This window comes from Psychrobacillus sp. NPDC096389 (genome assembly GCF_044762855.1).
GTDB lineage: Bacteria > Bacillota > Bacilli > Bacillales_A > Planococcaceae > Psychrobacillus.
This window is the reverse complement of record NZ_JBIWFB010000002.1, coordinates 115,343-173,013: the sequence shown is the minus strand read 5'-3', so window position 1 is coordinate 173,013 and position 57,671 is coordinate 115,343. Positions and strand designations below refer to the sequence as shown.

The window sequence follows — 57,671 nt, the reverse complement described above, 5'->3', positions numbered from 1 at the left end:
TCGTGCCGTCGGAATAAATAACACCATCTTTAATAACCGGCTTTAAGTTTTCAGTAGGTAATACTGTGTCCATATGTGTGGAGAAAAATAATGGTGGAATTGATGAATCAGTTCCTTCTTTCCAAGCAATCAAATTACCAACTTCACCATTAAATTTTTTATGTGCGTTATCAAACTCAAGTGTAAATCCAAGTTCAGTTAAAGCCTTTACTACATAATCAGCTACAGATTGTTCCTTCATACTCGGACCATTTATTTTCGCAAGTTCCAGAAATAGATTTAGTAAACGTTCCTCATTTACTTGTTCTACAGCAGTAGAAGTGGATAATTGATTTTTCGTCATTGGAATTCCTCCTAATTTTGAGTTTGCCTTCTAACTACAACTTTTCCATCTTTAATAACTGTTTCTACTATATTTGTTCCTAGTTCATATGCAACATGCTTATACGTTGGAATATCCCAAATCTGCAAATCTGCTAATTTATCTACTTGAATCACTCCACGATCTTTCAAATCAAGAGCACATGCTCCACCGTATGTTGCCGCTTTAATAGCTTCTTCCACTGTGAATTTATACAATCTGCACGCAAGATTAATAACAAACTGCATAGATTCTGTGTAGCATGCCGGACAAAGATCTGTAGCAAGTGCTATATTCATACCTAAATCGAGCATTTTCCTCGCTTCAAAAGGTTTCTTATGTCCAACCGCAAAATCCAGTGCTGGCATTAATACACCAGTTACTTCCGATTTCGCGAGCCTTTCCAATACGTCATCAGGTGTAAAATTTAGATGATCAACCGATACCATATTCATCTCCACTGCTAAATCAGAGCCACCAATATATGAATACGCATCTGCATGTAATTTCGGTTTCATCCCATATTGTAATCCTGCTTGTAAGATTTGCTTGGATTCTTCCGCTGTAAAGTACCCTTCATCGCACCAGGCATCACAAAATTCAGCAAGTTTTAATTCACCAATTTGAGGAATCATTTCATTAATAATAATTTCAAGATATTCATTTTTTGACATTCCTTCTGGGATACCGTGTGCCCCCAAAAATGTATTAAGGACATCCACTGGTGTTTCTTTTCCTAGTCTTCTTCCAACTTCAAGGATTTTCATTTCACTTTCCGTCGTCAACCCATATCCACTTTTACTTTCTATTGTCGTAATTCCGTAATTCAACATCGATAACATTCTTTTTTTAGCTTGCTGAAACAATTCTTCTTCAGATGCATGACGAGTGAGTTCGATTGTTCTGTTCGGTCCTGTAGTTATACCAAGCTCTTTCAATTTTTTTTCCGTATTGCCCGCTAGTTTAGCAGCATATTCTTCGACCCTTGATCCATTAAAAACGAGATGGGTATGACAATCGACAAATCCAGGTGCCACAACTTTACCTGTCGCATTAATCTTAGCTGAATTATCTAAATCAAATTGGTTGTTTATCTCTTCTTCCGAACCAACTCCAACAATTTTGTTGTCTTTTATGGCAATCCATGCATTTTGAATTACTCCAATTTCTTGCATGCCGTTGCCTATACATGTAATCGCTTCAGCAGCATTACAGATTGCTAAATCTATCTTTATCTTTACTTTAGATTCTATTTTCACGGCTAAATACCTCCTGTAATAATTTGAAGCTAATATATAATTATCTAACTTGTTTTCAAGATTAAATTACAAGACCTTACTTAAAAAAGATTTAGTTCTATCTTGTTGTGGGCTTTCAAATAATTCTGTTGGTATATTTTCTTCAATAATATAACCGCCATCCATAAACAAAACTCGATCACCAACTTCTTTTGCAAATCCCATCTCATGAGTTACAACAACCATCGTCATTCCTTCTAGAGCTAGCTGTTTCATAACTTCTAGGACTTCCCCCACCATTTCTGGATCAAGTGCAGAGGTTGGCTCATCAAATAGCATAATTTTCGGTTCCATTGCAAGTGCTCTGGCTATTGCAACTCGCTGTTTTTGTCCCCCTGATAAGGAATCGGGATAAGCATCTGCTTTTTCTTTCAATCCTACTTTTCTAAGAAGCTCTAAACCTCGTTCTCTCGCCTTTTCTGTCGAAAGTTTTCTTACTCGCATTGGAGCAAGCATAATATTTTCTATCACCGTTTTATGGGGAAATAAATTAAACTGTTGAAAAACCATCCCTACTTCCGTTCTTACTTTATTAATATCTGTTTTTTTATCTGTAATATCAACGCCCTCAATTAAAACATGTCCTGCTGTAATGGATTCAAGTAAATTAAGACATCTTAGGAAAGTGGATTTTCCTGATCCAGATGGTCCAATTACTACAACAACTTCTTTTGGATTAATAAATGCATTAATATCTTTTAACACTTCGTTACTACCAAATGTTTTTTTTAGATTTTTTACTTCAATCATTCTGTAGCTAACCTTCTTTCCAAACGATTTAATAGGAAGCTTAAAGTTGTAGTTAACACTAGATATATAAGTGCTGCTGTCAGGTATGGTTCCCAAACCCTGTAATATTGACTTGCAAGAGCCCGCCCATAATACATCAACTCAGGAGTTGCTACAATTGCTGCAAGTGAAGATTCTTTAATAAGTACAATAAATTCATTCCCTAGTGGCGGGATCATTCTTTTAAATGCTTGAGGTAAAATAACATCTTTCATCGATTGAATGTGATTCATACCAAGTGAACGTGCAGCCTCCATTTGTCCTCGATCTATAGACTGTATACCGGCTCTAAAAATTTCTGCTATATATGCACCTGCAATCAATGAGAGGGCTATAATGCTAGCTACTATTCCATTTGTGTGACCAATAAGCATTGGTACTACACCAAAGTGTATTAATAAAATTTGCACAAATAACGGTGTGCCCCGGAAAAATACAATATAACAATTACATATAAACGAGATTAATTTGTTGCGAGTCATTTTCCCGAGACCGATGATTAGGCCGAGTACTGTACCGATTATTATCCCTACAAGAGACAAACCGATCGTCAGTAATGTCCCTTTTATAAAGAAAGGAATATATTCTACTAATATGTCTAGTCTAAAGTCCATTGATTTCCCCCCTTTTATCAAATCCGCCTTGGCGTATTTGGCCCAGATTTTTATCGAGCTCACTCGATAAATTCCTCTAAAAAATCTGTGGCATCCGCCGGAGGCTTTAACTTTATTCATCAGAGGTTTTTGGACCTCTGATGAATGAAGTTAAATCAAAATTGCGTAACTGCACATTGGGAGTTACGCAATTTGATTTATTCACTTACTTTTGTTCCGCTAGTATTGTTTCTACATCAGGTTCTGCACCAAACCACTCTTCGTAAATTTTTGCATATGTTCCGTTTTCAAGTACTTCTGTTACAGCTACATCAAAATCTGCTTTCAGATCACTCCCTTTAGGGAACATAAGACCATAAAATTCTTTCTCAAATCCTTCTTCGTCCTTAATCACGATTAGGTTTTTGTCTGGATTGTTTTTTGCATATTCTTGTACTACGGCATTGTCAGCTACAACTGCATCTGCCCCACCATTTAACATTTCCAAAATAGCTAAATTATTATTATCGAATTTCTTAATATCTTTATGATTTTTGCCTAGAATTCCTTCAACTGCTTCCTGGCCAGTAGTTCCTCCAAGAACTGCTACTACCTTCCCTTTTAAATCAGCTGCGCTTTTAATATCGCTGCTTTTTGGTACTAAAATTTCATTAGTAGATAAATAGTATGGTACTGAAAAATCATATGTTTGTTCACGCTCATCATTTATTGTAATAGCGCATATTCCTAAATCAGAAAGTTTGTCTTTGACTTCTACAAATAATGGGTCCCATCCAACATTTACTAATTCAATTTCATAATTTGCTTCGGATGCAACCGCATTCATAAAGTCCACATCAAACCCTGTCATCTTGCCTTGATCTAAGAAAACAAACGGTGCATAGTTTGCTTCTGTTGCTATTTTAAGTTTTTTCTTTTCGTTACTTGCTCCATCGGCTTCTGCGCTAGTCCCATTTGAACCACAGGCTGCCAGAATTAGAGAGAAAATCATCACAATGATTAGAAGAGAAAACTTTTTCATTCAATGGTCCCCTTAAAGTTTATAGTTTTGACTTACGCATTGACTTCTTTCTTTAAGTCTTTTGGTCCGAATGTTGCTTCTGGTTTCCACCATAATGGAATTTTTATACTGTCATTCGTTAGTTTCCCTTTTCCGTTTGCAACATCTTGTGCAACTTCATACCCTGCTTGTGCGTGGCGTACTACACCAATTCCTGAGTCTACTGTCATTGCTACTTCAAGCCTCATATCCGATTCTGCTGTTCCATCCGCTACCATCGTTACACCTGTATGGACAGCTTCCCCCATTGAATAGTTTGCTTGGATTGCGATTAGATCACACATACCAACAGCGTTAAGTAGCCCGTTTAACATCGGCCAGTCAGAGATTAAGTCACTGCCATCTTTCATATTTTCAGATTCAAATGTAGGGTTTACGATTGATCCAGAGTCCAAATTGTCACGAGAGAATGCAACTGGCCCAGAAAGTTCACCTCGACGAACCATGTCATTCACTTCAAGTGCAAATGCTTTACGTTGACCAAATCCCATATAACAAATACGTGCAGGTAAAGCTTCAATTGGAATATGCTTTTTCGCTAGTTTTATCCAGCGTGTAACGAGTTTATCATCGCTAAATTTCTCTAAAATCATATCGTCAATTTTGCGTAAGTCTTCTGCATCTCCGGATAAACAAACCCAACGGAACGGTCCACGACCTTCACAGAAAAGCGGTCGGATATATTCTGCTACGAAACCAGGAAGACGCTTTGCTTCTTTTTCATCCATACCTGCATCGATACATTCTTTTCGGTGACTTGTGCCGTATTCGAATGAATGAACACCTAAATCCATAAATTTAATAAGTGCTTTCAATTCACGAACCATTGTTTCTCGGGCTTTCGCCAAATACAATTCACGGTTCGTATCACGCAGCTCTTCTGCTTCTTGCACTGTGTATCCTGCTGGTAAATAGGAAATTGGATCATGTCCTGGAGTCATGGATGTTGAAATGTCTGGAAGCCATCCTTTTTCAAGCACTTCTTCGTAAATATCTGCAGCGTTACCTACAACAGCAATACCTAATGGTTTTCCAGCTGCCGCATATTCTTTTGCTTTTACGATTGCTTCATCTAGTGAATTAGCTAATTCATCAATGAATCCTTTTTCAATACGACGCTGAATGATTTCGACATTTGAGTCACAAAGAATTGCAACACCCCCATGCATCGTCATTGCACGTGTTTGATTTCCACCCATTCCCCCTGCTCCTGCTGTTAAAAGGATTTTCCCAACTAGTGAATCGTTATAATGCAAGCGTGCGATGGCAGAGAGTGTTTCGAAAGTACCCTGAATAACACCTTGCGTGCCGATGTATTCCCATGGTGCCGCTGTATAGTTTGCATAAATTGTCAAATTTTTATCTTGCAAATCATAGAACGTAGGCCAGTCAGCTTTCATAATATTCGTTGTCGCCATTACAACAGTTGGCGCGTATTTATGAGTTTTAAAAATTGCAACAGGCATTCCAGACTGCACTACAAGTGTTTCATCATCTTCTAATTCTTTTAAAGATTTAACAATTGCATGGTAAGATTCCCAGTTACGTGCAGCTTTTCCGATACCGCCGTAAATTACAAGCTCTTCCGGTTTCTCGGCATTTTCCATATTGTTCTCTAACATGCGTAAAATCGATTCTTGTCTCCAACCTTTACAGCGTAACTCCGGACCTCTTTGTGCTTTTACGGAATATAAAATTTCTGGTGTTGTCATTAATAATTCCCCCTAATCGAATGTAATTGGTTTCACACTTATATAATGCAAGTGTCGTGCCAACTTTAAAAAGGAGTGCGTAATATTAATTTAAATTCGGGGGCGAGTACAGTCTACTAACAGTAACTTTTGTGATATTAATATTTTTAAAACAATCATTTCAACTTTCACTATCATGATAAAAAATGAATTGGATAGCAGATATTTTTTTAATCAGTACACTACTTTGCAAATAAATAGAGGACAATCCCTTAATTTTATGGGTTGTCCTCTATGCAGATACTTTTTGCATGCAGACTCTTCTAAACTATCAGAATTATGATACAATAGTCTTAATTTGATTTACTGAAAGGGGTAAGATTAATTTGTCTGTTTCTTCAATAGGTTTGTTCATAAGAAATTTTGTAGATGGAATTATCATATTAGATGAACAACGCAAAATCCTTTGGCATGATATTAAAGAGGAATTTCTTATTGAAGTCTCGGTAGGTGCTTCCATTTCAAATTATATTAATACTGAAAATATAAATTTTAATGATAAAGAGACGTTCCCTCTTGAGCTTAAAGGTAGGCAGTTTTCCGTCGAAGTAAAACTATTTTCCTCGGACAGTAGTTATATTTTTTTATGTTTCAAAGAATGTAAAGCAAGTTTAGTAGAATTAGAAGAACGATTATTTTGTTTAGAGAAAATTATCGAAACACTTGATGAAGGCGTGATGATGAGCAATTCTGAAGGTAAGATTATTCTATATAATGAAGCACAGGAAAAAATGGAAGGATTAAATAGCCAGGACATTATTGGAAAACATTTATGGTCTGTTTACAATTACAATCCACAGTATTCTGAGCATAGACATACATTTAATACAGGTAAACCAATATATTCTAGATATCGTGCACACTCTACGGTAAATGGTATTCCGAAGTACGTAAACTATAGTACATTTCCCATTCAGAAAGATGGGAAAACCATTTCTGTTTTTTCCTTAAGTACAAATGAGTCAAAACTTAAAGATCGGTTGCATCAAGCAATTGAGTTAAAAAGAAAAACAAATGTTACTTCTGAAGAGAAAGCTTATTCAAAGAATGGCACAATCTATACTTTTAAAGATATTAAAGGAGAAAGTCAGGCATTATTAGGCCTTATTAAGGAAGCCCAAAACATCGCCATTCATAATGCCGATACTTTAATCGTTGGCGAGACAGGTACGGGTAAAGAGCTTTTCTCACAAAGTATGCATAACCATAGTAAACGTGCGGATAAACCATTCGTTGCTATAAATTGCGCTGCAATACCAGAAAACTTATTGGAAAGTACCTTATTTGGTACTGTAAAAGGTGCATATACCGGTGCAACAGACCAGATTGGGCTATTCGAATATGCACAAGACGGTACTCTGTTCTTAGATGAAATTAACTCAATGCCTATGACATTACAGTCTAAGTTAATGCGAGTTTTACAAGAACGTTTTGTACGAAGAGTAGGTTCTAATGATATGGCTCCCGTAAAGTGCACAATTATTAGTGCATGTAATGAAGATCCTGAGCTGCTAATTGCTGAAAATAAAATGCGCCTTGACTTATTTTATCGAATAGCCCATACGAGCATCTACATCCCACCTCTCAGGGAACGTACAGAAGATGTCCATTTTTTTATTAATTACTTTCTCACTAATTATCAAACAAAGTTATCAAAAAAGGTTCCAGAGTTATCAGATACTCTACAGAAAAGTTTGCTTAAGTATCCTTGGCCTGGCAATATTCGCGAACTAGAACATTTAATAGAAAACCTAATAATTCGTGTACCTGAACATGCTGAGGAAATTGATGTAGATCATCTACCTTCCTATATGCGTACAAAATTAATTCCAATATATACAACTGACACATTTCACCAACCTGATTTAATTCAAAGACCTCTAAAGAAAATTTTCAATAATACGGAAAAGCAATTAATCGAAACGACTTTGAAACTAGTAAACTGGAATGTTTCTCAAGCTGCTAAAAAATTGGGTATCACTAGACAAAGTTTACAATATCATATTAAAAAGCATGGGCTTGAAAAACCTATCTTCTAAGAAAAGTCATTTTGCCTAAAGAAAGGACAACGGATTTTAGTCCGTTGTCCTTTACTTTTTAAAACTTCCTTACAACTGCTCAACATGGATACAGTTCAAACATACTTAACTTTTATTGTGCTCTAGAAAGCTCTCTTGACCATTTGCTGATTTAGCAGAATAATTATATCCTATTGCTATTAAGCCAATAACCGAACAGGCTCCAAACATCATTGGATAGGAACCGAACTGTATAATAATCCCCATTAGCACTCCTCCAAGCGAAAAGCCAAAGTCATATGAAGCTAAAAATAATCCTAATAGTACATGCTTATGCGACTCCGGAATTGCGAAGGAGATATACGTTGTTAATGTAGGATATAACATGGCTGTTGCAATTCCATTGAATAGCGCACTAATATAAACAAATGAACCGATAATTGGCAGTAATGCTAGCATTGTTGTTCCAATAATTGAACTAGCTAATACAAGAGAGATAAAACCCGCATGCCATTCTCCATCCGAAGGAATATATTTTCTAAAAATAAATCGACTCCCTACCACAACTAAGGCTTGTAAAAATAAATAAAGACCAACATTTCCGGTATTAGTCGTTATCAAATAGAGTGGTAAAAATGTTGTGATTGCTCCAAATATGCTTGCACCAATGATCATCACAACCGAAGAAACTATTAATCCTTTATGTATAAATGCTATTTTCAATCCTTCTCCCATTTCTTTCATTGTAAACGATGCATTTGCCTTTTTCGTTTTTGGTAAAGGGGATTTGATAAAAAATAAAAGTGGAGCAAAAGCTAAGATTGTAATGAAAATAAGCAACAATGATAGATCTCCTTGAACCCATAAAATCATTGCTAGTGCCGGGCCATATAACCCTGGCATCACACTCGATAATGAGTATATCGCCATTCCTTGTCCTCGATCTTCGTCTCGTAAAGTCTGCGTAATACCAATCTGCATGGCCATAGAAAAAAAGGCTGTCACGATACCTTGCAAAATACGCACAACATAAAGACTATTAACACCTAGCCATACATATAAAAGCAATGCCACTACATGTCCTATTAATAAATATTTCATTACTGTGAGCACACTGTATTTCGAAACTATTTGACCAGCCCAAGGACGTAACAACATACAAACAAACATATAAATTCCCATCATCAAGCCAATTTCGGCTTCTGGCATACCTTGGTCAGCTGCCTGTAATGGAAATATAACAGTTAATACCGAATTAGCTGTAAAATAAAATATTGCCAAGCCGTAAATTTGTAACATGCTAAACGATAACGGGCTTTTTTTCATGTTTTGACTCCTCATATAGCTCCAAATGGTCATGAATACAATCAATTCTAAGTTGTGAATCTAATAATGCTTTCGTTGCCTCATGCTTTCCATGTTCTAATTCATGGACAAGTAATTGCTCCACAATTCTTCCCTTATGCAAAATCGCGATTTCATCCGAAAAGAGTCGTGCCACATGCAGATCATGGGTGATAAAAAAGTAAGTAAGCATTAGCTCCTGCTGTAATCGCTTTAAAAGCTTTAAAATACTTATTTGCACCAAAACATCCAGACTATTTACGGATTCATCTAACACAATCAAACGAGGCCTTGTTGAAATCGCACGCGCAATGGCAATTCGCTGTAACTGCCCCCCACTAAATTGATGAGGATATTTCATCATATCTTCCTCTGACAGCCCTACCATTTTTAAGAGTTCTCCTACGCGTATCTCTATTTGACGAGCATCTAATTTTTCATTTACTAGTATTGGTTCTGCAACAATATCTCTGATTTTAAGCTTAGGGTTTACTGAACTATGGCAATCTTGAAATACCACTTGTAATGATTGTTGAAGTTTTTTTCGTTCAGTTATAGTGGTCTTATGTACATTTATTCCATTAAACAGAATTTCGCCCGTATCTGGCTTTTCAATTCCCAGAAGCATTTTACCAAGTGTACTTTTACCAGATCCGCTTTTACCTAACAACGTAAAGCAACTACCTTCTTTTATGCTGAGCGATACATCCTCTACCGCTCTTATCATCGAATTACCCTTATTAAAAAATCGTGATTCCCTATAGCTTTTCGATACATGATTCATTAGTAACATTTACTTCTATACCTCCATCCTAACCCAATGGTTCTCGTCATATAATACGAGCTCTCCTGATACTGTGTTCTCATAGTTATCAGCAAGCTCTTCTAACGTACTATGTTCATCACGCGCTGCTACAAGTGTTTGAGTGTAAGGGTGAATAGGGTGCAATAGGATATGAGAGGTGGGACCATGCTCCACTATAATCCCCCTACGCATGACAACTATTTCTTCCGCTAAATTTGCAATAACACCCAAATCATGTGAGACGATCAACATCGACATAGCTGTTTTTTCCTGTAACCTTTTTAATTCTTTAAGTATCTCAAGTTGTGTCAGCGTATCTAGTGCTGTCGTTGGCTCGTCGGCAAGCAATAACTTTGGCTCCAGGCTTGCGGAGATGGCAATCATAATCCGTTGAAGCATACCTCCACTTAGTTCATGTGGATATTTGTTTAATATATCGACATCACCAAGCTGGAACTGGGCAAGCTGCTCCTTTGCTTTTCTAATTGCTTCCTTTCTTGTCATAGTTGTATGTGCTTGAAGCGTTTCGATAAAATGCCCACCTATTGATACAATTGGATTAAACATCGACATCGGATTTTGCATAATGAGTGCAATTTCTTTTCCACGTATCTCACGCATTTTTTTCTCCTTTAGTGAAAGCAAGGGCTGTCCGTCAAATTCAATACTACCTGTCGTAAGCCGCTCCTTATGGTATAGATTTATAATCGTAGAACATAATACCGATTTCCCGCTACCGCTCTCGCCAATAATGCCAATAACCTTGCCTTTAGAAACAGAAAGGTTCACTTGATGTAGCACCTGTTTATTATGAATGAACACATTTAAATCACGAATCTTTAACACATCTGTTCTCCTCTATTCACACTGATTTTGAATCCAGCATATCTCGTAATGAATCCCCGAATGTATTAAAAATTAATACAGTTAATGAAAGCATTACACCTGGAATAATCATTAACTCCGGTTTTATCATTAAGTACGTTTTACTCTCACTAATCATCATTCCCCATTCAGCTGTTGGAGGAGTTATCCCAAGACCTAAAAAAGACAGCTCTGAAATCATTAATATTGTAGTACCTAAACCAATTAGCTTTAATAGAAACATTTGTGGAAATACAAATGGTATGATGTGACGTAACATTAATTTCCACGTTGGAACACCGCATATTTTCGCATAAATTACATAATTCGTTTCTTTTAAACTCATAACCATATTTCGAATAACACGCGCAAAACCGACCCAAATAACAACTACAATGGCAATAACTAAATTTTTCATCCCTGCACCTAGTGCACCAGCAATCACTAGCGCAAAGATAAAGTTCGGAATTGCGAGCAATATGTCACAGATGCGCATTAATACTAGATCAATCCAACCTCCGATATAACCTGCTGTTAACCCTACTAGCATACTAATAGAAAGCGTTGCTACTAGTACAATACATGCAACAAATATGGACACCCTCGTTCCCTCGATTAATCTCGATAAAATGCAGCGGCCTAAATGATCCGTACCAAGAGGATATTGCGATGAAAAACCTTGTAGTTTCATAACCATATTCGGTGCATGCGGATCATTCGGCATGAGCCAAGGACCAAATATTGCAACAAAAAATAAAATGAAAACAAGAAATGTACTAAAATAAAATACCCATTTTCTTCTCATGCCACCTCCTCCTTCAATCGAATTCTCGGATCAATTAGCGCACATATTATATCTGCGAAAAAGTTCACAACTATATAGAAAAAACCAATCATCATGATGAAACCTTGCATCACATGATAATCTCTCGCCGTTATTGCAGAGACAATAAAGCGACCCATACCAGGTATAGAGAAAATAATTTCTACGATTGCAGCCCCACCAATCAGTATTCCTAATGTCATTGCAAGCGAAGTAACAAATGGTGTTAAAGTAGCCTTAAAAATATGCTTTCGAATAATGACAGACTCGCTTATACCTTGAGCCCGCGCAAACGTGACAAAAGGCTTATCCATTTGCTCGATCATATTTGTGCGAATCATCCGAATGTAAAAGGGGACATTTGCCAAAGCTAGCGTTAATGCTGGTAAAATAATCGCATCTGGAGTTCCCCACCCCATAAGTGGTAAAAGATTAAGCTTAAAAGAGATAACATAAATGAGTACAAATCCTAACCAAAAACTTGGCATGGAAGCAACAAAAAATATACTCAATCTCGTTAAATTATCAGCAATAGAATATCGTTTTACTGCACTTAAAACCCCAAACGGAATACAGATTATCAAAATAAATAAAAAAGCAACGAGCGCCAGTTGAATCGTAACGCTAAAATAGGACAATAATTCCTCACTGACTGCATTCCCATTCATAAAGGAAGTACCAAAATCAAATTTCAACACTCCTGTAAGCCAGGTCACATATTGTATATACAAGGGCTTATCCAGCCCTTGCTCCTCTCTTGCTTGCTCTAGTATTTCCTCAGTTACTGGAATATGATTTGCCATATAATACGCCTCTATCGGATCACCCGGCATAATACGCATAAGAAAAAATGCAATTAATGTTAAACCAACCATCGCTATTGCCATACTAAAGAAGCGTTTTATAAAAAACTTCGTCACTATTATCACTTCATCTCATATAAATTAATTGGTACTTCGAATTGTTGTGGAGAAAATTTCATTGTTTTAAACACATCATTCGCTACGAGGTAATTTTGTTTATATGAAATTGGCATAAAAATTGCCTCTTGTTGAATCGTTTGAATAATGCTTTCATATAATGATTGTCGCTCTGCTTCGTTTGTAGATCGAATAACACGCGTAATTTCCTCCGTAAGCTTGTCACTTGATTCTGTACCCATTAAGGAATGGTTACCGATTTGTTGCTCTCCTATCATCGTACGTATATACATATGTGGATCATAAGGTGCCCCCCAAGTATCGTTCATCACGATATTGTATTCGCCTGCTTTTGTCCGAGCATAAAACACTTGATTTTCCTCAGCTATTAAATTCACTTCAACCCCAATTTCTTTCCAAGCTCCTTGTAAATACTCATAGATTGCTTTATGCACTTGGTCACTTGAATTGTAAGCAATAAGTAACTCAAGCTTGTCACCATCTTTTGAACGGATGCCTGTATTCTTATCAGCTATCCACCCAGCTTCATCTAATATTTGCTTTGATTTTTCTAGATTGTAATTGTATTCTTCGATTTCAATATCACTATATGGAAAACCCGGTGCAAATAAAGAGTGTGCTTCTTGCTCCATTCCGCTTAATATATGATCTATAATTATTGGACGATTAAGCGCATGCTGAAGCGCTAGTCGAACCTCTTTGTGCTTTGTCACCCCGAAAGTGGTATTAAGGGATAGAATACGAGTTGATAATGGGTCCGAAACATTCGTTACATACTGATCATTTTGCTGTAACGTAGTATACTCGCTTGGAGTAAGCTGTGTAGTTCCAAATATCAAATCAATTTCGCCTTTTTCTAAAGCCATCACACGCATCTGAGAATCAGCTATAAACTTTACTTCCACTTTTTCAATAGAGGGCTTTTCTCCCCAATAATTTTCATTTCGAGTAAATACCGCATGGTTTTCATCTACTTCCCCTAAAATCCAAGGACCGGTTCCAATAGGTTCTTTAATACCATCTGCTGTATTACCGCTGTCTGGAAATCCTGCATCCCCTAACATACGCAATGGTCGAATTAGTGCTAACTCCTGTAAAAAAGGATAGTATGATTCTTTTAATGAAATCTTCACTGTTAAGTCGTCGACTGCTTCTACTTTATCAATAACGGTTACTACCTCTAACCAGCTATGCGCTAAACTATTTCCGATAACGGTCTCAAAATTACGTTTTACATTGTCCGCTGTTAACTTTGAACCGTCAGAATATACAACTCCCTCTCGCAAATAAAACGTATATTCCTTACCATCCTCAGAAACATCCCATGATTTAGCTAATCCCGGAGATAATTTTCCATCATTTTCATAAACGACTAATGGATCATATACCATTGCTTGTGCAAACATTTCATTTGGTGAATATAAATGTGGGTTTACCTCACCAAGATCTGATGGCCAAGACATTTTTAATGTATTTTTACTCTCACTATTTTCTTCTCCATTATTGGAAGGTGTTTGATTGCTACATCCTACCAACACAAGCGCAGCGAACAATGTTAGTAATAATAAATAATTTTTTATTAACATATTAAGTCTCCTTCATTCCTAAATATCTTTTTTCTTAATCTAACCAGCAGTAAATCAATAGGAATTTATTATAGTGTTTTATTAATCTCCTATCTTTTAGCGGCTTACTCTCATCTATAATTCTATGTATAAACAAAAATGTAATCATTACGATTTAAAACTTACAATTTTCCCTTAAAGTCATTAAGTTTGTATATGGACTTATGTATCTCGCTATATGGTATTTTTTCACAAACAAAACAACTAGGCTTTATTAAATTTTTCTATAAGCTAATGTATTTTCAATCTCATACTTTCTCCTCCTTGTCCTATTAAAATAACAAAAATAGTAATGATTACGTTTTAATATGAAATACTTCATCATTATAAATCGTAACCATTACTATTTGCAAGAACTTTTTTGAAAATCTTGAATCGAAGAAAAATGCACACTCCTCCTTTTTTATGTTAATATTGCAAAATAATATGATACTTTGATAACTTATAAGAAATTTAAAACGGATTTTGTTTAACAATAAAATGCTTTAGGGGACTTATATCCTTAAAGCATTTTCTCAGAAAATATTTTTACTCATCCTTTTGTTACTAACATAATAATAATGCCTATTTATTCAAAGTCACTCATCCAGCTCTCTACCTTGCATCTCTCGCATACATAATATAGCAATTAAAGATACAACACCCGCTAACACGATAAATATCCCAATTGTATCCCTGTGCAAGACACAATTCAGAATTGTGTCTTGCACAGGGAACTAAAAAAGAGCAGTACCGTAATCGGCACTGCTCCCTCTATCCTATCCTCTTAACTCTGCTCCTGCTTGTTCTGCAAGTGCTTTTAATACTTTGTTATGTGCATTTACTACTTCTTCGTCTGTTAGTGTACGTTCTGGATCGAAATAAGTTAGAGAGAAAGCAACCGATTTTTTGCCTGGCTCCATTTTTTCTCCTTCGTATAAATCGAATAGATGTACAGCTTTTAATAGACGTCCACCTGATAATTGGATGATTGCTTGGAGTTCTCCAGCCGCTTTTTCGCTGTCTACTACTAAAGCAATATCACGGGTGATCGATGGGAATTTAGAAACTGGTGCATAGTATAATGCTTCAACTACTTTGTTTAATACTTTTGCTAAGTTTAGTTCCACTACATACGTATCTTTTAAGTCACGTACTTTTTGTTCAGATGGATGCAATTGACCGATTAAACCAATTTCTTCTCCAGCAAGTTTAATGGAAGCAGTGCGTCCTGGATGTAATCCATCAACTACCGCACGTTCAAAAGTAAGTTCTTTTGAGTGACCAAGTAGCTCCATTAATCCCTCAACAATTCCTTTTAGCACGAAGAAATCAACTACTTTTTTCTCACCTTGCCAGCTATGATCTACCCATTTACCTGCGATTACTGCCGCTAAATGTTCTTGCTCATGGGGTAAACCTGATTCTGTTTCCCCTAAGAAGACTGATCCTACTTCATAAAGCGCAACTGTATCTGCTTGACGAGCAGTATTATATGTTACTGCATCGAGTAAATGCGGTATCAAGCTTTGACGAAGTGTGCTGCGTTCTTCGCTCATTGGCATTAATAGCTCTGTTACTGGAGCTGTTTCTAATGCAAATTTTTGAGACATTTCTTTTGACGTTAAAGAATACGTGATTGCTTGATAAAGACCTGCACCTTCCAAGTAAGCACGAACTTGACGGCGTTTTGCTTGATAAGATGTTAGTCCACCCGGTTTAGATTCTTCCACTGGAAGCGTCATTGGGATTTCATCGTATCCATACATACGCGCAATTTCTTCTACGATGTCTTCTGGAATTTTAATATCTTGACGACGAGTAGGTGCATTAATGTATAAATAACCATTTGCAGCTTGATGGTCAAATTTTAATCTTGTTAAAATAGAAGTCATATCTTCTAATGAAATTTTCATACCTAAACGATTGTTAATAAAGTCTGGAGATACAACAACTTCAACAGGTGTTTTTTCTAATTCATCTACCACAACAGATCCTGCTAACACTTCTCCACCAGCTAGTTCAGCAAGTAAACTTGCTGCACGTTCTGCCGCTAAAATCACTCGGTTCGGATCGACACCTTTTTCAAAGCGAGCACTTGCATCACTGCGTAAATTTTGATCTTTTGATGTTTGACGAACAGATCCTCCTGCAAAATATGCAGATTCAATGACAACCGTTGTCGTACCATCATGTACTTCTGAATTTGCTCCACCCATAACTCCAGCAATTGCAACTGGCTCTTTGCCATTTGTGATAACTAAGTTATTCGATTTAAGTGTACGTTCTTGATCATCCAGTGTAACAATCTTTTCCCCTTTATTTGCAAGACGAATGACAAGTTCCTTTGTTTCTAGACGGTCATAGTCAAATGCATGAAGTGGTTGGCCGTATTCCATTAACACGTAGTTTGTAATATCGACTACATTATTATGTGGACGAACACCAGCTGCCATTAGACGATGTTGTAACCAAAGTGGTGATTCTTTAATTTGTACGTTTTTTACTACTTTTGCTACGTACATTGGATTTTCTTCGATTGCATCAACACGCAAGTTTAAGTAGTCAGTAGCTTTTTCGTTACTTTCTGTGTAAGTTGCTTCTGGGTATTTCATATCTTCCGATAAAATAGCCCCAACTTCGTAAGCAACTCCAAGCATGCTTAGCGCATCCGAACGGTTTGGTGTTAATCCAAGTTCAAGGATAATGTCATCTAACCCTAGTAGTGGAAGTGCACTTTCACCAGGAGTCGCTGTTTCTGGAAGCACATAAATACCTTCAGCGTACGCTTTTGGTACTAGTCTACCTTCAATACCAAGCTCTTGTAGTGAACAAATCATACCATTCGATTCTTCACCGCGTAGTTTTGCTTTTTTAATTTTTATTCCACCAGGAAGTACTGCTCCTGGACGAGCAACGATTACTTTTTGCCCTTCTGCTACGTTTGGAGCTCCACAAATTATTTGTGTTGTTTCTTCTCCAACGTCTACTTGGCAAATATTTAATTTATCAGCTTCCGGATGCTTGACGCATTCCTTCACATAACCAACTACCACATTCGTCATACCTTGAGAACGATCAATTACTGCATCGACTTCGATACCTGAACGGGTAATTTTTTCACCTAAATCTTTCGGATCAAGACCTTGTGTATTTACATATTCTGCTAACCATTTCGTAGAAACTAACATATCATTTCCTCCTTACACTTCTGTTCGGTGGAATTGCGATAAGAAACGCACATCATTTGTATAGAAATGACGAATATCTTCCACTCCATATTTCAACATTGCAATACGTTCTGGCCCCATACCAAATGCAAAGCCAGAAAGTTTTTTCGAATCATATCCAGCCATTTCTAAAACATTTGGATGCACCATACCAGCACCTAAAATTTCAATCCAACCTGTTTTCTTACAAACGTTACAGCCACTGCCGCCACATTTGAAACAAGAAATATCCATTTCAACAGATGGTTCTGTGAATGGGAAGAAGCTTGGACGTAAACGAATTTCGCGATCTTCTCCGAACATTTTCTTCGCAAATACAGAAAGTGTACCTTTTAAATCACTCATACGAATGTTTTCACCAATAACAAGCCCTTCGATTTGTGTAAATTGATGAGAATGTGTCGCATCATCGTTGTCACGGCGGTATACTTTACCCGGGCAAATAATTTTAATCGGCTTTCCTTCTTTAGCTTCCATCGTACGAGCTTGAACTGGTGATGTATGCGTGCGAAGAAGGATATCTTCTGAAATGTAGAAAGAATCTTGCATATCACGAGCTGGGTGTCCTTTTGGTAAATTCAGCGCTTCGAAATTGTAGTAATCTTTTTCGACTTCTGGACCTTCCGCAATTTCGTAACCCATGCTAATGAATAAATCTTCAATTTCTTCTACCACACGAGTTAGTGGATGATGATTTCCTGTTTTCACAGGACGACCTGGTAGCGTCACATCAATCGATTCTTTTTCTAATTGAGCTTGAATCGCTTGTTCTTGTAATAGTGTCATGCGGGCTTCTAGTACTTCTGTTACCTCTTCGCGAACAACATTTACAAGAGCTCCCATTTTCGGACGTTCTTCTGCAGGAAGTTTACCCATTCCCTTTAGTAGATCCGTAATAGGTCCTTTTTTCCCTAAATATGCAACACGCACATCATTTAATTCTTTGACATTCTGAGAAGCTTCAATTTTTTGTAATGCTTCTTCTTTTAACTGTTGAAGTTGTGCTTCCATGTTTAAATACTCTCCTTTTTGACAAAATAAAAACCCCGCCCCTATAAAAGGGACGAGGACTAATTTCGCGGTACCACCCTGATTATTGCACGACAAAAAATGTGCAATCACTCAATTCGACTAACGGCTCTACACCGGCGCACCTTTACAGCCAAATTAACGACTGGTCCCGGTGGCAGCTAGCGGGGTGAACTTCTATATGCATTCTCTATTTACACTTTCAGTCAAGGTGTAAAATTCCTTTTTTCGAATCGGCATATATACTTTTCCCGATGACAGCTTTTATATATCAAATTAAATTCTATTATACGAAGTTTTAAACATTTCATCAAGTGTGATTTGTTTTATGTTGTGCAACTGTACAATAATATTGGACATAATAGGGATACTGGGCGGTATATTGCTCTATTAGGACCACTGTGATTTTCGCTGCAGGACGGACGCTTTCCGTGGGGTGAGAGATGAGCCTTCACCGCCGCTTAGGCGTACGTTGTGAAGTCTCATCTTACTCACTTGATCCCTTCGGAGTCGCCGCCCTGCAGTGAAAATCAATGGAAAATACTCACTTATCAGTATCCGAAATAAACAATAAGTAGTTGAACGAGACAATATACACTGAGAACGTGCCAAAATAGTCGAGCAGATGCCGGCTAAACGAGTTCGGTGGGCTGTTAGGCATATTATTTCTATAATATGTCTAAATCATGTCTTCTCAATACAAGTAAACTTGCTAATGTAAGAAATTAGTTGCTTTCACCGGCAATTTAGTTGCTCTCATGCTGGTTTTAGTGGCTTTCATACTGAAATTAGTTGCTTTCAATAGCTTTTTGATTGCCCTTATCCATTCTTTGGAATTTTGCACGATGGTGAGACACTGCAAGAGCGTTAGCGACGTAGCGGCCTATCAATCGCACGGTGGAGATATAGCGGCCCCCTTATTGAGCTTGCTACCTCGCATTTTCCTTAAACTGCGCAATAGGACATCACTTTCTCAAAAAAACTATAATGCTAATCCGTATAACAAAATCCCTGTCGCTACTGCCACATTTAATGATTCTGCTTGCCCTAAAAGAGGCACAATTATATTTTGATCGGTTTGTTCCAATAACTCTTTGTTAATACCGCTTCCTTCGTTTCCAACGATTAATGCAAAACTTTTACTTTTTGTCACTTCGTTAAAAGGAGTGGAATTTTCAAACGCCGTTCCGAAGACGGTTACTTGTCGATTTTTCAATGCGTCGACCCATTCATGTAAATCTCCTTTTACAATAGGGATATGAAAGTGAGAACCTTGCGCTGAACGTAATGTTTTAGGGTTATATGCATCTGCAGAACCTTTTCCAAGAATGACTGCATCTATACCTGCAGCGTCTGCTGTACGAATCATCGTACCAATATTACCTGGATCTTGGACAGCATCTATTAATAACAAACGGTTCCATTTCAATTGAACTTGCTCGTCTACAGTTTGCTGTTTGCAATGCGCAAATATTCCTTGCGTATGTTCCGTTTCAGCAAGTTCTTTTTTTATTACATCATTTATTTCAACGATTTCTAAATTATCTACATCCCAGTTTGCTGGAATTTCACTCGTATCACTTAGCATAATTGTAAGCACATTTTCTTTTTGTCTAATCGCTTCTTCGACTAAGTGATAACCTTCTATAATAAATTCACCTGTCTTATCTCGTTCTTTTCGAATACTTAATAATTTTTTCCAATGCTTCACAAGGGAATTTTGGGGAGATTCTATTCGTTTCATTTATATGTAACCGCCTTTTTTATTTAATAGTACCAAATTCATGTATAGCTTGCGAGAGTTTGGAAAAGATAATTGCGAGGAGTGATGAAAATGGATTTTCAAATTAGAGAAGCGATTTCAGCCAATTTAAAAGGCAATTCAGCAACAGATATTCGCGATGTAGTGGAAGATGCTGTTCAAAGAGGAGAAGAACATCTTCTTCCAGGCTTAGGAGTTATTTTTGAAAAATGGTGGAAAACTGCAGATGATACAAAAAGAAATACCGTATTAAATGAAATCGCAACTGCATTTAAATAAAAACAATCCGTGAAGAAATATTGCTCTTCACGGATTGTTTTTATTTTTAACGTAGATTGTGAAAAAAATCATAAAGTTTTAATTGCAATTTGTTGAATTGTCTGTATAATAACTCTATTGGAATTAATAGAAAAATTCTATTGAAACATATACTTATATTTATAAAGAGGCGAGATGAAATGACTGTATCCACAGAACAAGTAGTAGAAACATTGAAAGATTTTTTAGAGGAAAGCCAAGTATCGATTAATCAGACCGTAAGAGAACTGCATGGTAAAGATGAGTCCTACCATAAAATCAGTCTCCCAGATATTGTTGTATTTCCTAAAACCGCAGAAGAAGTAAGTAAAATTATGAACGTGGCAAATAACCTTAAAGTAGCTGTAGTTCCGTTTGGACGTGGTTCAAGCTTAGAAGGCCATGTCATTCCATATGAAAAAGGAATTACAATTGACTTCTCACTCATGGATAAAATTTTAGAAGTTCGTGCAAATGATTTACTTGTAAAAGTGCAACCAGGTGTAACTAGAACACAACTAAATAAAGAATTAAAGAAATATGGACTATTCTTTTCTGTAGATCCAGGAGCGGACGCGACTCTAGGTGGAATGGCGGCTACAAACGCAAGCGGAACGACCACTGTTAAATACGGCGTGATGCGAGACCAAGTACGTGATTTAGAAGTCGTGCTTGCGGACGGTACAATTATACATACAGGGAATTTAGCTGCAAAATCAGCTTCAGGATTTCATCTGAATGGACTTTTCGTTGGTTCGGAAGGAACGCTCGGATGCTTCACCGAATTAACATTAAAAGTTTACGGAATTCCTGAGTTTACTACAGCAGCAAGAGCAGTCTTCCCTACTGTGAAAAATGCTGTGGAAGCTGTTACCTCTATCTTACAAGCTGGTATCCCAATTGCTCGGGTTGAGCTAGTAGATGAAAGCTCGATTCGCCAAGTAAATCGTTTTAGTGAAACTGCATACGCAGAAAAACCTACCCTTTTCTTGGAATTCGACGGTAACGAAGCGGGCTTAAAACAAGATGTAGAATTTACACAAGAAATTATGGAAGATCACGGCTGTATGGAAATTCAGTTCGAAACAGATAACACTGCACGTACAAAACTTTGGGATGCAAGACACAACTTAGCATACGCTTATATTCATGGAAATGTGGGCAAAAAAATGATGGTGACGGATGTCTGTGTCCCTATTTCAGAACTAGCTGATGCGGTCATTTATGCGAGAACTGAACTCGATTCAATCGGTCTGATCGGCGGTGTTCTAGGACATGTTGGTGATGGTAACTTCCATGCTTTATTGATGATTGATATGAATAATCCGGAAGAAGTAGCCAAAGCAGATGAATTCAATGAAAAAATTGTTCAATATGCATTAGAAAGAGACGGTACTTGTACTGGTGAGCATGGCGTAGGTATCGGAAAACAAAAATATCAAGCTGCTGAGCATGGTGCTGCTTTACAAGTAATGGAAAAAATTAAAGTAGCGCTTGATCCAAACAATATCTTAAATCCAAATAAAATCGTAAAAATAGAAAGTTTAGGTGAATAAATTGAAAGTATTGGAGTCTATTAGTAATTTCGCAGGAAAGTATTTTGCATTTTTAGTAGTCGCTGTAGCTGTAATCGCATTTTTACTCCCAGATACATTCCTACCATTCGGAAAATATATTACCATTTTGCTTGGTATTGTTATGTTCGGAATGGGTCTTACGCTAAAAGCAGTTGACTTTAAACTGATTTTAACACACCCTAAGCCCGTTATCTTTGGGGTTTTAGCACAATTCATTATTATGCCTTTAACTGCATTTGCAATTGCTTATCTTTTACAACTGCCGAGTGAAATAGCAGCTGGTCTTGTTCTTTTAGGATCTGTACCTGGGGGAACAGCATCAAACGTAATGGTTTATTTAGCAAAAGGAAATGTTCCCTTATCTATTACAATGACATCTTTCTCGACTATTTTAGCACCTCTTTTAACTCCATTATTACTGCTTTTACTAGCAGGACAATGGATGCCGGTAAATGCTGTGGATATGTTCATGTCTATCATTCAAGTAATCATTATCCCTATTATTCTTGGATTACTTGTGAAAAAACTATTACCAAATATTGTTGAAAAAAGCTTGAATATAGTTCCACTTATTTCTGTTTTAGCTATTATTACCATCGTTTCAGCAGTAGTAGCAGGAAATGTAAATAATATTGCTTCAGCTGGGTTCTTAGTCTTTGTAGGAGTATTCTTGCATAACGGAGCAGGGTTATTATTAGGTTATTTTGCAGCAAAATTAATGGGTCTGTCCGAATTGGACCAACGTGCAATTTCTATCGAAGTAGGCATGCAAAACTCAGGGTTAGGTGTCGCACTTGCCACAGCTCACTTAGGACCCTTAGCTGCTCTTCCAAGTGCTCTTGGTGCAGTTTGGCATAATATTTCTGGACCAATCTTAGCTACTTATTGGTCAAAACGCCCAGTAAAAGAAAGAGTTGAAACTCCAATAACGAAAACACAAAGTAATATTTCAAAAGCTTAATCATTTACGAAGGATCTATCTAAGAGATAGGTCCTTTTTTTATGAAAAATAATAAAGAGTGATTCAGCGTCTCCCGAATCACTCTCCCTATGTAGCGATGAAGCCATCCATCTTGACGAACGACATCGCATGTATTTAATACAGATTGTTAGGCAAACCCTGCCTTCACATTCTGTTGTTCATCAAGCCATCAGTGATGCAAGCACCGCTTTTTGCGCATGCAAGCGATTTTCAGCTTGTTGGAAAATGTATGAGTTTGGACCATCAATAACAGATGTAGCTACTTCTTCTTCACGATGAGCAGGTAAACAATGCAAGAACATATAATCACTCTTCGCATTTGCTACAAGCGCATCGTTGATTTGGAACTGTTCAAAATCTGCCAAACGTTTTTTCGCTTCCTCTTCCTGCCCCATTGATGTCCACACATCCGTATAAATTACATCCGCATTCACAGCAGCTTCTATTGGATCATTCGAAACGAATAAAGATCCACCGTTTTGTAAAGCAATTGCCTTCGCTTTTTCGATAATTTGTTCATCCGCTTCGTAGCCAGTTGGAGTCGCAACGGCAATATGCATTCCCATATTTGCGGCGGCAATAACTAAAGAATGGGCGACATTATTGCCATCACCGATATAGGCAATTTTCAAACCTTTCATATAACCCTTCACTTCATGAATAGTTAAAATGTCCGCAAGCGCTTGGCAAGGATGATAAATATCCGTTAAACCGTTAATGACAGGAATAGTTGCATGTTCCGCTAACTCTTTCACCATTTCATGTGAATTTGCACGAATCATAATTCCATCCAAATATCCCGATAATACATGCCCCGTATCGTAAACCGATTCCCCACGACCAATTTGTAAATCACGCGCATGCATAAACATACCATTTCCGCCTAATTGTTTCATACCTACTTCAAACGAAATTCTTGTACGAGTCGAATGTTTCTCAAAAATCATCCCTAATGTTTTCCCAGCTAAAAGGGGGGGACATTTCCCTGCCTTTGTTAACTTTTTCAAATCAACGGCAAGCTCAATTAAATCTTCTATTTCCTCTTTTGTGTAATCAAAGAGCGTCAATAAGTCTTTTCCTTTTAAACTATCCACAATTTTTAAATTGGCCCACTCTAATAATTTCATTTATAAAAACTCCCCTTCGTGTATATTTATGTAACACTTATTATAGGTATGAATAAACATAAAGTCAACTGAATTTTTATGCATTTCCAATGAAATTTAATTCGATTCTTCACCTGCTAAAAAGTAAACGACTTAAAGTTGTAAGTTTCTATAAATAAAACCCTTTACATATTGTAACTAAATATTGTAAATATTTAATCAAATTGTCTAGTGCAAAACAGAATGAACTCATGTAGGTTATAAATAATCACCCTTGTACTAATTGAAACTTCAATAGAAGTAAATACAGTTTTCGATTATTATTTGGGAAATATTAAGGCATTATCAAAATCAGATCACAAAAATATTTAATCCGAACGAATTGGAAGGAGTGAGTCTTCGTGAAATTAGTTATGAACTGGGAAGAATGGGCTAACCTTGATGCCATCGGACTCTCCGAATTGATACGACAGAAGCAAATTACCCCGCAAGAAGTAGCCCAACAAGTTAGGCTTGCAACCGACGCTTTAAATCCTAAGATCAACGGCATTATTGAGGTCTTTGATGATGTGATCAATGACCCTACAAAAGATGGAACGAACCTTGATGGAATTTTCGCAGGAGTACCATTTTTGATGAAGGATTTAGGACCCACTGTTAAAGGACGCTTGCAAGAGATGGGTTCCCTCTTAATGTGTGGAAATCGTCCTACAACAGATAGTTTTCTGACCAAGCAAATTCGCCAAGCAGGTCTTAATATCATTGGACGGACGACAACACCAGAGTTCGGGCTCTGCAGCTCAGCTGAGAATCCAGCAGTATATGTTACTCGAAATCCTTGGAATGTTGACTACACAACTTGCGGTTCTTCTGCCGGTACGGCAGCTGCTGTTGCAGCTGGCATAATTCCCATTTCACACGGAACCGATGGTGGTGGCTCCATTCGAATTCCTGCAGGTGTAAACGGCAACATTGGTCTAAAACCGTCCCGTGGAGTATTCTCGGTAGCCCCCTACAGTTCGGACCTGATGGGTGCCGTCTCTGCTCAGGGTTGTCTCTCTCGTACCATACGTGACACGGCTGCTTTTGTGGACAGTTGTAGAGGCGGAGCCCCAGGCGAGTTCATGCCATATTGGTTGCCATCGCAATCTTACTCAGAACTCATCCGACGGGATCCAGGAAGACTTCGTATTGCCGTTTCACATGAGTGGGGCGATTACCGGGCCACTCCACATATTGTTTCTGAATTGAAGCAGGCGGCTAGCTTCCTCGAGACACTTGGCCACCATGTCGAGTGGATAATCCCAGACATTGATTTCCGTGCCGCCTACGATGCGCAAACCAATTGCTATATCATGAATTTTTCACAAGTGATTTCGGGTCTAATGGAGCAAAAAGGTTTGGAACGACCACCTGCTGATCTTATTGAACCTATGTGCATTCAGGTCTGGGAAGAAGGCCGTGACGCTCCGTATAGAGAGCGTGCCAAGATGCAAACGGCGTTCAATGATATTTCTCGCAGTTTAGGCTCCTTCTTTGAAGACTGGGATATCATCCTTACTCCGACAATAGCCCTACCCACACCAAAGATTGGAACAACGGAGTATCTAACTATTAGCGATAATTCCTCCGTATCTGACTGGTTCGAAAACCTATGGCGCATATTCTCTTATACTTCGATTGCCAACCTAGGTGGTCTACCAGGTATTTCGTTGCCGATGGCTGAGCTAGAAAACGGGCTCCCACTTGGAATTCAAGCACTTACTCGACAAGGAAATGACGGATTGCTTCTGCAACTGGGAGCTCAAATCGAGCGAGCACTTAATGGAAAATGGAACAGCGGACGAAGACCTGCAGTTCACGTATCGTCGATTTAATTAGTGCGTAAAGTTATAGTTACTATCTAAAATTTATACAGAATTTCAATAGAAAAAGAACAGATGGGTCTCCATCTGTTCTTTCTTTTTTGTACTATAACTATTACTCTTTAATCAAAAGTTATTTTATTCACTGCATCGCGGTCTAATTTTTTAATTACTTCAATAATTAGTTTGACCGTGTTTTCATAATCATCACGATGAAGAATTCCTGCATGTGAATGTATATAACGAGTCGCAATTCCAATTGATAATGCCGGCACACCATTTAGTGAGATATGCATAGAACCTGCATCTGTTCCACCACCAGGTATCATCTCAAACTGATATGGGATATTATTTTCTTCTGCAGTATCTACAACAAAATCACGTAACCCTTTGTGGGACACCATCGAAGCATCGAATAATACAATTTGAGGACCTGCTCCCATTTTGCTAGTCGATTCTTTTGCTGTAATTCCAGGTGTATCTCCAGCAATACCAACATCTACTGCAAACCCGATATCTGGATCTACTTTTACGGTAGAAGTTTTTGCACCACGTAGTCCGACCTCTTCTTGAACTGTTCCTACACCATACACGATATTCGGATGTTTTTCCTCTTTCAATCCTTTTAATACATCGATAGCAATGGCACAACCAATACGATTATCCCATGCTTTGGCAAGTAATAACTTCTCATTATTCATTACAGAGAATTCGAAATATGGTACGACCATATCTCCAGGTAGTACTCCCCACTCCATCGCTTCTTCTTTAGATGAAGCACCGATGTCAATGAACATATCCTTTACATCCACTGCTTTGTTACGAGCATCCGCTGTTAAAATATGAGGGGGTTTGGAACCGATGACTCCAGTAATTGTATCGCCTTTACGAGTAACAATTGTCACTCGTTGTGCAAGCATTACTTGAGACCACCAACCACCAACCGTTTGGAAGCTTAAAAATCCTTTATCATCAATTTTAGAAATCATAAAACCAACTTCATCTAAATGTCCTGCTACCATAATTTTAGGACCATTTGCATCGCCTACTTTTTCAGCGATTAGGCTTCCTAAATTATCGTACTCTATTTTATCCGCAAAGGGCTTTATGTATTTTTCCATTACTTGACGAGGTTCACGTTCATTCCCCGGGATCCCTTTTGCATCGGTTAACTCTTTAAGCATTGTTAAAGTCTCATCTAACTTTGTCATTATTTCGCCCTCCTAAATATAACTGCAATATCTATTATATTCTAAATACATCTTGTTTTCAAAATTAAGCGAGATACTTTTTAATCAGCTCCCGCTCCTCCACCACCGCTATCACCGCCGCCTCCGTCGCCACCATAATATCCACCTGAATCAGATGATCCGCCACTAGAACTGCTACTTGTAGTCCAATACCAAGTTTTCGTCACATAGTCCAGCGGATCCGTACCAGTTATTAATAATGCTGCTAGCGGAATCGTTCCTTCTGAAACTGGAATATGCACATTTTTTTGGCTGAATAAGTATGCGCGTACAGTCCACTTTTCTTGTTCTACAGTGCTTAGCCTAGCAGGCATTCCTTCTTTTATGCTTTTTTGGAAAGCACGAATATTATCTTTCACACGTATAGCATTCATCGATAGGATATTTTGGGGCACTGCGATATATAAAAGAATGGTTGCTAAAATTACACCAATGATTTCACTCATTAATTCATCGTTTACTAAATTACCAACCATTAAACTGATAATAATCATATAAATAGAAAAATATCCATTAGCCGTTTGTTTTTTCCAATAGATAATAAGAAATATAATCGTGATAATCGCGATAAATACAATACTTCCACTGGTTCTGAGATCTGCATAGTAGCTCATAGTAACGAAAGTGGCTAACAAAAGAATCGCTAAACTAATGAGTAACTTCGACAATTTTTGATGAAACGTTCCAGCCTCCACTAGTTCACCCTGTACTTTTTTATACCAGATTTTTTGATTCTTTTTAAATTCTTTCGTTCTAGCATGATAGTAGTTGCCCATTCCTTTATCTCTTTCTTTTCTTGGAGCTCCCGCTATATCATGTAGATGAAATGCCCATTTACTTAAACCATTTCTTGTATTAAAAAGCCATTGAATCAAATAATTTTCGGATTGCCCCTTTGCTATTCCCCCATTTTTTAATCGAAAAAATAATGTTTCTTTCGGAGCTTTCGTATCATTTTTAAAGCGTACTGCAGCCTTCGATGGTTTAACGATTGCAGCTTCTTTTTCCACAAGGGAAAATAAACCTGCTAAAAAAGTTCTCTTATTTGGTTTTCCAGTCTTATATATAGAAAATAAATATAAAATATCGATATCTAGTATGCTTTCACCAGTCCCTTTTCGCCAAAAATGTCTTTGTGGTAAAGCAACCAAGAATAGGATAGCGATTAGTATAAAAATAAAAGTGACCTTAGGAAAAATTTTGATAAGTCTGTCGATAAAAGATACTTTTTTCTTCATGGCTGCTTCTTTTTGCAATTCTTTTGCGTAAGCCTCTCCCATAGTTAATGGGGCTTTCATTTTCGCCATTTCTGTCATTACATTAGAACGGAAAAGAAAGCTTGTTTTTGTTTCAGAATACGCTTCCGATACTGGTGTAGTATATCGAATTCCATATTGCGATTTCCCAATGTCCTTGGCATTTCGATCAAACAGAAAACCATCAAAGGTTGCTGGATCCATCGTTTGGGGGAGAATATAATCTATTGTTACTTCATAAATATCCTGATCATGTGCATCTCCATCTTCAAAATACGTAACATTTAATACACTATACGTATCATACGCTTTCACTGCATTTTGAAGCGTATATACATACAAAAAGGAGGCTTGTTCATTTGTTTTGTTGATACTTGTTCGATATACACCGCTTTCTTTCGTAACATTTAATGTGTTTAACGTATTATCCTCGATGTAACCTGGCTCGGGACTTAACGTCGTTAATTCATGAGCGTAAAAATCCTTTACATTCGCATCATGCTCCTTAGGAAATGAGCGCTTTAAATTCGTATAATTGCCGTCAAATGTATAGGTGAATACTTCATTCACTAAAAGATCACCATTTGGTTGAATCCAAGATTTAATATGTACTTTGTCTATAGAGTAAGACCTTGCTTCCGCAACTACAGTTGTTGAAAAAGTTAATAATAATAAAGCAATTAAAAAAAAGAACTTTTTCATTAACTTCACCTCCACACTACTAAGTTAGTATGTTTACGGCTTGCAGTAGAAAAAGTTCCAATTATTTGAGATTTTCATTTCTTAATATAGTCTTCTTATACTAAAAGGTCCTTTTCTGGAAAATAATTATGACGAATAACTTTCTTCTTTTTGACTATAAATTTCATAAGCAAAATATCCAAATAGTAAACCTATCCCAGGTCCCCAAGCAATTGCAGATAGGAAGGAAAGTGGAGAGAATATGCTTACAAGTACAGCAATAGCCAATCCAATCATCATTCCAAATGGTATTAAACTATCTAATAAGTTTTGAGCACCTTTTGATTTTTTCTTACCAAGTGTGCCTTTCTTATATTTATATTTCATTCTTAAAATTACAAATACTGCAATTCCACCTACTATTATAAGGGGGAGTAAAGTACGTACAATTTCCAAAATGGAGCCCATTTATAACCCTTCCTTTCTTTTGCTTTTGAATTGATTCAATTTTAACATAATTTATCCTAGTAAAGGTCCGTTTGCTGAATAAAATGGGGAAGGATACGACTTTGCCACATTCCTCCCCCACTAAGAAGTCTCGGTAAACATATAGAACTCATTCCGCTCAAAGTATTCCACACACAAGTCCCTAACGCGCTATCACAGTATCAATACCCACTCTTCTGTCTTTCATAGTTTGTTTCGTTTTTTGATATGTACGCTTGCAATACATCCTCACTGCTAAAACCCAACTTTTCTGCAATGGCACCATATAAAACCCAAATTTTTTCATATGTATTTTTTGTTGATTCATGTAAAAACGCTACGATTGCCTCGTTTGTTAAGAGAAATAATGTTGTTAAATCTTCCTCTTTATCTTCCACTGGCCAGTCTGTTAAATCATCCAAGCCTTTTTCAATCCCTAAAGACAAGAGAAAATGAATAGAGTCTACATACTCTTCTAAAATAACCGTTCGTTCAGACGGTCCCTTTTCACTCCAAAACTTGAAACAACGTGTTTCATTCGCTAGTTCCGCAAGCTCTACAACAAGGGCTAATCCTTTTTTCATAAATACATCTTCGTCTACTTGCTTATTTGTTTGAATATATTCGTCCAATGCTTGCTGCATCGTAAAAAGTTTTGTTAAATTCATCATTTCCTCCAATTATTTTATATTATTTTGAAACCAAACTACCTCTTCTATCGTATAGCAATTACTATGTATTTTACAAGGAGGACATTTTGAATGATTTTATTACTTCGATTGCTAATAATTGTCATAATCATATATGCTTTTTATAAAATTCTTCGTTATTTGTTTGATCCAAAAAGGAAATTAGATGAATCCTATGAGAAAGAACAGTACTATTTTTATGATGATATAAAAAATGTCCGTAAGAATTTTTTTATTACATATAAAGGGGCATTATTTGAAGGGGAAAAGTATTTAGGTACAACGGAACAAGCATTTGAAGTCGTGTCTATTTTCGTTTGGATAAAAGATCCTTCAAAACTACAAGGGTTTACAAAGGAAGATTTTCGTTTTTTACAAAATGAAATTCGAATGAACTACCCTTCTGCCAAAATCAACTGGAAAAGCCCGATTGAACAATTAATGAAAGACCAAGCATAAAAAATAGCGAACACCCCTTATATAATATTTGGGTTGTTCGCTTTTACTAACCAAAAAATTAAAAATGCATACACAATAAGCAACATTAAAAAACCAACTCGGAAATTTGTATGCTTTGTTTTGTGTCGAAAAAGCTGCATACCTAAATAAGCCCCAATACCACCACCAAAGATGGCAAGCGTCCATAAAGTACGCTCTGAAACTCGTTGTTGATGTTTTTTCGCTTGAGACTTATCATAGCCCATCACAAAAAACGACAGTATAGACATGATTAATATAAATAATAGTATCATTTTTTCCATTGCTAACTCCTCTTAACTACTATAGTAGAAATCTCTTTCTATTTTACCATACTAAGCAACGTCGAAAGAAGAACTGCCACTAGATGAAAATAAATCCACAAGTTAGTCTATGTATACAGCGAAATACAACAAGGAGGTTTCTGATTTGAATCATATAGTTATTGCTCAAATGAGTGATCTAGAAAAATAGTGAATATAGATAATGAAGTTATTGGTAATTATAGTAGAAAAGATTATATTAAACATGCTATTAAGGAAGAAAAGTGCTTAGTCGTTAAAGAGAATAATTTTATTGTAGGATTCTTAATTTTTCATACTAACTTCTTTGAGCATGCTTTCATCTCTCTGTTAATAGTCTCTCCTAAAGAAAGACGCAAAGGACATGCAACATCCTTAATACAGTATTTCATCAGTATATTGCCTACCTACAAAATATTTTCTTCTACAAACCAATCTAACATAAGAATGCAAAAAGTATTTAGTGCAAATGGATTTATTCGAAGCGGAATAATAGAAAATTTAGATGATGGCGATCCGGAAATAATTTATTTTATAACAAAATAAATTATTTCTATTCCAATAGATTCTTTTAATAAAAGAAAAAGTCCTCTAATCTAAATAGAACAAAACGTTAATGCGCATGCCACTCCACTACTCGAGATAGCAAATGGAAACTATGATTGGAGTGACGAGCATGATGCAGAAATCACCGTCGTCTCACTCCAAGTCAACCTGTTATTTTAAGAGTTAGTTGCTTTCATCGACAATTTAGTTGCCCTCGAGCTAATTTAGTTGCTTTGGGACTGAAACTAGTCGCTTTCAATAGCGGTTTGATAGCCCTTAGCCATTCTTTGGAATTTATTAATTGATAACTACATACTTTTGGCGTTTGTGAGAACATACAGAAGCGTTAGCAACAAAACGGCCATCCGCTCGCCCAGCGGAAATTAGGCGGTATCCTAATTGAGCTCTCTACGACTCATTATCCTTCAGTTTATTCAAATATCTAGATTTTTATAGTTTCCTAAGCAATAAAAAAATGCTCATCAAAGAGAGAATCCTTTGGTGAGCATTTTAGTTTAATTCAAATTATTTAGCGATTGCTTTTTTAGCTGCATCTGCAAGTTGTGTAAATGCTGCTGCATCAGTTACAGCTAAGTCAGCTAACATTTTACGGTTTACTTCGATTTCAGCTAATTTCAATCCGTGCATTAAACGGCTGTAAGAAAGACCGTTTAGACGAGCTGCCGCATTGATACGTGTGATCCATAATTTACGGAATTCACGTTTTTTGTTACGACGGTCACGGTAAGCATACATTAGTGATTTCATAACCTGTTGGTTAGCTACTTTATATAATGTATGTTTTGAACCGTAATAACCTTTAGCTAATTTTAAGACTTTTTTACGACGCTTTTTTGTTACTGGTGTACTTTTTACGCGTGGCATGATTCATTACCTCCTGCTATTCTTTCGAGATTTAAATTTCTTATTATTTCATGTAAGTAAGTAAAGTTTTGATACGTTTGTAATCGCCTGAAGAAGCTACTTTAGTTTTACGTAGTTTACGTTTAGCTTTAGTAGATTTATTAGCGAATAAGTGGCTTCCAAAAGCACGGTCATGTTTTAATTTTCCTGTACCCGTCTTTTTGAAACGCTTTGCAGCTCCACGGTGAGTTTTCATTTTCGGCATGTCGAATTCCTCCTAAACAATTGTACTCTGTTACTGTTTTTCGTTCTTTGGTGCAAGCACTAAGAACATACTACGGCCATCCATTTTCGGTTTAGATTCAACCGTGGATACTTCCGTACAAGCTTCTGCAAATCTATCTAAGACGCGTTGACCAATCTCTTTATGAGTAATCGCACGACCTTTAAAACGAATAGATGCTTTCACTTTATCTCCTTTTTCAAGGAACTTGATCGCGTTTTTAAGTTTCGTTTGGAAATCATGTTCATCGATTGTTGGGCTCAAACGAACCTCTTTCATCACGATGATTTTTTGATTTTTACGAACTTCACGATCCTTTTTTTGCTGCTCAAATTTGAATTTACCATAGTCCATGATACGAGCGACTGGCGGCTTGGCTTGAGGAGCCACAAGGACAAGATCCAAATTTACACGACCTGCGATTTCAAGTGCTTCGTTACGTGTTTTCAATCCTAATTGATCGCCATTTTGATCAATAACTCGTAGTTCGCGTGCTCGAATGCCATCGTTTACATACATGTCTTTGCTAATAACAATCCACCTCCAAATAGTGTCGCGAATACATGGTTTGGGCATAAATTCCGTAGAAACGAATTACATACGCCTTTTTCGATCAAATAAAAAAACGAGCAGACATAAGATGTATGTCTGCCCGCCGATATAAGAACATGTAGATGCCTACATATTACAGTCGATCGTGTGCTTACCAGTCAACAACTTAATGTGTCGAACAGGTGAGAAGCGGGCAGCCTCTTCTTATACCACAAACTAGTATTCAATAACCTAAATAACTATACCATGTAGATTAGTACATGTCAACAGTATTTATGATTAATGTTTTGTTTCTTCTTGAATGCGAGCTAAAAACTCCCCAAATGGAATACTTTCCGACTGCTGTTCTCCGTATTTACGTACGTTTACATTACCTGCTTCTAACTCTTTATCACCTAAAACGAGCATATACGGAATTTTTTGCATTTGCGCTTCCCGAATTTTATATCCAAGTTTTTCTTCACGGTCATCCATTTCTACTCGGAAACCTGCTGCTACTAATTGCTCTTCGATTTGTTTTGCATAATCGAAATGCACTTCATTAGATACTGGAATGATTTCCACTTGAACTGGAGCTAACCAAGTTGGGAAAGCACCTTTATATTCTTCGATTAAAAACGCAACAAAACGTTCCATTGTAGAAACTACTCCACGGTGAATTACGACTGGACGATGAGGTTTACCATCTTCCCCAACATAAGTTAAGTCAAAGCGTTCAGGTAATAGGAAGTCCAATTGAACAGTAGATAAAGTTTCTTCTTTACCGATTGCTGTCTTCACTTGAACGTCTAATTTCGGTCCGTAGAATGCAGCTTCGCCTTCTGCCTCAAAATAATCTAAGCCAAGCTCGTCCATTGCTTCTTTTAGCATCGCTTGTGCTTTTTCCCACATTGCATCGTCATCGAAATATTTTTCTGTATCTTGTGGATCACGGTAAGATAGACGGAAAGTATAATCTTTTAAATCAAAATCTTTATAAACAGAAATGATAAGTTCTACAACTTTTTGGAACTCTGCTTTAATTTGGTCTGGACGTACGAAAAGATGCGCATCATTTAAAGTCATCCCGCGAACGCGTTGTAAACCAGAAAGAGCACCTGACATTTCATAACGATGCATCGTACCTAGTTCTGCAATACGTAATGGAAGATTACGGTAAGAGTGCATACCGTTTTTGAAAACCATCATATGGTGCGGACAGTTCATCGGACGAAGTACTAATGTCTCGTTATCCATTTCCATTGGTGGGAACATTGAATCTTGATAGTGATCCCAGTGACCAGATGTTTCGTAAAGGTCTTTAGAACCTAATACTGGCGTGTATACATGTTTGTAGCCAAGTTTAAGTTCCTTGTCTACGATATAACGCTCGATGACACGACGAATCGTTGCACCATTCGGTAACCAAAGAGGTAAACCTTGCCCTACTTTTTGAGAGTTCGTAAACAACGCTAATTCTTTCCCGATTTTACGATGATCGCGCTCTTTAGCTTCTTCAAGCATTTCTAAATGGTGTTTAAGCTCTTCTTTTTTGAAAAAAGCAGTACCATAAATACGTTGAAGCATTTTGTTGTCGCTATTTCCGCGCCAGTATGCTCCTGCAATGCTTAGTAATTTGAATTCTTTTAACTTACCTGTCGATGGCACATGTACTCCACGGCAAAGGTCGAAAAATTCACCTTGTTCGTAAATAGATACTTGTTCGCCTTCCGGTATAGCTTCCAGAAGTTCTACTTTGTATTCGTCTTCTTTAAATTTCTCAAAAGCTTCCTCGCGGGATACATCGTGACGTACAATTTCAATGTTTTCGTTAATAATTTTTTTCATTTCTTTTTCGATTAACGGGAAGTCTTCTGCAGTGATTGGTTCTGGTGAATCGATATCATAATAAAAACCATTTTCAATGACTGGACCAATTCCAAGTTTTACATCTTTAAACAAACGCTTAATAGCTTGTGCAAGTAAGTGAGCGGAACTGTGACGAAGAATTTCTAAAGCTTCTTCTGATTCTGGTGTAATAATTGCTATTTCACCGTCTGTTGTAATCGGTGTTTTAAGATCGATTAATTGCCCGCTTAGTTTACCTGCCAATGCTTTTTTACGTAATCCAGGACTTATGGATTGTGCAATTTCTTCTGTAGTTGTCGAAATCGGAAATTCCTTTACTGCTCCATCTGGAAATTTTAACTTAATAACTTCTGACATGTTGAACACTCCTTGTAAAATAATTTTCGGAAAACGCAAAAAAACCTCGTCCCTAAAAAGGGACGAGGTTCAAATCGTGGTTCCACCCTTCTTCTGTCTATCCAAAACAAAAATAGACGAAGCTCTGCATCGGCTAACGGGCCGGTGACCGGTAATTGCTATTTAAATTCACAACTACTGCTCGGAGGTGGTAAATCGATTGCCGGTACTTAAGAAGCTTTCAGCCAAGGCTTCTCTCTCTACAAAGTCGTACAAACTGATTGTTGTCCTCTTCAACGCATTTACTTATTCTTATGAAAATGATTATACGCTACACGATCAACATTTGCAAGCCGTTATAGAGGGCTATTGTTCTCTCCAATTTTTCCCTTGTAGTGAGACAGGAGTGGTAAGTGCACGAATTCGTTCCATAATCCGTCCAGCTTTCACTACTTCCTTTTCTCCTCGCTGTGTAACCGAAAGATGATGCTCTAACTCACTGTAATTGAAATTAGATGTCATAAATGTGGGTAGCTGTTCCGACATTCGAAAATGCAAAATAGTACCCAATATTTCATCTCTGGTCCAACTAGACATGACTTCTGCTCCAATATCATCCAGCATTAAGACGGGTGCCTTTTTGACGAACTCTATTTTCTCGGAAAGTGATTGATCTTGAATAGATTGTTTCATTTCTCGTAAAAACTCAGGAACATAGACAACGACAGAGTGGATATGTCTACTCGCCAATTCATTGGCTAATGCACCTAACAAATAGGATTTACCTACACCGAATTTACCGTGAATATAGAGTCCTTTTTTAGGTAATGTATTTGTTCGAGCCCATTCTTCCAAAAAGTCTATGGCAGCACGAACTGCAACCACCCTACTATTATCGTTCACATCAACATTGCTAAGACGAGCTTCCATGACTTCTTTTGGCATATGTATACTATCAATCATGGATGTCACTTTTCTTCGCTCATCCTCTATGACTCCCCGACGACAGCGAATATATTCTAAGTCAATTAGGCCACGTTCTAAAATTAGTTTTGGTTCATAGCCTTTCATATAATTCGAACATTGTTCCAAAGATTCACAAGAACCACAATCATGCGACTGTGATTTATATTCATATAACTTACTTAATCCTCGATCGACGATACGTTTTGAAATGTCAGCTGCGTTTTCTTCTAAAAACTTTTGTACACCTGGATCTTCTAACACTTCTTGTTTCATCTCATCTAGCCTTGTGGAGAATTCAGGTGTTTGAACCACTCTTTTTAGCGTTTCGTTAATACGTTCCATTTTTCCCACCTACCTTTTCAATGCATTCAAATCCGCTAACAGTTTTTTTCTTTCTTCCTCTATATTTTGATTTCCCTTAGTTTCGTTACCAGATTGCTTTGTCTCTCCATCTTTTTTATAAAACCAATCTGGTACTTTTTCTTCGCGCACTGGCTTTTTCGTATAAGATTTCTGCTGAGACCCTTCACTTTTCCATTTTATATATTGTTCATGCTCACTTCTTGCAAGTTCCATTGCTTGTTTTGCTGTTTTAACATCTTTTCGCATCCAATGGGAAGCAATTTTTTCCGCATAGTTTTTCGTTAGTTTCATGTCTGTTCGAAGTAACACATATTGCAATAGCACATTGACAACACCGATTGGCATATTAAAATGGGTGACAAAATGATTCGCTAACTGTACATCTGCTAAAATTGGTTCTTTACCATTCGCTATATCTTTTAATACAATTACGGGAGCAGTTGTTTCTAGATAATGGATAAGTTCTTCTTCTTTCGATAAAGGTTGGCTTTTTTCAGTTGTCGGCATAGCCGTTTGCGCAATTTTCTCCATCACTGGAGCAGTTTTAGAAACAGTTAGCTTATAATAATCAGCGCATGCTTTTTTTAATCTTGCTTCGGAGAGATGAAGTTCATCATCTAATGCAAGGATGACTACTTTTTGCATCTCCACAGGATGTAGGTTATATAAAAAAGCTAGTTTTGCAATTACTTCTTTTGCCTCTACCGTCATCGCTGATTTTGGTACAAGTTGTTCGGACAACCCTTCTTGTAATAAAGCAAAATCAAATTGATCGAAGTAAAAAGGAAGAGAATCCTGTCTTTTTTTAGATTGGTATTCATCTTCATAAGAAATGGCATTTCCTGATTTGGAAGATGGCTTAAATACATCCATAAACGTTCGAGAAACATCTGTAAATCCGTCATGCCATTTTGCAGGTTGGATAAATCGACTGCGCAATTGTTTATAAGCATTTTCCCCAATTTTCCCTAACAAAAACATCGATAATAATGGATCTTTTAAAAAGGACTCTGCATCAAGTGGGGCAGTCAACTCATAATAAAAAACACGACCATCATTCTCTGATTTTTGCCAAGTACGGAGTAATCCTATAGCTTCTAATGCAATTCTTGCTTGAAAAATTTTCCCAATGGAAACACCTAACACATTCATTAGTTGATAATGGGGTGACCCCTCGTTATTTTTCGCTTCTCCATCTGCCCATAACGTTAAGTATAGGCTAATGCTTTCTGCTCCAACTAATGGTTGATAAAATAATGTTAATAATTGGCGATCATAATCCGAAAAAGAATATGGCAAGCGAATCATATACATGTCTGCTGGCTGAAGCTCTTTATATAACATCAACAGTTGCACCTACTCTCTTGCTGCTTATAATGTTGGATTCTTTTTTATTATTTCTTTTAATTCTTCTATGAAGACTGTTATATCTTTAAATTGACGATAGACCGAAGCGAATCGAACATAAGCCACTTCATCTACTTCCGCTAGCTTGTCCATTACTTTTTCGCCCACTTCTTCCGATTTCACCTCGGAATTACCTGTTCTTCGCAATTCTTTTTCAATCGAAAACACGATTTCTTCTAGCTGATCTAATGCAACTGGTCTTTTCTCACATGCACGTATCAGACCGCGAAGTATTTTTTCACGACTAAATTCTTCTCGTGATCCATCTTTCTTCACGACGATTAATGGTGTTTCTTCTACCTTTTCAAAGGTTGTAAAACGAAATCCACAATCTTCGCACTCTCTTCTTCTTCTAATCGCCTTATTATCATCGACCGGTCTAGAGTCAACAACTTTCGTACCATTATATTGACAAGTAGGACATCTCATATTAGTTTCACCTAATTCCTTACATGAATTTGTATATCTATTATAACAATATTCTCTCATCAATTACGACTTGGCGTAATTGCGTCCAAATTTTGAATTGCGTATTGTGCAATTAACTCCTTTCAAAATTTGTGACATCCGCCGGAGGCTTTAACTTGCTTCACAAGGGAGCTCAAGCTCCCTTGTGAAGCAAGTTAAAATCGAAAAAGCAGAGGAATCGCTTCCTCTGCTAAGTCATCTCGGCTAAGTTATTACGCTTGAACTGTCATGCGTGACTTAGGTACATTAACTGGACCCATACCACGAGGCATTTCAATCGTTTCGCGTATTCCAGCATTAAGAGCATCTGCAATATAATTAGCTGCAACTGATGGGTCTAAATCTCCACATGTATACACATCAATGCTCGCATAACCATGCTCTGGAAAGCTGTGAATCGTTAAATGTGATTCGGAAATTATAACGACTCCACTTACACCTTGTGGTGCAAATTTGTGAAACGCAACTTCTCTGACTTCTGCACCAGATTTCAATGCAGCATCAACAAATGTTTGCTCGATAAATTGCATATCGTTAAGTTTGTCGAAATCGCATTCCCATAGTTCTGCAATAATGTGACGTCCCATTGTTTCCAATGTCCGTTTCCCCCTTTGATAAGTTTTAGTTTAAAAATAACAATCAAAGTTGACTACCACGGGGGAAAGTTAGTCCAAAGAGGTCCTAACCCTTTAAGTAGTCCATGTACGAGAAGTACACGATTATCATTATATGATGGATTGATAAAATAAGCAACACATAAAAAAACCTCTTCCTAAAAAATTAGAAAGAGGATCATGTTTTTATAAATTGGAAACTACCTTTAACCCTGACGCTACTTTTTTCGTCAGATCAACTACACGTGCAGAATAACCCCACTCGTTATCATACCAAGCAAGTACCTTTACTTTACGATTACCAATGACCATAGTAGTTAATCCATCTACAGTTGAAGAAAGAGTAGATGTATTAAAATCAATTGAAACTAGTGGCTCAGTTGTGAATCCTAATACTCCCTCCATAGATTCTTCGGAAGCTTGGATAAATGCTGCATTTACTTCTTCCACAGTTACATCTCTTTTTACATCAACAACTAAATCAACTAAAGATACATTCGGAGTAGGTACACGAAGTGCCATTCCATGAATTTTCCCTTCTAATTCTGGCAGCACTAGTGTAAGCGCTTTTGCAGCACCTGTAGAAGTTGGAATAATGGATTGCCCACATGAACGTGCACGTCTCAAATCCTTATGTGGATTGTCTAAATTGTTTTGATCATTTGTATATGCGTGAACAGTTGTCATTAATCCATTTTCAATTCCAAATGTATCGTTTAATACTTTTGCAACTGGTGCTAAACAGTTTGTTGTACAACTTGCATTTGAAATAATATGGTGCTTTGCTAAATCTAATTTATCTTCGTTTACACCCACCACGATAGTTGCATCTTCGTTTTTAGCAGGAGCTGTGATGATTACTTTTTTCGCTCCAGCTGCTAAATGAGCACTTGCTTTTTCCCCATCATTAAATTTCCCTGTTGACTCGATCACGATGTCGACATTCAACTCTTTCCAAGGTAAATTTGCTGGATCACGATCATTCACGATTTGTACTCGTTTGCCATTTACAACAAGTGCATTTTCCTCTATTGTAACTTCTCCTGAAAAAGTACCATGTGTTGAGTCATATTTGATTAAATGCGCTAATGTTTCTAAAGGATACCTTGCATTAATTGCTACGACGTTTAACTCTTCCTGTACTATCGCTTGGCGAAATACCATTCGTCCAATACGTCCGAAACCATTTATTGCAATTGAAGCTGTCATGTAAAAATCCTCCTGTAACTGTGTGATACTTTATGTTTTACAACTTGTAATTAGTATAACACATTATCTTAATCATGTAGCCCCATTTTTAAAGAAAGATATTTTTATTTTATAACTGGTTGTATGTCGTTGTTCAAATATTGTTGTTGCTATATAAATAAAGACACTAACGCCTATCCTAGCTCCAAATTTAGAATGATAAAGATGAATGAAATATCGCACATAATAGGGATACTGTGCTGTATATTGCTCTATTAGGATCCACTGTGATTTTCGCTGCAGGACGGACGCTTTCCGTGGGGTGAGTGATGAGCCTTCACCGCCGCGCCTACGCGCGTACGTTGTGAAGTCTCATTTAACTCACTTGATCCCACTGGAGTCGCCGTCTGCAGCGAAAATCAATGGAAAAAACTTACTTATCAGTGTTCAAAATTAACACTGAATGGTCGAACGAGACAATCTGGCCTTTGAACACGATAAACTAGTCGAGCAGATGCCGACCAGCCAAGTTTGACGGGCTTTTAGGCATATTATTCCTCTAATATGCCTAAATCATGTTCGTCTCAATACAAGTAAAGAGCTATTGTGAGAAATTAATTGCTTTCAACGGCAATTTAGTTGCTCTCATGCTGATTTTAGTGGCTTTCATACTGAAATTAGTTGCCTTCAATAGCTTTTTGATTGCCCTTAGCCATTCTTTGGGATTTTGGACGCCGGTGTGAAACCCTACAAGAGCGTTAGCGATGTTGCGTCTCGTCACTCACCCGGCGGAAATATAGCCGTCACTACCGCACAGTATCTTTATATCCCTTGCTATAAAAAAGACTGTAAACAAGTTTGTTTACAGCCTTTCATATTAAGCGTTTAGCACGTTCCATTCGCTTAATATTTTTTTCAATTGTTGTTCAGTTGATTCTAGAGTCCCATTATTATAAATAACTGCGTCTGCTTCTTTTTCTTTGATTGATAATGGGAGTTGTGATTGGATTCTTGCTTTGGCTTCTTCTAGTGTAAAATTATTGCGAGCCATTAAACGTTCCAATTGCATTTCTTCTGACACTGTTACGACTAATATTTTTTCTACATACGATTGCAGTTTACTTTCAAATAGCAATGGGATATCCATGATAATAGTTGGATAACCTTCTTTTAATAGTTGCTCCTTTTGACGAAGCATTTCCGCACGAATGGCTGGATGAATAATATCATTTAAAGTTTTTCGTTTAGAAGGATCAGAAAAAATGATTCCTCCTAATTTTTCGCGATTTAAAGAACCGTCTTCTGCAATGACTTCTTGACCAAAGACTTCAGTTATCGTTTCCAATGTTTCCGTTCCTTTTTCAACAACTATTCGTGCTACGATATCTGCATCGATAATGGGATATCCTAATACTTTCAACATATTCGACACAGTACTTTTTCCACTAGCAATACTTCCTGTTAAACCAATAATCATAACAATCCTCCGTTATTTCTGACATGTCCCACAATAAGTGGAGGTTCTTCCACCGATCGTTTTTTGCAAAGTTTTTCGACCACAAATAGGGCAATTCTTTTTGCTATACATTTGTAATCGATTTTGCATATTGCCAGCTCCGCCATTAATATTGCGATAGTCAGAGATTGTACTTCCTCCGTTTTCGATACTATCAAGTAACACGATGACGATTTCGTTAAACAACTGTATTTTTCTTTCTTTACTTATTCGTTTCACTTTTCGCGCTGGATGGATTCTCAACCTGAACAACGCTTCTGTTGCATAAATATTTCCGCAACCCGATACAACTTGGCCATCCATGATAAATTCCTTAATCGCTTTATTTTCATATTTGGGTAAAATACTCATCGCCAAATAATGATCTAAAGCTTCTTGGTCAAAAGGCTCTGGTGCCATTAGCAACAATGGTGGGTAATCTGCTTCGCTTTCTAAAAGACGGAGCTCTCCAAATCGTCTAATATCTGCATAGACGAGCATGTCACCTTCCTCCAAATGGAGAATAACATGCGAATGCCGTATAAATTTGTCTTCTCCAATTTCATTCAAGCTTCGAACGTAAAACCAAGCTCCGGACATCCCTAAATGTGAAACGAGTAAATGAGGGATTCCATCTTTTTGTAAATGAAAATAAATATATTTGGATCGTCTATCAATTCTTTCAATTGTCATTTGAGGCAGTGCTTCTCGGAACGCATCTACATCTGCCCCTTTTATAATTGCTTCTTTGCCATTAGCTTTAGATGTGATAATCGTTTCCGAAACATCTACAGATTGAATTGTTTTCCCCGTTGCAATTGGTCGCAACGACCGGACAACCCCTTCCACTTCTGGTAATTCAGGCATATTAAAAACTCCTTATTTAGTTTCATACCAAGAAGCACCGAATGCATAATCCACTTTCAATGGAACGAGTAATTTAATCGCAGTATCCATTACTTCTGGTACAATTTTTTCGAGTAATGCAATTTCTTCTTTTGGAGCCTCGAAGATTAACTCATCATGTACTTGTAAAAGCATCTTCGTTTGCATCTTTTCATCTTTCAAGCGTTGCGCCATATCAATCATCGCTTTTTTAATAATATCTGCTGCACTTCCTTGAATTGGAGTATTCATAGCAGTACGCTCCGCAAAGCTTCTCAGATTAAAATTGGAACTTGTAATTTCAGGTAAATATCTTCTTCTATTTAAAATGGTTGTGACAAACCCTTTTTGTTTAGCTTCATGTACAATATCATCCATATATTCTTTTACACCTGGGAAACTATTTAAATATTGCTCGATAAAAGTCGCAGCTTCTTTTCTTGTAATGTCCAGGTTTTGCGATAAACCATAATCGCTAATACCATATACAATTCCAAAGTTAACCGCTTTGGCAGCACGGCGCATGTCCGAAGTCACATCTTCCGCGGCTACATGGAATACGTCCATTGCTGTTTTCGTATGAATATCCAAATCATTATTAAATGCATCTACTAAGTTTTTATCTTCTGACATATGGGCAAGCACACGAAGTTCGATTTGCGAATAATCCGCTGCAAACATAACCCAGTCAGGCTGTGACGGAACGAATGCTTTTCGAATTTTTCTACCTTCTTCTAAACGGACCGGTATGTTTTGCAAATTCGGATTAATTGAACTCAGACGCCCTGTAGAAGTTAATGCTTGTTGGTAGCGAGTATGAATTTTCCCATCTGCTTCATGGATTTCTTTTAATAGACCTTCGATATATGTTGAGTTTAACTTTCCTAGTTGACGATAATGAAGAATTTGTTCAATAATCTCATGTTCACTTGCTAACTTTTCCAGTACATCTGCCGCTGTAGAATACCCTGTCTTCGTTTTCTTTATCGGAGTAAGTCCAATTTTTTCAAATAAAATGACCCCTAATTGTTTAGGAGAATTAATATTAAACTTTTCTCCTGCCAGCGCATATATGTCATGCTCAATGGATTGCAACTTCACTTCTAAGTCATGTCCCATCTCGACAAGTATTTGTTTGTCCACTTTCACCCCGTCGGATTCCATCGTTCCTAGAATAGATGCAAGTGGTAATTCCAATTCTTTATACAATTCGAACTGCTCATTTTCTTTCAGCTTTTCTTCTAGTGTCGGCTTTAATTGCCATATCGCTTGCGCTTTTCGAGCCGCATGTTCAGCAACTTTCTCCAGTTCAGGCGTCGATTTTTTGGCACCTTTTCCATAAACAGTTTCGTCCGTCCAGACGTTATAGTTTCCGAATTCTTTTGCCAGTGTAGATACGTCGCCAGAAGAGATGGATTGATTGACAATATAGGCTGCTAATAGGAGATCAAATTCCGCGCCTTGTATACTGACGCCATATTTTCTGCTTACTGCCTGCGTCGCTTTGGAGTCCGACAGAAATTTCTGTTTCGAATCATCCTCTAACCATGCGCAGAAGGCATCCGATTGAAATGCTTTCGTCCCTTGGATAAAATAGGAGTCATCGCCATCCGATAAAGCAATCCCAAGTAATTCACTCGTATGATATTGTTCGTCGTACATTTCAAAATGAACGGCCATTGGGTCTTTTAATAGGGAAGCATCTACTTCCTCTAACACTTCATAATTCATTTCCGCCGTTTCCTGTTCTTCTGCAACGAAATCAGATTTCTCTAAAAGTGTTTTAAACGAAAGTTCTTTCCAAATCTCCACTACTTCTTCCATATTTGGCCCGCTATAGGTTAAATCATCTACAGTAACTTCAATAGGAGCGTTTGTTTCGATTGTTGCAAGTGTTTTACTCATTTTTGCTTGCTCTTCGTTTGCCACTAATTTCTCTTTTAACTTCACACCACTAACAGTGTCTAATGCTTGATATAAATTTTCTACGGAACCATGTTCTTTTAATAGTTTGATCGCTGTTTTTTCACCAACACCAGGTACACCCGGGATATTATCGGAAGCGTCTCCCATTAAACCTTTCATATCAATAATTTGTAATGGGGTAAGTCCGTATTTTTCTTCCACATGAGCAGGTGTATATTTTTCAATATCTGTAATACCTTTTCGCGTAATATAGACAGTCGTATTTTCTGTTGCCAGTTGTGTTAAATCTTTGTCCCCCGATACAATGACAACTTGCTGACCATTTGCATCAGCTTGTTTACTTAGCGTCCCGATTATATCGTCCGCTTCATACATTTCCAACTCATATCTTTTAATCCCGTAGGCATCAATCAGTTTACGGACATATGGAAATTGTTCGGAAAGTTCCGGTGGTGTTTTCTGTCTTCCGCCTTTATATTCTCCAAAAGTCGAGTGGCGGAAAGTAGTTTTCCCTGCATCGAACGCTACTAGCATATGCGTTGGATTTTCTTCTTCCATAATTTTTTGAAGCATCATTGTAAAACCATAAACCGCATTTGTATGTATGCCAGATTCATTGGTTAATAAAGGTAACGCAAAAAATGCTCGATACGCGAGACTATTTCCATCCAATAATAGTATTTTTTCATTTGACATAAAGTTCACTCCTTCGATTTACCATTCATCTTATTTAAGAAAATAAAATCGTCATTCCCTATATCTTACCATGATAGTAAGGGGAATGACGATTCTTAAACTATTCTAAGTAACCTGCAAGAATTTTCGCATAAGGAGAGTCAGATGGAATGATAATCATCGAATCTTCTCCAATCGTACGCTTATAAGATTCAAGTGTTCGGTAAAGAGAATAGAACTCTGGATCTTTAGAAAAGCTATCATTGTAAATTTTTGCTGCTTCTGCATCACCTTCAGCAGCAATCACTGCAGCATCTTTTTTAGCAGTCGCAATCATCTCTCTTACTTGACGGTCTGTGTCTGCTTCAATCCGACGTTTGTCTGCGTCACCTGTAGATAAAAACTTTTGTGCAATACTTTGTCTTTCCGAAATCATCTCATTGTAAACGGATTGCTCGTTCTCTTCAGGTAAGTCTGTACGTTTAATACGAACATCTATTACTTCAATCCCGTATTTGTCTTTTTGAAGCAATTCATTTACATGAGTTGTAATCTGATCGTTTAAACTTCCTCGTGAAGAATTTTCATCATTAATTATTTCGTTATAGTTTAATTGACCAAGTTCTGAACGTACAACTGAATAAATGAATTCTTCCATTCGGGACCCAGCATTGATTAAATTACCAGCATTCGAAATCATCTCTTTTGCGTTCGTAACTCGCCAAACCGCATAATTATCAATGATTATTCGACGTTTGTCTTTTGTGTTAATCTCTGCTTCTGATAATTTATAGTTCATTTGATATTTTGGGATAGTGGTAACACTTTGTATAAATGGTATTTTCATATGCAATCCTGGTGTATCTTTAATGGCTTTAATCTCCCCGAACTGGCGAACTACTTTGAACTCGCCTTCTTTCACGACATATATATTCGCAAAAGCAATTACAATAACAACAAACGTAAGGAAAATTGCGATAAATGATTTTGTATATTTCTTATAATCTATCGGTGTTTTTTCTTTTTGGGGCTTCTTTTTATTTTGCGTTGCTTTAAATTTTTCTTCTAAATTAGAAAATGGATTGTGATTATCTGCCATTATTGTCCACTCCCTTCTTCCGTTTCTGTAGCTGGTGGTGGTGTTTGTTTATTCGATTCAAGTGGTTGAAGCGGCAAGTATTTCATCGTGCCACCATCATCGTTCATAATATAAATTTGAGCATTTGGTAATACTGCATCGAGTGTTTCCATGACAAGTCGCTGTCTCGTAATCTCTTTATTGTCTGCATATTCAACGTAAAGTTTATTGAACAATTCTACATCTCCGAGCGCTTGTTGAATACGGGCCGTTTTATATCCAGTTGCTTCCGATTTGATGGCATCTACTTCCCCTTCTGCCTCACTCATTTTTTGATTGACATATTTTTCAGCTTGGTTTACTTTGGTGTTCTTTGTTTCTTCTGCATCCGTTACAGCAGTAAAAGCAGATCGAACTTCCGCATTTGGCAATTCTACGTCTTGCAGTTTTACAGTAAGTACTGTAATACCAATGTCGTATTTATCGATTAATGAACCCAATAGTTCAACGGTGTCTGCTTCAATTTGCGCTTTTCCAGATGTTAAAGCGTCGTCAATTTTAGAGTTTCCAATAACGGAACGAATAGAAGCGGATGTTGCATCATGCAATAAGTCTTGAGGACTTTCGGAGTTAAATAAATAAGCTTTTGGGTCAGTAATCTTCCATTGTACGACTAAATCCGTTAAGACAATATTATCGTCTCCAGTAATCATTTTTGTGTCTTTATCGAATGATTCGATTTCCCCGTCTGCTGTTTGTTTGTAACCAAATTGTAGACTAAAAGTTTCTTTAGATAATTTTTCTACTTTTTGAATTGGCCACGGCATTTTAAATTTTAAACCTGATTCTGTAATTGGGTCGCCAGCTTCCCCAAAAGTAATAACGATTGCTTGTTCTGATTCATCTACTGTGTACCAAGATGTAAATACAGCAGATAATAAAATAATTCCTATGATCGAAGCAACAATGATGGATATTAATCTCTTTGTACTCATCGTATATCCCCTTTCTATATGTATACTTCTTTTACGGAGTAATGACTCATTTGGTTTCAAAAAAATTACTGCAAGTACATTATTATTACAAAAGTGTTACTGGTGCCTGGCACCAGTAACACTTTTGTAATAATAAAAAAAGCTAGCAGGGCGCTAGCTTTTTTTAGGTAAATCGTTTGGAAAAGGGGTCTATTTAAATGTAACAGATGATTGTAAATCTACTATGAATATATTGTAAACTTTTCCTCACCAATTATTATTTTTATATTTTTTATAATAATTGAACTGGCGAGCAATTAAATAGAACTTCCGCATGAAATTGGTATCGTTTTTATAAAATAATGGATTTCCCCATTTTCCTGTTCTTAACAAATGTCTAATTTCTTTTTGGATTTCTTTGTTATCAACAAACTTCTTTAACACAATTTTTGGCACGACCGTAAACAAATAATGCTCATTTAATAATGTCAGCGGTTTTGCTTTATTATAAATTACATCATCCACAAAATATCTAGCCATATTATGTCCAAGCGCCGTCGTATAATAACTTGAGCGTCCTTGACGAATATTCACTTCAAACACTTTGAATTTACCGTCGCGTTCATCAAACTTCAAATCAAAGTTAGCAAAGCCAACATACCCTACCGCTTCTAAAAAATGCTGAAGCTTTTTCATCAATTCTTCGTCATATCTTGTAATCAGTGCGGTATAGTTTCCAATTGCTGTAACCGTATGTTCTTGCAACACTACTTGTGCAAGCGTGCTTAACTGCGCTTTTCCTTTTGAGTTCATATAAAAAACAGAATCCCACATATACGTATCATCACCAGGAATATAATCTTGAATAATTAGATCATCCACATATCCACTAGCATTCACTTTGTTAATGACATCATTTAGTTCTTCTCGAGATTCTACACGATAAACTTTTTGCTGCCCTGGGAATTTATTTTTATAATATTGAACCCCATTGCTCGGTTTAATAATTAAAGGAAATAATACTTCCTCCGTAAAAGGCTCTTTTTTGGCACATGAATAATAATATGTTTTTGGTGCATCAATTCCATGCTCTTCACAAAGCTTATAAAAGTTCGATTTCACAAGAAGATTATTCATCAATTCTTCCGACATATAGTTAAACACATACATTTCTTTTAACGCTCTTGCATTTTCAATAATTAATCGGACATAGAAATCATTTGTTCCGATTAACAACAATTGTTTACCAGACGTTTTATATTTCTTTGCCACTTCTGTTAAAACAGTGACAAATGCAGCTTTATCCCATAAATTCGAATGAATCTCAATATGCTCAATGACACTGCTCCATTTCGTAAAGGACATTTCTTCCTTTCCGACTAAAATTGGCTTTATATTATATTCCTCATGAAATGAAATTGCCATATTGTAAGCATTCATATCTGTCCCCACAATAATTGGGATAAACGGTTCTTTGTTCATATTTACCTCCATTAACTTTTCACAAGTGGTATGTACACAGTAAAGCATGTACCTTTACCCACTTCACTATCTACTTCTATCAATCCATGATGCGCTTCAACTAAATGCTTTACAATAGCAAGGCCTAAGCCTGTACCACCTGAGTTTCTACTTCGTGCACGATCCACGCGATAAAAGCGTTCGAATATTCGACCAATCTCTTTTTTACTAATCCCAATTCCTTCATCTTGAATATGGAATATACCATACTTTTCATTTTTGAAAATGGAAATATGTATAGTCGTATGATCGGGAGAATACGTAATAGCATTTGTCACTAAGTTCATCATAATTTGCATTAAACGATTGGAATCTCCCAATACTTTCACCGTTTCTTCAACACTAAGCGCTAACTCTATTTCTTTTTCTTCTAAAAGATGAGCAGACATTTCCAAACATCGATTTAATACGTCCTGCAATTTGACTTCATGCAAATTAACTTCATATCCTACTTGCTCTACCTTTGAAAGGTCCAACAAATCGGTTATAAGCATTTGCAATCGATTACTTTCTTTATGAATAATTTCTAAAAAAGAGAGTAAAGTTTCTTCATTTTTGTAGGCTCCATATAATAATGTTTCTGAAAATCCTTTGATAGAAGTTACAGGTGTTTTTAATTCATGCGAAACATTTGCTACGAAATCTTTGCGAACTTGCTCTAACTTCACAAGTTCTGTAATATCATGCATCACTACAACGATGCCTAACCATCTTCCATGTTCTCCTATTACAGGAGCCCCGTAAGCATCCTTATAATAAGTATGTAGATTACGCTTAATCTTAATTTGTTCACGGTATGAAGACTCCGTTAAAAATAGTTTATCAATAAAAGCTTCTATTTGATCCGGAAGTCCAATTTTACGAAAGAGTTTTCCATCAATATTTTCTAAGCTTATTTGTAATTGCTCTAAAAATGATCGATTCACAATCGTCACAAGGCCATTTCGATCAATCATTATTAAGGCGCTACCCATGTTCTCAATTAATGTTTTTAATCGCTCTTTTTCCGTTTCACGCATAACCGAGATATCATGTAAGTTACGGGCTAAAATATTTAAAGAATTACTTAATGCAGACATCCCAGAAAAATCATCTTCAAATGCGCGTATACGATAATTTCCTCTTGCAAGTTCCATGGCTGTTTCAGTTAAATGTTCAATAGGCTGAGCATATTTTTTAAATATATTTGATCCCAAGAACAAAGCAATTAGAAATGTAACTAACAATAAAAAAAATAAAAATAACCAAAGCGAATTTTGTTCATTTGCGATCTCCTGATGTTCCAAAGTGGAATTCAATAGTTGCTTTATATTCGCTTGTTCTTCATCTGAAAGCTCTGTTTCCACTAAAAAGTTGGATATTTGCTTCATTTTTGAGTCAATTAAAACAGCAGTGGAATGATCAACAAAAACAGGAAAAAGTTGCCCAAGTACAAGTCCAAGACTAGCTAATATTAATCCAATTACTATAGAGTACGTTCGTAATATTTTGGATTGAAATCTTTTCATTACGATTTTGGTTCCTCGAATTTATATCCCAGACCACGGATCGTTTTGATGAAAATTGGTTTTCTACTATTTTCTTCAATTTTATCTCGTAAATGACTAACATGCACATCGACTATTCGAGTATCCCCTGCAAAATCATAGTTCCATACCGCACTTAATAATTGATCGCGTGTAAGCACTCTATTTTTGTTTTCTATTAAGTACACAAGTAATTCGAATTCCTTCGGTGTAAATTCAATTGGTTCTTCATTTAAAAGTACCTCAAATCGCTCTGGATAAATTTGCAGGGGACCAAACGCATACATTTCTTCTTTATGCTTTACTTCATTTATCTGATGCTCAGTAGAAATCGTAGAACGACGTATCATGGCCTTTACCCGAGCAGTCACTTCACGTGGGCTAAATGGTTTGGTCATATAATCATCTGCGCCTAATTCTAGACCCAGCACTTTATCAAACTCTTCATCTTTTGCGGTAAGCATAATAATCGGTGTTTGAATTTTTTTAAGGCGAAGCTCTTTACAAACTTCCATTCCGTCCATTCGTGGCAACATCCAGTCTAATACGATGACATCTGGATTTTCCTCCATTGCAAGATTCAAGCCTTCTAAACCATCATTTGCAGTGATAACCTCAAAACCTGCTTCTTCTAAATTATATTTTAATAATGTTACGATTGAGCTTTCATCATCTACAACTAATACTTTTTTCATATATATGCCTCCAAAGTTGATTTGAAACCCCCATTCCAAATCAATTGCCTTTAAATGTCGGTCTACTGCTCGATTGCTGGCGGGTTCACATAAAAAGTACCAGCTAATACTGCGTTATTTTCTTCATCTTTGCCAGTAACGGAAATTACTACTTCATTAGCATCTACATTAATCTTTATTACTTCCAGAATAAATTTTAAAGTTGAATAGTGATAAACTGGCGCAAGAAAGCTGATGTTTTGTTTGGTTATGTACGCGCCGGGGCCAGGTAAATATTTTGAGATAGCAGCTGTAATTATGCCCATTAACATAATTGGTGGGACAATCGGTTTCGCATAAACTGTTTTGGAAGCAAAATCATGCTGAATATATAAAGGATTATTATCATTTGTTAACCCTAAATATAGAAGTAAATCTTTGTCTTCTATTTTTTCAGTAATGGTTAATTTTTCACCAACAATTAAATCGTTTATATTCCTACCCTTTTTCTGTATTTTACCCAATAACAAGATTTCATCCTCCCATCAATTAGCTATATCTATCTTAACAATAAGTACAAAAAAAATCGAGCAGGTTTCCCACGCTCGACTAATATTATCAAGAATTATGCTAAAACTTTCATAACTGCTTTAACAGAATCAGCAGATTTGCTTAGTAATCCTTTTTCTTCCTCTGTTAACTCTAGCTCAATAATTTTCTCAATACCGCCTGCACCAAGTACAGTTGGAACGCCAAGATAAATTCCATCCATGCCATATTCGCCTTCTAAATAAGCAATTGATGGTAATACACGTTTTTGATCTTTCAGAATCGCTTCAGCCATTTCAACTAATGCAGCAGCTGGCGCATAGTATGCAGAGCCGTTTCCGAGTAGGTTAACGATTTCCGCACCACCTTTACGGGTGCGATCAACGATTTCTTCTAAACGTCCAGCATCAATTAGCTTTTCTAATGGTATTCCACCAGCATATGAATATCTTACTAATGGCACCATATCATCGCCGTGGCCACCAAGAACAAAACCAGTTACATCTTTTACAGACAAGTTTAGTTCTTGCGCTACAAATGTACGGAACCGGGCTGTATCCAGTACGCCAGATTGTCCGATTACACGCTCTTTTGGCAATCCTGATTCTTTATATACAGTGTAAGTCATCGCATCCACTGGGTTTGTTAAGACGATGATTGTTGTATTTGGTGAATATTTAACGATTTCGCTTGTTACAGCTTTCATTACTTTTTGGTTTGTTTGAACTAAATCGTCTCGGCTCATACCTGGTTTACGTGCAATACCAGCAGTAATAATGACAACATCCGAATCTTTTGTATCTTCATAATTCGAAGTTCCAATAATGCTTGCATCAAAGCCTTGTACAGGACCTGCTTCTGCCATATCTAAAGCTTTTCCTTTTGTCGGGTTTTCCGCTTGAGGGATGTCAACAAGAACAATATCTCCAAGTTCTTTTTGTGCAAGTAGGAATGCTGTAGTAGCACCAGTGAATCCGCCGCCGATAACTGAGATTTTATTTCTTTTCAATGTCATTAGAAAACTCTCCTTTGTTCTATAATAAAAGGAAGGGATAAATCCCTTCCTTAAAAACCAAAATTCATTTTCAAATTACATGTTTTTGATTAGTTCATCTGCGAACTCAGAACATTTTACTTCTGTTGCTCCGTCCATTAGACGAGCAAAGTCATAAGTTACTACTTTAGAAGCAATCGATTTTTCCATTGAATCCATGATTAGTTTTGCAGCTTCGTTCCAACCAAGGTGTTCAAGCATTAATACACCTGAAAGGATAACAGAAGATGGATTTACTTTATCAAGTCCAGCATATTTTGGAGCTGTACCGTGTGTTGCTTCGAAAATAGCATGTCCAGTTACGTAGTTGATATTAGCTCCTGGAGCGATACCGATACCACCAACTTGAGCAGCAAGTGCATCCGAAATATAGTCTCCGTTTAAGTTCATAGTAGCAACTACATCGAACTCTTTTGGACGAGTTAAGATTTGTTGTAAGAAGATATCAGCGATTGAATCTTTTACTAAGATTTTACCAGCTGCAAGTGCATCCGCTTGTGCTTTATCAGCAGCTTCAGTACCTTGCTCTTCTTTAATTTGATCGTATTGGTTCCAAGTGAATACTTTATCACCGAATTCTTGCTCAGCAACTTCGTAACCCCAGTTTTTGAAAGCTCCTTCAGTGAATTTCATGATATTCCCTTTATGAACAAGTGTTAAAGATTCGCGACCTTCTTTAATAATATAGTTAAGTGCAGCGCGAACTAAGCGTTTTGTACCTTCTTCAGAAACTGGTTTAATACCAATACCAGAAGTTTCAGGGAAACGGATTTTGTTAACGCCCATTTCGTTTTGAAGGAAACTGATTAGTTTTTTCACTTCATCCGAACCTTTTGCATATTCAATACCTGCATAAATATCTTCTGTGTTTTCACGGAAAATAACCATGTCTGTATCTTCTGGACGTTTTACTGGAGAAGGGACACCATTGAAATAACGAACCGGACGTAAGCATGTATATAGATCAAGCTCTTGACGTAATGCTACGTTTAATGAACGAATACCACCACCGATTGGTGTAGTAAGCGGTCCTTTAATAGCGATTAAATATTCTTTAATAACGTCTAAAGTTTCTTGTGGTAACCATTCGCCAGTTTGATCAAATGCTTTTTGACCAGCAAGTACTTCTTTCCATTCAATTTTCTTTTCACCGTTATATGCTTTTTCTACAGACGCTTCTAAAACGCGTGAAGCTGCTGCCCAAATATCAGGACCAGTTCCGTCTCCTTCGATGAAAGGAATAATTGCTGTGTTTGGTACGTTAAGTACTCCGTTTTCTACAGTGATTTTACCAGTTGTCATTTTATCATTTCCTCCTACAATATCTATAATGCTATCAACTCATATAAGTTGTTTAAGCTAAATTTTTGGAACAATATGATTATCTTTCCTCAATCGGAATATATTTTTGCATACCTGGTCCTACATAATCAGCACGAGGGCGGATTAAGCGGTTGTTAGCGTATTGCTCAAGAATATGCGCAGTCCAACCAGACACACGTGAAACTGCAAAAATAGGTGTGAATAAATCATGATCAATGTTTAGTGAATGATAGACAGATGCAGAGTAGAAATCTACGTTAGGTGGTAATTTCTTTTGTCCAGTAACGATTTCTTCAATACGAACCGACATATCGTATAATTTAGACTCACCGCGAAGTGTAGTAAGTTTTTTAGACATTTCGCGTAAATGTTTAGCACGTGGATCTCCTTTGCGATAAACACGATGACCGAAGCCCATAATTTTCACTTTATTTTCTAATTTTTCGTTTATATACTTGTCCACATTATCAACTGAACCGATTTCTGTTAACATTTTCATAACTTGTTCGTTTGCACCACCATGAAGTGGACCTTTTAAAGCACCAATCGCCGCTACAATACCAGAGTACATATCGGATAGAGTAGCTACACAAACACGTGCAGTAAATGTAGATGCATTTAACTCATGGTCCGCATGTAGTACAAGTGCTTTGTCGAATGCTTCCACTTCGATATCTTGTGGAAGTTCTCCTGAAAGCATGTACAAGAAGTTTGCAGCATATCCTAAATCTGTTTTAGGTGCAATTGGTTCCAAACCTTTACGAACACGAGAAAATGCAGTTACTAATGTCGAAAGTTTTGCTTGTAATTGAATGGCTTTTAAGTAATTAGCCTCTTCGGACATATCTTCTGCAGCATCATCATATAATGCTAGCATAGATACAGCTGTTCTTAGTGCGGACATAGGGTGAACTTTATCAATTGGATACGTTTTGAAATGATTTAAAACTTCTTGAGGAACAGCCATATTATTAGCTAACTGTTGTTTTAGTTCTGATAGCTCTTCTGCTTTTGGAAGGCGTTTATGCCATAATAAATACACTACTTCTTCAAAGCTTGCATTTGTTGCTAAATCGTCAATATCGTAGCCTACGTATGTAAGTGTGTCATCAATAATTGAACTGATGGCAGTCTCCGCAGCTACAACACCTTCTAAACCACGAGTTGTTGTCATTTCGAAATCTCCCCTTCTACAGTATAATAATTCGCTCACCCTGTCATCGAACGAAGAATCATCTGCATTAATTATGTACCTCTTAATCCTTACAATCCTAGTATAATCATATTTGGCGATTTTGTGAATGAAAACGCTTAAAATTATTAAAAAATAATGTTTCTATATCCTAATATTTTGAAAAGAATGGATGAAAATGATTACTCTACAAATAAATAAGAAAGAAATTATGTCACTTTGGATACCATTTGGAATTATTATCCTAATTTCAATCGTAGCTTATCCTCTAGCTTTAGCAATTATATGTGGATATTTTTTATATCCCATTACAAGTTTCTTTTATAAAAATATGAAGCTTCCTGTTTCTTTAAGTGTGCTGTTAACAGAAGCACTTATATTATCTAGTCTTATATTATTTTTATTTGTAATCGTACAAGCGCTACTAGATTTTCTTCCACTTTTGCACGAACATATTATGTTGTTACCGTTTGTCGAGTTGAAAGAACATCCTATTTTCTTATTTTTTGAAGGAAAGTTTCAAAACTTATTAAACAAGATTTTAAACGATCTATTATTAAATTTAACAAATCTACCTTCTTATTTTTTTGAAGTTTTTTTATTTAGTATTGGCTTATTTTTTTCTTTATACGAATCGATGAAAGATCGTCATTGGTTTCTCGTTTACTTCCCTAAAAAAGCACGAGGATTTTCTCAAAGAGCACTAAAAAAATCATCCGGTGTTATGAATAAATTTATATCAGTAGAGTTAAAACTATTTTTTCTAACCTTTGTTCTTTTATCGATTGGTTTCCAATTATTAGGTTTACATAACCCCATAAAATATGCTTTTCTCGTATCCTTGGTAGATAGTATTCCTTTTTTAGGAACAGGCATTTTATTAATACCACTTAGTGTTTACTTCTTCCTTATGGATCAACGAATGGCAGGTATCATAGTTTTGCTTCTTTATATATTTGTACAATTGACGAGACATATTGTCGAAAATGTACTTTGGTCCTCCTCAATGCAAATAAAGGCTGTCCACGTATTCTTTCTTAGCGCGGCAGCCATTTTGATCTTTGGATTTATTGGGATATTATTTAGTCCATTCATTTATTTAATCGCAAATAAATGGGAGAACCTCACGAAGACTTCATCACGATAACTTGACCATGTTTCATTTTTTTTCGTATCCATCGATATAGCAGTGGTTTAAACAGATTCCTTGTAGGGGCGAATAAAAGCATAAGGCCGAGGATATCTGATATAAATCCCGGTAAAATGACTAGGATGGAACCGATAAAGACAAAGATGCCATTAATAGCAGCTTCCCCTGGTGCTTGACCATTTTTAATATTATCCGAAACCTCACGGAAAGCTCTTATTCCTTGTCTCTTTGCAAGATAAGCACCTACAATTCCAGTTGCTAATATTAAAAGAAGCGTATATCCAACTCCAATTGTTTTACCTGATAAGAGTAGAACATATAATTCGATCGCTGGAATTACAATAATTAGACCAATTATCCATTTCATAAATTCACCTTCCTAAAATAATTGCCTCACCTTTGATGGTGAGGCAATCTTTTTATATGATGCTTGCGTGGCCGTGATAAATAGCACCGCTAATTGCATCTATCGTTAACTCTTGACCATCTTTTATTAATTTGGTTGCATTTTCTACACCGACAATAACTGGAATCCCTAAACTTAGCCCTACGACTGCTGCATGACTCGTTAATCCGCCTTCTTCTGTTATAAGACCTTTGCAATTTTCAATACTTGGTACCATATCACGATCAGAACCAATTGTAACAATGATACTATTTGAAGTATCTTGTCCCGCTAGTTCGCTAGCGTTGTTCACTACAATAGCTTTCCCATAAGCAGAGGATTTACCAATTCCTTGCCCCTTGGCAACTTTATCACCAATTACATGTACTTTCATCAAGTTCGTTGTTCCTGCTTCACCGACTGGAACTCCTGCTGTAATCACAACTAAATCACCGTGGGTTACATAATGATGAACGATGCTTTCTTCAATTGCTATTTCTAACACTTCGTCCGTTGAATATGCTTTTTTCCCAACGATTGGGTAAACGCCCCATACAAGTGTAAGCTT

The 57,671-nt window shown here is 36.8% G+C and carries 52 protein-coding genes and 3 other annotated features (2 of these 55 running past the window's edge); of the genes, 8 read left to right on the top strand and 44 right to left on the bottom strand.

Annotated elements, in window-relative coordinates; genetic code table 11:
• The 6 genes from ACIQ38_RS07075 to hutU all read right to left on the bottom strand — a co-directional run.
• A protein-coding gene (locus tag ACIQ38_RS07075; RefSeq protein ID WP_402820122.1) for a M20/M25/M40 family metallo-hydrolase crosses the window boundary here: on the bottom strand, nucleotides 1-343 show its start. It extends 830 nt beyond the left edge of the window; 343 of the gene's 1,173 nt are visible here — the first part of the coding sequence; its start codon is at nucleotides 341-343; the stop codon falls past the left edge of the window.
• Between the two features lie 11 nt (nucleotides 344-354).
• Complete coding sequence (gene hutI, locus ACIQ38_RS07070; RefSeq protein ID WP_402820119.1) at nucleotides 355-1,620, bottom strand: imidazolonepropionase; 1,266 nt, start codon at nucleotides 1,618-1,620, stop codon at nucleotides 355-357.
• Nucleotides 1,621-1,686: 66 nt separating this feature from the next.
• Nucleotides 1,687-2,409: an amino acid ABC transporter ATP-binding protein gene (locus ACIQ38_RS07065; RefSeq protein ID WP_402820116.1), complete on the bottom strand. Its 723-nt coding sequence runs from the start codon at nucleotides 2,407-2,409 to the stop codon at nucleotides 1,687-1,689.
• On the bottom strand, nucleotides 2,406-3,062 hold the full coding sequence (locus ACIQ38_RS07060; RefSeq protein ID WP_402820113.1) for an amino acid ABC transporter permease: 657 nt from the start codon (nucleotides 3,060-3,062) through the stop codon (nucleotides 2,406-2,408). Before ACIQ38_RS07060 ends, ACIQ38_RS07065 begins: the two co-directional genes overlap by 4 nt.
• 205 nt (nucleotides 3,063-3,267) lie before the next feature.
• Nucleotides 3,268-4,083: a basic amino acid ABC transporter substrate-binding protein gene (locus tag ACIQ38_RS07055; RefSeq protein ID WP_402820110.1), complete on the bottom strand. Its 816-nt coding sequence runs from the start codon at nucleotides 4,081-4,083 to the stop codon at nucleotides 3,268-3,270.
• A 32-nt stretch (nucleotides 4,084-4,115) separates the two neighbouring features.
• The gene (gene hutU / locus ACIQ38_RS07050; RefSeq protein ID WP_402820107.1) at nucleotides 4,116-5,834 is read right to left on the bottom strand and encodes a urocanate hydratase; all 1,719 of its coding nucleotides are present in this window, start codon (nucleotides 5,832-5,834) and stop codon (nucleotides 4,116-4,118) included.
• Between the two features lie 365 nt (nucleotides 5,835-6,199).
• Here hutU and ACIQ38_RS07045 point away from each other — a divergent pair, with 365 nt between their 5' ends.
• Nucleotides 6,200-7,912: a sigma-54 interaction domain-containing protein gene (locus ACIQ38_RS07045; RefSeq protein ID WP_402820104.1), complete on the top strand. Its 1,713-nt coding sequence runs from the start codon at nucleotides 6,200-6,202 to the stop codon at nucleotides 7,910-7,912.
• A gap of 105 nt (nucleotides 7,913-8,017) precedes the next feature.
• Here the strand turns inward: ACIQ38_RS07045 and cntE are convergent, their stop codons facing one another.
• From cntE to ACIQ38_RS07000, 9 genes are all read right to left on the bottom strand, one after another.
• Nucleotides 8,018-9,217: a staphylopine family metallophore export MFS transporter CntE gene (cntE, locus tag ACIQ38_RS07040; RefSeq protein ID WP_402820101.1), complete on the bottom strand. Its 1,200-nt coding sequence runs from the start codon at nucleotides 9,215-9,217 to the stop codon at nucleotides 8,018-8,020.
• A complete protein-coding gene (locus tag ACIQ38_RS07035; protein WP_402820098.1) occupies nucleotides 9,192-10,028 on the bottom strand; it encodes an ABC transporter ATP-binding protein in 837 nt (278 codons plus the stop codon). Before ACIQ38_RS07035 ends, cntE begins: the two co-directional genes overlap by 26 nt.
• A gap of 6 nt (nucleotides 10,029-10,034) precedes the next feature.
• Nucleotides 10,035-10,886 (bottom strand): ABC transporter ATP-binding protein, encoded by an 852-nt coding sequence (locus ACIQ38_RS07030; protein WP_402820095.1) that lies wholly within the window; start codon nucleotides 10,884-10,886, stop codon nucleotides 10,035-10,037.
• A 16-nt stretch (nucleotides 10,887-10,902) separates the two neighbouring features.
• Complete coding sequence (locus ACIQ38_RS07025; RefSeq protein ID WP_402820092.1) at nucleotides 10,903-11,709, bottom strand: ABC transporter permease; 807 nt, start codon at nucleotides 11,707-11,709, stop codon at nucleotides 10,903-10,905.
• Entirely contained in the window at nucleotides 11,706-12,647 is a 942-nt protein-coding gene (gene nikB / locus ACIQ38_RS07020) for a nickel ABC transporter permease (protein WP_402820089.1), read from the bottom strand. The genes ACIQ38_RS07025 and nikB overlap by 4 nt, the downstream gene beginning before the upstream one ends.
• Before the next feature lie 5 nt (nucleotides 12,648-12,652).
• Complete coding sequence (nikA, locus tag ACIQ38_RS07015) at nucleotides 12,653-14,254, bottom strand: nickel ABC transporter substrate-binding protein (protein WP_402820087.1); 1,602 nt, start codon at nucleotides 14,252-14,254, stop codon at nucleotides 12,653-12,655.
• A 797-nt stretch (nucleotides 14,255-15,051) separates the two neighbouring features.
• The gene (gene pheT / locus ACIQ38_RS07010) at nucleotides 15,052-17,463 is read right to left on the bottom strand and encodes a phenylalanine--tRNA ligase subunit beta (protein WP_402820084.1); all 2,412 of its coding nucleotides are present in this window, start codon (nucleotides 17,461-17,463) and stop codon (nucleotides 15,052-15,054) included.
• Nucleotides 17,464-17,475: 12 nt separating this feature from the next.
• Nucleotides 17,476-18,513 (bottom strand): phenylalanine--tRNA ligase subunit alpha, encoded by a 1,038-nt coding sequence (gene pheS / locus ACIQ38_RS07005; RefSeq protein ID WP_400785151.1) that lies wholly within the window; start codon nucleotides 18,511-18,513, stop codon nucleotides 17,476-17,478.
• A gap of 45 nt (nucleotides 18,514-18,558) precedes the next feature.
• Nucleotides 18,559-18,799: a binding site (T-box leader), on the bottom strand.
• Between the two features lie 714 nt (nucleotides 18,800-19,513).
• The gene (locus tag ACIQ38_RS07000) at nucleotides 19,514-20,275 is read right to left on the bottom strand and encodes a TrmH family RNA methyltransferase (protein WP_402820080.1); all 762 of its coding nucleotides are present in this window, start codon (nucleotides 20,273-20,275) and stop codon (nucleotides 19,514-19,516) included.
• Between the two features lie 90 nt (nucleotides 20,276-20,365).
• Between ACIQ38_RS07000 and sspI the strand changes: the two genes are divergently transcribed.
• The 3 genes from sspI (at nucleotide 20,366) to ACIQ38_RS06985 (ending at nucleotide 23,128) form a co-directional block, all read left to right on the top strand.
• Nucleotides 20,366-20,572, top strand: a complete 207-nt coding sequence (gene sspI / locus ACIQ38_RS06995) for a small acid-soluble spore protein SspI (RefSeq protein WP_402820078.1) — start codon at nucleotides 20,366-20,368, stop codon at nucleotides 20,570-20,572.
• A 179-nt stretch (nucleotides 20,573-20,751) separates the two neighbouring features.
• Nucleotides 20,752-22,146, top strand: coding sequence for an FAD-binding oxidoreductase (locus tag ACIQ38_RS06990; RefSeq protein WP_402820075.1), 1,395 nt, complete (start codon nucleotides 20,752-20,754; stop codon nucleotides 22,144-22,146).
• A 1-nt stretch (nucleotide 22,147) separates the two neighbouring features.
• Nucleotides 22,148-23,128 carry a bile acid:sodium symporter family protein gene (locus ACIQ38_RS06985; protein WP_402820073.1) on the top strand — a complete coding sequence of 327 codons (981 nt, stop codon included), beginning with the start codon at nucleotides 22,148-22,150 and terminating at the stop codon, nucleotides 23,126-23,128.
• Between the two features lie 182 nt (nucleotides 23,129-23,310).
• Here ACIQ38_RS06985 and argF read toward each other — a convergent pair whose 3' ends face one another.
• A complete protein-coding gene (gene argF / locus ACIQ38_RS06980; RefSeq protein ID WP_402820070.1) occupies nucleotides 23,311-24,276 on the bottom strand; it encodes an ornithine carbamoyltransferase in 966 nt (321 codons plus the stop codon).
• A gap of 380 nt (nucleotides 24,277-24,656) precedes the next feature.
• Here argF and ACIQ38_RS06975 point away from each other — a divergent pair, with 380 nt between their 5' ends.
• Nucleotides 24,657-26,132, top strand: coding sequence for an amidase (locus ACIQ38_RS06975; RefSeq protein ID WP_402820067.1), 1,476 nt, complete (start codon nucleotides 24,657-24,659; stop codon nucleotides 26,130-26,132).
• 110 nt (nucleotides 26,133-26,242) lie between these two features.
• On the opposite strand, the gene ACIQ38_RS06970 is transcribed toward ACIQ38_RS06975, so the two are convergent.
• From ACIQ38_RS06970 to ACIQ38_RS06955, 4 genes are all read right to left on the bottom strand, one after another.
• Nucleotides 26,243-27,331 (bottom strand): M42 family metallopeptidase, encoded by a 1,089-nt coding sequence (locus tag ACIQ38_RS06970; RefSeq protein WP_402820064.1) that lies wholly within the window; start codon nucleotides 27,329-27,331, stop codon nucleotides 26,243-26,245.
• A gap of 80 nt (nucleotides 27,332-27,411) precedes the next feature.
• Nucleotides 27,412-29,328: a DUF2207 domain-containing protein gene (locus tag ACIQ38_RS06965; RefSeq protein ID WP_402820061.1), complete on the bottom strand. Its 1,917-nt coding sequence runs from the start codon at nucleotides 29,326-29,328 to the stop codon at nucleotides 27,412-27,414.
• Between the two features lie 126 nt (nucleotides 29,329-29,454).
• On the bottom strand, nucleotides 29,455-29,775 hold the full coding sequence (locus tag ACIQ38_RS06960) for a hypothetical protein (protein ID WP_402820058.1): 321 nt from the start codon (nucleotides 29,773-29,775) through the stop codon (nucleotides 29,455-29,457).
• A 200-nt stretch (nucleotides 29,776-29,975) separates the two neighbouring features.
• On the bottom strand, nucleotides 29,976-30,461 hold the full coding sequence (locus ACIQ38_RS06955) for a dUTP diphosphatase (protein WP_402820055.1): 486 nt from the start codon (nucleotides 30,459-30,461) through the stop codon (nucleotides 29,976-29,978).
• A 93-nt stretch (nucleotides 30,462-30,554) separates the two neighbouring features.
• On the opposite strand from ACIQ38_RS06955, the gene ACIQ38_RS06950 reads away from it, so the two are divergent.
• Nucleotides 30,555-30,941, top strand: coding sequence for a sigma-w pathway protein ysdB (locus tag ACIQ38_RS06950; protein ID WP_402820052.1), 387 nt, complete (start codon nucleotides 30,555-30,557; stop codon nucleotides 30,939-30,941).
• Between the two features lie 17 nt (nucleotides 30,942-30,958).
• On the opposite strand, the gene ACIQ38_RS06945 is transcribed toward ACIQ38_RS06950, so the two are convergent.
• On the bottom strand, nucleotides 30,959-31,243 hold the full coding sequence (locus tag ACIQ38_RS06945; RefSeq protein ID WP_402820049.1) for a DUF1294 domain-containing protein: 285 nt from the start codon (nucleotides 31,241-31,243) through the stop codon (nucleotides 30,959-30,961).
• A 186-nt stretch (nucleotides 31,244-31,429) separates the two neighbouring features.
• Between ACIQ38_RS06945 and ACIQ38_RS06940 the strand changes: the two genes are divergently transcribed.
• Nucleotides 31,430-31,807 (top strand): GNAT family N-acetyltransferase, encoded by a 378-nt coding sequence (locus ACIQ38_RS06940; protein ID WP_402821351.1) that lies wholly within the window; start codon nucleotides 31,430-31,432, stop codon nucleotides 31,805-31,807.
• A 525-nt stretch (nucleotides 31,808-32,332) separates the two neighbouring features.
• Here the strand turns inward: ACIQ38_RS06940 and rplT are convergent.
• The 21 genes from rplT to citZ form a co-directional block, all read right to left on the bottom strand.
• Nucleotides 32,333-32,692 (bottom strand): 50S ribosomal protein L20, encoded by a 360-nt coding sequence (gene rplT, locus ACIQ38_RS06935; protein WP_142609353.1) that lies wholly within the window; start codon nucleotides 32,690-32,692, stop codon nucleotides 32,333-32,335.
• Nucleotides 32,693-32,735: 43 nt separating this feature from the next.
• Nucleotides 32,736-32,936: a 50S ribosomal protein L35 gene (gene rpmI / locus ACIQ38_RS06930; RefSeq protein ID WP_053588661.1), complete on the bottom strand. Its 201-nt coding sequence runs from the start codon at nucleotides 32,934-32,936 to the stop codon at nucleotides 32,736-32,738.
• A 30-nt stretch (nucleotides 32,937-32,966) separates the two neighbouring features.
• Entirely contained in the window at nucleotides 32,967-33,530 is a 564-nt protein-coding gene (gene infC / locus ACIQ38_RS06925) for a translation initiation factor IF-3 (protein ID WP_221887547.1), read from the bottom strand.
• A gap of 39 nt (nucleotides 33,531-33,569) precedes the next feature.
• Nucleotides 33,570-33,718: a sequence feature (ribosomal protein L20 leader region), on the bottom strand.
• A gap of 67 nt (nucleotides 33,719-33,785) precedes the next feature.
• Nucleotides 33,786-35,711, bottom strand: coding sequence for a threonine--tRNA ligase (thrS, locus tag ACIQ38_RS06920; protein ID WP_402820042.1), 1,926 nt, complete (start codon nucleotides 35,709-35,711; stop codon nucleotides 33,786-33,788).
• Nucleotides 35,712-35,766: 55 nt separating this feature from the next.
• Nucleotides 35,767-35,996 (bottom strand) — a binding site (T-box leader).
• 60 nt (nucleotides 35,997-36,056) lie between these two features.
• Complete coding sequence (gene dnaI / locus ACIQ38_RS06915; RefSeq protein ID WP_402820039.1) at nucleotides 36,057-36,998, bottom strand: primosomal protein DnaI; 942 nt, start codon at nucleotides 36,996-36,998, stop codon at nucleotides 36,057-36,059.
• Nucleotides 36,999-37,007: 9 nt separating this feature from the next.
• Nucleotides 37,008-38,363 (bottom strand): replication initiation and membrane attachment family protein, encoded by a 1,356-nt coding sequence (locus ACIQ38_RS06910; RefSeq protein ID WP_402821348.1) that lies wholly within the window; start codon nucleotides 38,361-38,363, stop codon nucleotides 37,008-37,010.
• 27 nt (nucleotides 38,364-38,390) lie between these two features.
• Nucleotides 38,391-38,855 carry a transcriptional regulator NrdR gene (gene nrdR, locus ACIQ38_RS06905; RefSeq protein ID WP_402820036.1) on the bottom strand — a complete coding sequence of 155 codons (465 nt, stop codon included), beginning with the start codon at nucleotides 38,853-38,855 and terminating at the stop codon, nucleotides 38,391-38,393.
• 251 nt (nucleotides 38,856-39,106) lie between these two features.
• The gene (gene speD / locus ACIQ38_RS06900) at nucleotides 39,107-39,490 is read right to left on the bottom strand and encodes an adenosylmethionine decarboxylase (protein ID WP_142609341.1); all 384 of its coding nucleotides are present in this window, start codon (nucleotides 39,488-39,490) and stop codon (nucleotides 39,107-39,109) included.
• A gap of 204 nt (nucleotides 39,491-39,694) precedes the next feature.
• The gene (locus ACIQ38_RS06895) at nucleotides 39,695-40,717 is read right to left on the bottom strand and encodes a glyceraldehyde-3-phosphate dehydrogenase (protein ID WP_402820031.1); all 1,023 of its coding nucleotides are present in this window, start codon (nucleotides 40,715-40,717) and stop codon (nucleotides 39,695-39,697) included.
• Nucleotides 40,718-41,573: 856 nt separating this feature from the next.
• Complete coding sequence (coaE, locus tag ACIQ38_RS06890; protein ID WP_402820028.1) at nucleotides 41,574-42,173, bottom strand: dephospho-CoA kinase; 600 nt, start codon at nucleotides 42,171-42,173, stop codon at nucleotides 41,574-41,576.
• 12 nt (nucleotides 42,174-42,185) lie between these two features.
• The gene (gene mutM / locus ACIQ38_RS06885) at nucleotides 42,186-43,058 is read right to left on the bottom strand and encodes a bifunctional DNA-formamidopyrimidine glycosylase/DNA-(apurinic or apyrimidinic site) lyase (protein ID WP_402820025.1); all 873 of its coding nucleotides are present in this window, start codon (nucleotides 43,056-43,058) and stop codon (nucleotides 42,186-42,188) included.
• Nucleotides 43,059-43,070: 12 nt separating this feature from the next.
• Entirely contained in the window at nucleotides 43,071-45,698 is a 2,628-nt protein-coding gene (polA, locus tag ACIQ38_RS06880) for a DNA polymerase I (RefSeq protein WP_402820022.1), read from the bottom strand.
• A 100-nt stretch (nucleotides 45,699-45,798) separates the two neighbouring features.
• Entirely contained in the window at nucleotides 45,799-46,776 is a 978-nt protein-coding gene (gene hflC / locus ACIQ38_RS06875) for a protease modulator HflC (protein ID WP_402820019.1), read from the bottom strand.
• Entirely contained in the window at nucleotides 46,776-47,750 is a 975-nt protein-coding gene (hflK, locus tag ACIQ38_RS06870; protein WP_402820016.1) for an FtsH protease activity modulator HflK, read from the bottom strand. Before hflK ends, hflC begins: the two co-directional genes overlap by 1 nt.
• A 246-nt stretch (nucleotides 47,751-47,996) precedes the next feature.
• Nucleotides 47,997-49,211, bottom strand: coding sequence for a carboxylate--amine ligase (locus ACIQ38_RS06865; protein ID WP_402820014.1), 1,215 nt, complete (start codon nucleotides 49,209-49,211; stop codon nucleotides 47,997-47,999).
• Nucleotides 49,212-49,222: 11 nt separating this feature from the next.
• On the bottom strand, nucleotides 49,223-50,758 hold the full coding sequence (gene pnpS, locus ACIQ38_RS06860; RefSeq protein ID WP_402820011.1) for a two-component system histidine kinase PnpS: 1,536 nt from the start codon (nucleotides 50,756-50,758) through the stop codon (nucleotides 49,223-49,225).
• Nucleotides 50,758-51,471, bottom strand: coding sequence for a response regulator transcription factor (locus tag ACIQ38_RS06855; RefSeq protein ID WP_402820008.1), 714 nt, complete (start codon nucleotides 51,469-51,471; stop codon nucleotides 50,758-50,760). The genes pnpS and ACIQ38_RS06855 overlap by 1 nt, the downstream gene beginning before the upstream one ends.
• 62 nt (nucleotides 51,472-51,533) lie before the next feature.
• Complete coding sequence (locus ACIQ38_RS06850; RefSeq protein ID WP_402820005.1) at nucleotides 51,534-51,980, bottom strand: MaoC/PaaZ C-terminal domain-containing protein; 447 nt, start codon at nucleotides 51,978-51,980, stop codon at nucleotides 51,534-51,536.
• 95 nt (nucleotides 51,981-52,075) lie between these two features.
• Nucleotides 52,076-53,014, bottom strand: coding sequence for a malate dehydrogenase (mdh, locus tag ACIQ38_RS06845; RefSeq protein WP_402820002.1), 939 nt, complete (start codon nucleotides 53,012-53,014; stop codon nucleotides 52,076-52,078).
• 75 nt (nucleotides 53,015-53,089) lie between these two features.
• Entirely contained in the window at nucleotides 53,090-54,355 is a 1,266-nt protein-coding gene (gene icd, locus ACIQ38_RS06840) for an NADP-dependent isocitrate dehydrogenase (RefSeq protein ID WP_402819999.1), read from the bottom strand.
• A 79-nt stretch (nucleotides 54,356-54,434) separates the two neighbouring features.
• On the bottom strand, nucleotides 54,435-55,550 hold the full coding sequence (citZ, locus tag ACIQ38_RS06835) for a citrate synthase (protein ID WP_402819996.1): 1,116 nt from the start codon (nucleotides 55,548-55,550) through the stop codon (nucleotides 54,435-54,437).
• A gap of 196 nt (nucleotides 55,551-55,746) precedes the next feature.
• Here citZ and ACIQ38_RS06830 point away from each other — a divergent pair, with 196 nt between their 5' ends.
• On the top strand, nucleotides 55,747-56,715 hold the full coding sequence (locus ACIQ38_RS06830) for an AI-2E family transporter (RefSeq protein ID WP_402819993.1): 969 nt from the start codon (nucleotides 55,747-55,749) through the stop codon (nucleotides 56,713-56,715).
• Here ACIQ38_RS06830 and ACIQ38_RS06825 read toward each other — a convergent pair.
• Nucleotides 56,693-57,085: an FxsA family protein gene (locus ACIQ38_RS06825; protein WP_402819990.1), complete on the bottom strand. Its 393-nt coding sequence runs from the start codon at nucleotides 57,083-57,085 to the stop codon at nucleotides 56,693-56,695. The two genes, ACIQ38_RS06830 and ACIQ38_RS06825, sit on opposite strands and share 23 nt — an antisense overlap.
• Nucleotides 57,086-57,137: 52 nt before the next feature.
• Nucleotides 57,138-57,671: the final stretch of a pyruvate kinase gene (gene pyk, locus ACIQ38_RS06820; RefSeq protein WP_402819987.1), read on the bottom strand. Its footprint extends 1,227 nt past the window's final position; the window shows 534 of its 1,761 coding nt (coding positions 1,228-1,761); its start codon lies beyond the right edge, outside the window — the gene reads right to left on this strand; the stop codon is at nucleotides 57,138-57,140.

Bases quoted from the DNA above. Each gene is read 5' to 3' on its own strand.
- ACIQ38_RS07065 (WP_402820116.1), bottom strand. From the start codon at position 2,409: ATGATTGAAGTAAAAAATCTAAAAAAAACATTTGGTAGTAACGAAGTG.
- ACIQ38_RS07060 (WP_402820113.1), bottom strand. From the start codon at position 3,062: ATGGACTTTAGACTAGACATATTAGTAGAATATATTCCTTTCTTTATA.
- ACIQ38_RS07055 (WP_402820110.1), bottom strand. From the start codon at position 4,083: ATGAAAAAGTTTTCTCTTCTAATCATTGTGATGATTTTCTCTCTAATT.
- hutU (WP_402820107.1), bottom strand. From the start codon at position 5,834: ATGACAACACCAGAAATTTTATATTCCGTAAAAGCACAAAGAGGTCCG.
- cntE (WP_402820101.1), bottom strand. From the start codon at position 9,217: ATGAAAAAAAGCCCGTTATCGTTTAGCATGTTACAAATTTACGGCTTG.
- ACIQ38_RS07035 (WP_402820098.1), bottom strand. From the start codon at position 10,028: ATGTTACTAATGAATCATGTATCGAAAAGCTATAGGGAATCACGATTT.
- ACIQ38_RS07025 (WP_402820092.1), bottom strand. From the start codon at position 11,709: ATGAGAAGAAAATGGGTATTTTATTTTAGTACATTTCTTGTTTTCATT.
- nikA (WP_402820087.1), bottom strand. From the start codon at position 14,254: ATGTTAATAAAAAATTATTTATTATTACTAACATTGTTCGCTGCGCTT.
- pheT (WP_402820084.1), bottom strand. From the start codon at position 17,463: ATGTTAGTTTCTACGAAATGGTTAGCAGAATATGTAAATACACAAGGT.
- pheS (WP_400785151.1), bottom strand. From the start codon at position 18,513: ATGGAAGCACAACTTCAACAGTTAAAAGAAGAAGCATTACAAAAAATT.
- ACIQ38_RS07000 (WP_402820080.1), bottom strand. From the start codon at position 20,275: ATGAAACGAATAGAATCTCCCCAAAATTCCCTTGTGAAGCATTGGAAA.
- sspI (WP_402820078.1), top strand. From the start codon at position 20,366: ATGGATTTTCAAATTAGAGAAGCGATTTCAGCCAATTTAAAAGGCAAT.
- ACIQ38_RS06990 (WP_402820075.1), top strand. From the start codon at position 20,752: ATGACTGTATCCACAGAACAAGTAGTAGAAACATTGAAAGATTTTTTA.
- argF (WP_402820070.1), bottom strand. From the start codon at position 24,276: ATGAAATTATTAGAGTGGGCCAATTTAAAAATTGTGGATAGTTTAAAA.
- ACIQ38_RS06970 (WP_402820064.1), bottom strand. From the start codon at position 27,331: ATGACAAAGTTAGATGAGACTTTAACAATGCTTAAAGAGTTAACCGAT.
- ACIQ38_RS06965 (WP_402820061.1), bottom strand. From the start codon at position 29,328: ATGAAAAAGTTCTTTTTTTTAATTGCTTTATTATTATTAACTTTTTCA.
- ACIQ38_RS06960 (WP_402820058.1), bottom strand. From the start codon at position 29,775: ATGGGCTCCATTTTGGAAATTGTACGTACTTTACTCCCCCTTATAATA.
- ACIQ38_RS06955 (WP_402820055.1), bottom strand. From the start codon at position 30,461: ATGAATTTAACAAAACTTTTTACGATGCAGCAAGCATTGGACGAATAT.
- ACIQ38_RS06950 (WP_402820052.1), top strand. From the start codon at position 30,555: ATGATTTTATTACTTCGATTGCTAATAATTGTCATAATCATATATGCT.
- ACIQ38_RS06945 (WP_402820049.1), bottom strand. From the start codon at position 31,243: ATGGAAAAAATGATACTATTATTTATATTAATCATGTCTATACTGTCG.
- rplT (WP_142609353.1), bottom strand. From the start codon at position 32,692: ATGCCACGCGTAAAAAGTACACCAGTAACAAAAAAGCGTCGTAAAAAA.
- rpmI (WP_053588661.1), bottom strand. From the start codon at position 32,936: ATGCCGAAAATGAAAACTCACCGTGGAGCTGCAAAGCGTTTCAAAAAG.
- infC (WP_221887547.1), bottom strand. From the start codon at position 33,530: ATGCCCAAACCATGTATTCGCGACACTATTTGGAGGTGGATTGTTATT.
- thrS (WP_402820042.1), bottom strand. From the start codon at position 35,711: ATGTCAGAAGTTATTAAGTTAAAATTTCCAGATGGAGCAGTAAAGGAA.
- dnaI (WP_402820039.1), bottom strand. From the start codon at position 36,998: ATGGAACGTATTAACGAAACGCTAAAAAGAGTGGTTCAAACACCTGAA.
- ACIQ38_RS06910 (WP_402821348.1), bottom strand. From the start codon at position 38,363: ATGTTATATAAAGAGCTTCAGCCAGCAGACATGTATATGATTCGCTTG.
- nrdR (WP_402820036.1), bottom strand. From the start codon at position 38,855: ATGAGATGTCCTACTTGTCAATATAATGGTACGAAAGTTGTTGACTCT.
- ACIQ38_RS06895 (WP_402820031.1), bottom strand. From the start codon at position 40,717: ATGACAGCTTCAATTGCAATAAATGGTTTCGGACGTATTGGACGAATG.
- coaE (WP_402820028.1), bottom strand. From the start codon at position 42,173: ATGATTATTGGTTTAACAGGAAGTATTGCTAGTGGAAAAAGTACTGTG.
- mutM (WP_402820025.1), bottom strand. From the start codon at position 43,058: ATGCCTGAATTACCAGAAGTGGAAGGGGTTGTCCGGTCGTTGCGACCA.
- polA (WP_402820022.1), bottom strand. From the start codon at position 45,698: ATGTCAAATGAAAAAATACTATTATTGGATGGAAATAGTCTCGCGTAT.
- hflC (WP_402820019.1), bottom strand. From the start codon at position 46,776: ATGGCAGATAATCACAATCCATTTTCTAATTTAGAAGAAAAATTTAAA.
- hflK (WP_402820016.1), bottom strand. From the start codon at position 47,750: ATGAGTACAAAGAGATTAATATCCATCATTGTTGCTTCGATCATAGGA.
- ACIQ38_RS06865 (WP_402820014.1), bottom strand. From the start codon at position 49,211: ATGAACAAAGAACCGTTTATCCCAATTATTGTGGGGACAGATATGAAT.
- pnpS (WP_402820011.1), bottom strand. From the start codon at position 50,758: ATGAAAAGATTTCAATCCAAAATATTACGAACGTACTCTATAGTAATT.
- ACIQ38_RS06855 (WP_402820008.1), bottom strand. From the start codon at position 51,471: ATGAAAAAAGTATTAGTTGTAGATGATGAAAGCTCAATCGTAACATTA.
- mdh (WP_402820002.1), bottom strand. From the start codon at position 53,014: ATGACATTGAAAAGAAATAAAATCTCAGTTATCGGCGGCGGATTCACT.
- icd (WP_402819999.1), bottom strand. From the start codon at position 54,355: ATGACAACTGGTAAAATCACTGTAGAAAACGGAGTACTTAACGTACCA.
- citZ (WP_402819996.1), bottom strand. From the start codon at position 55,550: ATGACAACAACTCGTGGTTTAGAAGGTGTTGTAGCTGCGGAGACTGCC.
- ACIQ38_RS06830 (WP_402819993.1), top strand. From the start codon at position 55,747: ATGATTACTCTACAAATAAATAAGAAAGAAATTATGTCACTTTGGATA.
- ACIQ38_RS06825 (WP_402819990.1), bottom strand. From the start codon at position 57,085: ATGAAATGGATAATTGGTCTAATTATTGTAATTCCAGCGATCGAATTA.